Annotated in this window: 28 protein-coding genes, 4 pseudogenes and 1 riboswitch; of the genes and pseudogenes, 15 read left to right on the top strand and 17 right to left on the bottom strand. The window is 44.9% G+C overall.

What is annotated here, in order from left to right; all coding sequences use genetic code 11:
* The 4 genes and pseudogenes from Q4Q49_RS19705 to Q4Q49_RS19690 all read left to right on the top strand — a co-directional run.
* Window positions 1-2,610: FG-GAP-like repeat-containing protein (locus Q4Q49_RS19705; protein ID WP_312000227.1), on the top strand; the 2,610-nt coding region annotated here is incomplete at its 5' end.
* Between the two features lie 85 nt (window positions 2,611-2,695).
* Complete coding sequence (locus Q4Q49_RS19700; RefSeq protein WP_312000226.1) at window positions 2,696-5,851, top strand: CRTAC1 family protein; 3,156 nt, start codon at window positions 2,696-2,698, stop codon at window positions 5,849-5,851.
* Window positions 5,851-8,070, top strand: a complete 2,220-nt coding sequence (locus Q4Q49_RS19695; protein WP_311991686.1) for a DUF255 domain-containing protein — start codon at window positions 5,851-5,853, stop codon at window positions 8,068-8,070. The genes Q4Q49_RS19700 and Q4Q49_RS19695 overlap by 1 nt, the downstream gene beginning before the upstream one ends.
* A 61-nt stretch (window positions 8,071-8,131) precedes the next feature.
* Window positions 8,132-8,627 (top strand): annotated as a pseudogene (locus tag Q4Q49_RS19690) (dTDP-glucose 4,6-dehydratase); the annotation flags it as partial.
* Window positions 8,628-8,895: 268 nt separating this feature from the next.
* On the opposite strand, the gene Q4Q49_RS19685 reads toward Q4Q49_RS19690, so the two are convergent.
* Entirely contained in the window at window positions 8,896-9,534 is a 639-nt protein-coding gene (locus Q4Q49_RS19685) for a HutD family protein (protein ID WP_312000225.1), read from the bottom strand.
* 71 nt (window positions 9,535-9,605) lie between these two features.
* The gene (locus Q4Q49_RS19680) at window positions 9,606-10,055 is read right to left on the bottom strand and encodes a copper resistance protein NlpE (protein ID WP_312000224.1); all 450 of its coding nucleotides are present in this window, start codon (window positions 10,053-10,055) and stop codon (window positions 9,606-9,608) included.
* A 259-nt stretch (window positions 10,056-10,314) separates the two neighbouring features.
* On the opposite strand from Q4Q49_RS19680, the gene Q4Q49_RS19675 reads away from it, so the two are divergent.
* The 5 genes and pseudogenes from Q4Q49_RS19675 to Q4Q49_RS19655 form a co-directional block, all read left to right on the top strand.
* Window positions 10,315-11,856: a DUF3369 domain-containing protein gene (locus Q4Q49_RS19675; protein ID WP_006085562.1), complete on the top strand. Its 1,542-nt coding sequence runs from the start codon at window positions 10,315-10,317 to the stop codon at window positions 11,854-11,856.
* Window positions 11,853-13,229, top strand: a complete 1,377-nt coding sequence (locus Q4Q49_RS19670) for a GAF domain-containing sensor histidine kinase (protein WP_312000223.1) — start codon at window positions 11,853-11,855, stop codon at window positions 13,227-13,229. The genes Q4Q49_RS19675 and Q4Q49_RS19670 overlap by 4 nt, the downstream gene beginning before the upstream one ends.
* Window positions 13,230-13,362: 133 nt before the next feature.
* Window positions 13,363-13,560, top strand: a pseudogene (locus Q4Q49_RS19665) (sugar phosphate nucleotidyltransferase); the annotation flags it as partial.
* Between the two features lie 16 nt (window positions 13,561-13,576).
* A pseudogene (gene rfbC, locus Q4Q49_RS19660) lies at window positions 13,577-14,116 on the top strand (dTDP-4-dehydrorhamnose 3,5-epimerase).
* Window positions 14,117-14,148: 32 nt separating this feature from the next.
* Window positions 14,149-14,580, top strand: a pseudogene (locus Q4Q49_RS19655) (tRNA-dihydrouridine synthase); the annotation flags it as partial.
* 118 nt (window positions 14,581-14,698) lie between these two features.
* On the opposite strand, the gene Q4Q49_RS19650 reads toward Q4Q49_RS19655, so the two are convergent.
* From Q4Q49_RS19650 to panB, 6 genes are all read right to left on the bottom strand, one after another.
* On the bottom strand, window positions 14,699-17,044 hold the full coding sequence (locus Q4Q49_RS19650; protein WP_312000222.1) for a YjbH domain-containing protein: 2,346 nt from the start codon (window positions 17,042-17,044) through the stop codon (window positions 14,699-14,701).
* Window positions 17,044-17,829, bottom strand: a complete 786-nt coding sequence (locus Q4Q49_RS19645; RefSeq protein WP_311991119.1) for a capsule biosynthesis GfcC family protein — start codon at window positions 17,827-17,829, stop codon at window positions 17,044-17,046. Before Q4Q49_RS19645 ends, Q4Q49_RS19650 begins: the two co-directional genes overlap by 1 nt.
* 10 nt (window positions 17,830-17,839) lie before the next feature.
* Window positions 17,840-18,550: a YjbF family lipoprotein gene (locus Q4Q49_RS19640; RefSeq protein ID WP_311991118.1), complete on the bottom strand. Its 711-nt coding sequence runs from the start codon at window positions 18,548-18,550 to the stop codon at window positions 17,840-17,842.
* A 147-nt stretch (window positions 18,551-18,697) separates the two neighbouring features.
* Window positions 18,698-18,946 (bottom strand): hypothetical protein, encoded by a 249-nt coding sequence (locus Q4Q49_RS19635; protein ID WP_220590687.1) that lies wholly within the window; start codon window positions 18,944-18,946, stop codon window positions 18,698-18,700.
* A 240-nt stretch (window positions 18,947-19,186) separates the two neighbouring features.
* Complete coding sequence (locus tag Q4Q49_RS19630; protein WP_106651022.1) at window positions 19,187-20,338, bottom strand: patatin-like phospholipase family protein; 1,152 nt, start codon at window positions 20,336-20,338, stop codon at window positions 19,187-19,189.
* Between the two features lie 136 nt (window positions 20,339-20,474).
* Complete coding sequence (gene panB, locus Q4Q49_RS19625; RefSeq protein ID WP_311991116.1) at window positions 20,475-21,317, bottom strand: 3-methyl-2-oxobutanoate hydroxymethyltransferase; 843 nt, start codon at window positions 21,315-21,317, stop codon at window positions 20,475-20,477.
* Window positions 21,318-21,503: 186 nt separating this feature from the next.
* Between panB and Q4Q49_RS19620 the strand changes: the two genes are divergently transcribed.
* Window positions 21,504-22,427 (top strand): helix-turn-helix transcriptional regulator, encoded by a 924-nt coding sequence (locus Q4Q49_RS19620; protein WP_312000228.1) that lies wholly within the window; start codon window positions 21,504-21,506, stop codon window positions 22,425-22,427.
* Between the two features lie 117 nt (window positions 22,428-22,544).
* Here Q4Q49_RS19620 and Q4Q49_RS19615 read toward each other — a convergent pair whose 3' ends face one another.
* The 7 genes from Q4Q49_RS19615 to Q4Q49_RS19585 all read right to left on the bottom strand — a co-directional run bounded on the left by Q4Q49_RS19615 (window position 22,545) and on the right by Q4Q49_RS19585 (window position 31,466).
* Entirely contained in the window at window positions 22,545-24,260 is a 1,716-nt protein-coding gene (locus Q4Q49_RS19615; protein WP_312000221.1) for a proline--tRNA ligase, read from the bottom strand.
* Window positions 24,261-24,426: 166 nt separating this feature from the next.
* On the bottom strand, window positions 24,427-25,071 hold the full coding sequence (locus Q4Q49_RS19610; RefSeq protein WP_312000220.1) for an acyltransferase: 645 nt from the start codon (window positions 25,069-25,071) through the stop codon (window positions 24,427-24,429).
* Complete coding sequence (tsaA, locus tag Q4Q49_RS19605; protein WP_259571389.1) at window positions 25,072-25,806, bottom strand: tRNA (N6-threonylcarbamoyladenosine(37)-N6)-methyltransferase TrmO; 735 nt, start codon at window positions 25,804-25,806, stop codon at window positions 25,072-25,074.
* A gap of 157 nt (window positions 25,807-25,963) precedes the next feature.
* Complete coding sequence (gene rcsF / locus Q4Q49_RS19600) at window positions 25,964-26,344, bottom strand: Rcs stress response system protein RcsF (RefSeq protein ID WP_312000219.1); 381 nt, start codon at window positions 26,342-26,344, stop codon at window positions 25,964-25,966.
* Window positions 26,345-26,422: 78 nt separating this feature from the next.
* Window positions 26,423-27,769 (bottom strand): amidohydrolase family protein, encoded by a 1,347-nt coding sequence (locus Q4Q49_RS19595; protein WP_312000218.1) that lies wholly within the window; start codon window positions 27,767-27,769, stop codon window positions 26,423-26,425.
* Window positions 27,769-30,858 carry an amidohydrolase family protein gene (locus Q4Q49_RS19590; protein ID WP_312000217.1) on the bottom strand — a complete coding sequence of 1,030 codons (3,090 nt, stop codon included), beginning with the start codon at window positions 30,856-30,858 and terminating at the stop codon, window positions 27,769-27,771. The genes Q4Q49_RS19595 and Q4Q49_RS19590 overlap by 1 nt, the downstream gene beginning before the upstream one ends.
* Before the next feature lie 215 nt (window positions 30,859-31,073).
* Complete coding sequence (locus Q4Q49_RS19585; RefSeq protein WP_006082339.1) at window positions 31,074-31,466, bottom strand: H-NS family nucleoid-associated regulatory protein; 393 nt, start codon at window positions 31,464-31,466, stop codon at window positions 31,074-31,076.
* Between the two features lie 310 nt (window positions 31,467-31,776).
* Here Q4Q49_RS19585 and Q4Q49_RS19580 point away from each other — a divergent pair, with 310 nt between their 5' ends.
* The 3 genes from Q4Q49_RS19580 to Q4Q49_RS19570 all read left to right on the top strand — a co-directional run bounded on the left by Q4Q49_RS19580 (window position 31,777) and on the right by Q4Q49_RS19570 (window position 35,393).
* Complete coding sequence (locus Q4Q49_RS19580) at window positions 31,777-32,526, top strand: electron transfer flavoprotein subunit beta/FixA family protein (protein WP_006082338.1); 750 nt, start codon at window positions 31,777-31,779, stop codon at window positions 32,524-32,526.
* A complete protein-coding gene (locus tag Q4Q49_RS19575) occupies window positions 32,527-33,453 on the top strand; it encodes an FAD-binding protein (RefSeq protein ID WP_312000216.1) in 927 nt (308 codons plus the stop codon).
* 95 nt (window positions 33,454-33,548) lie between these two features.
* Window positions 33,549-33,745, top strand: a riboswitch (Lysine riboswitch).
* Window positions 33,746-33,824: 79 nt separating this feature from the next.
* On the top strand, window positions 33,825-35,393 hold the full coding sequence (locus Q4Q49_RS19570; RefSeq protein ID WP_063884897.1) for a Na+/H+ antiporter NhaC family protein: 1,569 nt from the start codon (window positions 33,825-33,827) through the stop codon (window positions 35,391-35,393).
* A gap of 173 nt (window positions 35,394-35,566) precedes the next feature.
* Here Q4Q49_RS19570 and Q4Q49_RS19565 read toward each other — a convergent pair whose 3' ends face one another.
* The gene (locus Q4Q49_RS19565) at window positions 35,567-37,717 is read right to left on the bottom strand and encodes a M3 family metallopeptidase (protein WP_312000215.1); all 2,151 of its coding nucleotides are present in this window, start codon (window positions 37,715-37,717) and stop codon (window positions 35,567-35,569) included.
* A 203-nt stretch (window positions 37,718-37,920) separates the two neighbouring features.
* A complete protein-coding gene (locus tag Q4Q49_RS19560; RefSeq protein ID WP_312000214.1) occupies window positions 37,921-40,026 on the bottom strand; it encodes a multiheme c-type cytochrome in 2,106 nt (701 codons plus the stop codon).
* A gap of 542 nt (window positions 40,027-40,568) precedes the next feature.
* On the opposite strand from Q4Q49_RS19560, the gene Q4Q49_RS19555 reads away from it, so the two are divergent.
* Window positions 40,569-41,147, top strand: coding sequence for a thymidine kinase (locus Q4Q49_RS19555; RefSeq protein WP_006082333.1), 579 nt, complete (start codon window positions 40,569-40,571; stop codon window positions 41,145-41,147).
* 135 nt (window positions 41,148-41,282) lie between these two features.
* A complete protein-coding gene (locus tag Q4Q49_RS19550; RefSeq protein WP_300477857.1) occupies window positions 41,283-44,360 on the top strand; it encodes a transglycosylase domain-containing protein in 3,078 nt (1,025 codons plus the stop codon).
* Window positions 44,361-45,278: the final 918 nt, after the last annotated feature.

Raw genomic sequence — 45,278 nt, 5'->3', positions numbered from 1 at the left:
CCCGCGACCGGGGTGCTCAGTGGCACGCCGAGCAATGCGGACGTGGGCAGTCATGCGGTGAGCCTAAAAGCGACCGATGCGGGCAGCTTAACGGCAGAGCAGAGCTTTACGCTGGTGGTGAGCAACGTCAATGATGCGCCAGTTATTTCTGGTACACCTAGCATTAAAGTTGAGGAGGATACTGCTTATAGTTTTGTGCCTGTAGCGAAAGATGAAGATGAAGATGATTCTTTAACTTTTAATATTGTTAATAAACCCTCATGGGCTGATTTCAATTCTGCTACCGGGGCATTAACTGGAACTCCTTCAAATGACGATGTTGGTATTACGACAGGTATTGTGATCTCAGTTTCTGATGGTGCGATTCAAGTTGATTTTCCTGTATTTGATATCGAAGTTGTCAATGTAAATGATGCGCCAGTGTTTGATTCTATGCCTGTTATTGAAGCAATTTCGATGGCTCCGTATCAGTATAAAGTTGTCACCTCGGATATAGATTTAGATAGTGAACTAACTGTTGCGCTTGAGTCTGCACCCAATTGGTTGGAGTTAACTGCAAGTAATAAGTTGGTAGGTACTCCTCCTTTAGATGCTGCTGACTCCTCTTTCAGTGTGGTGTTAAGTGTTACTGACGGGATTATAGACACTCCTGTGTTGCAAGAGTTTACTCTGGTTGTTAAGCAGGCTACTGAGACAAGTGTTGCGTTTAAGTTCTACTTTTCACCCGGTACAGCGACTGTTGATCAAAATGTCAATTTGATGATTGAGGTGACCAATATTGGCTATGCCCCATTGAAGGGATTAGATTATCAAATACACATAGATCCTGAGTTGAACAGTACAAAATTACCCTCTATTTGTAGTGAAATTACTGTTGGACTAGTAAGCTGTCATCTTGCTGATGATCTTGCTATTGGTATGACAGATACCCGTGCTATTGAACTTAACGTAGTTTCTGTTGAAACTGGTTTTACAAATGCGTCAATAGATCTGAGCGCCAATAATCTGGTTGATGCAGTTATACCTAAGAGCGCGAGTCTTTTATTAGCGAATACTTTGTCTGCCTTGTCTGGGCAAGTAATCACAAGCGTTCCTGCTGATACTGGTGTTATTGCGGATATAAATGGTGATGGACTGAATGACCTATTGGTGTATTTGCCATTAGAACAGTCAATACAATTAATGATCAATGACGGTGCAGGAATGCTAGTTTCGACTAACAAGCTAGTCATGAGCCAATTTGTTAGTTCTATGGCAGTTGCTGATCTTAATGGTGATGGAGTTCCTGATATTGTCACTATAGGAGGAAAAAACGGTGGGAATAGAGCTTATATTTTAGATGCTGACTTAAACGTACTGTTTGAAGATGCATTGGATGCAGTAATTGCCGACCTCATCTTAATTACTGATCTCGACTCTGATGGTGACCCTGAGGTTATTTTAGGAGGAGTCAATCAACCTACAATTGCCTTGTATTCTCACGTTGGGTCAGGCGAAATAGGATTACAGTTACTCAATGTCACAGTACCTTTTAATCTTGATACTAAAGTTACACAAGCACTTTCAAGCTCTATTCTAAATGTAACTGATACACCCACGTTACTATCCAGTAATAGTGGCGGTGTTAGCTCTATGGCTATAGTGAAAACAATGCTTGGCAATCAGCTTATTGTCTTCATTGAGGGTGAAGCTCCGATCCTTTACCAATATATTGATGATTATTGGGAAGGTGAAAAGGTCGCTTCGTTAAGTTCTGATGTGACACGTGTGGTGGCAACTGATATTAATGCTAATGGCCAAGCAGATCTATTCGTGTTCGATAAGGAAGGTTGGCACCTTATTTTAGATGCGCTTGGTGCCGAAGCCGTTCATAGTTCTGTTGCATTTCCATTTGTAGATAACCTAGTTGTTGTTGATCTTGAGGGAGATGGTATCGCTGAGATACTGTTACAGACATCGAGTGGTGTCAGTATTTGGCATTATCACAGTGTGAATGATATTCGGCCTGATGATGCGTTAATCGTGAGTAAGAATATTGCCCATATAGAACTCGTTGACCTCGATAACGACGGCGATTTAGATATTGTCGTATTTGATACTCAAGTGGGAGTGTCTATTTGGTATGTAAGCTCTACTGGTGCCATTGGACGTCAGGATGTTGATTTAGCTTTATTTGCAGATAGTACTTCGTTTCCAAAATTGAAAGAAGCGTCCATAGTCACTTGGACTGTTCAGAATAAGGGCATAGGGCAAGCAACAGAAGTTACGCTCGAGGTTACTTTAGACAGCCAATTACATTTGACTCAAATAGCACCCGGTTGTTCACTGTCAGATCTGGTTCTAAGGTGTTCAATCGGCACGTTAGCTGTTGGTGAGAGCCGTACTATCGAGATATGGGTGACTCCATTTATCAGTGGCAATTTGCGTATGAACGGTAGTGTTAATAGTCTTGAACATGATGTGAGCACCACTAATAATCAGCGTGAATTACAGTTAAATGTTATTTCACCTAAAGAGAATAACAGTGGTGGTAGTGTTCCATGGTGGGCGGTCGTTATCTTGATGCTGTTCATGCTGAGGAATAATATTTATTTTAAATCAAGACTTTAATAATAAAGTAACGATAAGTATACGGGGCTGTTAGGCTCTGTATATTTAGGTTTATGGAAGTAAAGTTATAGTTAAGGGATTTGTAATGGGAATAAAAAACTTTAGTTTTAGTGTAGTCACATTGAGCATTTCATTATTATCGTTCAATACCCTTAGTGAGTCACAGGTTTCATCTACATTACAAGATGACGGATTATTAAAGTTAATGGGAAAGTTGGAGTCAGTTAGAGATCCTAAATGTCACGCCACTGCTACACGATTAGAAGGGCTTATTTACGGGACACCGCTCAGTGAGGAAGCGCGATATATCAAAGCTGAATATCAAAAGCGACTTATTCGCAGTATTTGGCTTAAAACTGCAGACGCGAATCCAAAAGCCAACAGTCTAACACTAATGCAGATCAAAAATGTTGTTTCTGATTTATTTGAAACAAAGGAGCAGTCTTCAAAGTGGTTAATTAAGACGCCTAATAAAATAGTGGAAGTTGAAGCGAGAGATAAGAAACATTATGGTTCTATCGCTTACAGTTTCAGGGCTATGTTAGCAGTACAGCAAGATGCCTTGCTTGACTTAGATGTTAATTTACCACCTCTTGCAGATGATGCGATTCAATTTATTACCCAAGAGATCGATCTTGTAACCTTGTCTGTATTAAAACAAGCTGACCAATTAGCACGCAATCAGGATCAATATACTGTATCCGTACAAAATATTTCTGATAGCTGGTTAAGTTTATTCCCCGAAATAACGCTTAGAGCGGTGATTAATACCGCTTCGAAAGATATAAAAACGCAGAGTCAATCGTCCAAGTCAATTGTTAAAACAGGCATGTTAAATGAGCTATTTGACTTAAAAATCAACGCATTTCAGCAGTATAATCAAGTAAGCAGCACTCTTTTTGCTCGTAATTTACAAGTCTATTTTGCTAAGCTCGCATTACCTAAAGACTCACTACAAGCAACAGAGTTTAAAAAGTACTTCACTGAGGCTATGGTCGCTTTTTCGGCGAATTTTTATTTGTTGGCTCAGTCGCAAGTCACTGATGGAAAAGTAATTCGCGAAGTGGATGTGGCAAAAGCTGTAGATAAAATTTTACCCCATAGAGTTAACGAATATGAAGATGTCATTTTTTTTCCCAATTATCCATTAGCTCAACAAGTCGATATCGAAGCTTATGATATGGATTCTTTTCGCGACTCAGGGTTACATTGGCTATATCTTAAAGATGCACTCGCCGATCTTGGCGATAGAGTAACGCTTGAAGCCGATCCTTACGCAGCAGAGTTGTTGACAGAGGCAATAGCCCACTATGGTGTGTTACTGCTTCGAACAGCTGGCAATGAGGGTAAGCTACTAAATCAAACTGAGTTGCACTCAGATTTAGTGACCGCAGCTTATGAGAAGATTAATAAAGAAGTCGATTCTTACCATCAATACCAACCAAAACCTGCTATCGAACCTGTCATTAATTCAGCTGATAACACCGAAGAGGTTACGAATCATTATTTTAAAAATGTAACAGACAAGCAGAAAATTAATGCGGAGCATAGATCTTCTGACTGGTTGAGCCGTCAACTACGTAGTTATCTGAGCAAAGATGCCACAACTGGGATCAGTACAATCCCCCCTGCATTTGGTGGGGGCGGAGTCGCAGCAGAAGATCTGAATGCCGATGGACTGGCTGATATTTTAATACTAAGTGGATTGGGAAATAAACTGTATTTGAATCGTGGTAGCTATTTTGAAGATGTTACAGCGACTTCTGGTTTGAGTAATGTTAGTCAGCGTAAGCCCACACAGGGGAAAACAGGCCTAGCGGGGGAGCCACGTCAACCTTTGATTGCTGATTTCGATAACGATGGAGATCAAGATATTATGATCACCTATGTTGATGAGCCACATCGAATTTATAGCAATAATGGTGATGGTACATTTGTTGAAATGACCACAAAAGCACAATTAGGTGGGGCAGGACATGTGGGAGGACCTGCGACGACTCTTGATGTTAATAATGATGGGTTACTTGATATATACATTGAATATTTTGGTAATTATTTGAAGGGCGATTTACCCACGTTAAAACGTCGCAATAATAATGGTGATGCTAACGAGCTATTTATCAATAAAGGTAATTTCGTATTTGAAAAGGCCAAGGATGCTCTTGGAGCTAATAATACTGGCTGGGGGCAAGCTGTTACGCATACTGATTTGAACATGGATGGTTGGCAAGATCTTATTGTAGGCAATGATTTCGGTGTTAATGCCTACTACCTTAATCAACAAGGAAAAGCATTTGTGGATTATGCTCCCCAACTAGGAACCGATAAACCATCTTATACTATGAATCTCAGTCTGAGTGATCTTAATGGTGATGGTATTGCTGATATTTATGTTTCTAATATTGTTACTATGAATAAAGATCAAAAATATGTGTTACCAAGTGAAGATACAAAGGCTGAGTTTAATCCTGATAAATTAGCTAATATGCGAGTTGTGGAAGGAAATGATTTATTTATTTCTAAACTAACGAACAAGGGGGCTTTACATTATCAGCCTAGCAAAAAAGTGGGCCGTGGCTACTCATCTACAGGATGGGCATGGGATGCTGATTTTTTTGATGTGGATAACGACGGTGATGAAGACTTGTATGTGCTAAATGGTATGAATGATTATTATGTGTATTCATCTCAGAATCCTTATTATTCTGACCCAAATACGGGGGAGAATATGACTGGATATTTTCCTGATGCATCTAAGGCAAGTAATGTTTTTTTTCTAAATACCAATGGTGGTCTGGCAAATATGTCAGCTCAGAGTGGTTTAGATATAATCGCAAATTCACGTTCGGCAGCTTATCTTGATTTTGATAACGATGGCGATCTAGATGTCATAGTGAACAATTATCATGATAAAGCACAGCTATTTGAGAATCAGGCTAATACTCTTAATAATCATTGGTTGAAGATCCGTTTAATTGGTTCACCTGAAAATGGCGTTAATTTAGATGGGATTGGTGCTCAAATTATCGTGGGGTATGGTGATAAGGGGTATAGCTGGCGGCAAGTGTCGGGTAGTCAAGGGTATATGTCAGTGCACCCGAAAGAACAATCCATCGGTCTTGGCAAAGCAACTCTAGCTAAAGTGGTTATCATTTGGCCCAATGGTAAACGTCAAGGGTTAGATAATGTAAAAGCTAATCAATCCTACACTATTAAATATGAGGCGAAAGCTGTTCAGTGATGCGTTTATTTCTGCTATCGATAGTGCTGTTGAGTTACAGCGCTATCGCCGATAGTTATTCTTCACTTTTTGAAGCTAGGCGTGGTTGGTTCAATGAGCGGAATATTCTCGATAGCGCGATCAAAAAAAATGGGCAACCCAAATACGTTAATTCGTTAATTGCTGCTGAATCACCCTATTTACTGAGTCATTCGCTACAACCTGTCAATTGGTTGCAGTGGCAAGCCAGTTTTGAGCAAGCGTTTGCGAGTGAGAATAAACTGATATTTATTTCTATCGGCTACGCAACTTGTCATTGGTGTCATGTGATGGCACAGGAAAGCTTTAATTCTGAAGCTGTGGCGGCCATGCTAAATCGACATTTTGTGAGCATTAAAGTCGACCGTGAACAATGGCCATTGGTCGATAACCGTTACAAGCTTGCTTTAGAGCTTTTAAAGGGGGAGGCCGGGTGGCCAATCAATGTGATCTTAACGCCGCAAGGTAAGGTCATCTGGGCGGACTCTTACCTTCCCGAAAGCCAGTTTGTTAAAGTGATTAGCGCCCTAGGTCAGCGGTGGCAAACAAGCCCTGAATCTTTGCTCGCTGTCGCGGATAGAATATCGGCACAGTTAGCGACACCTTTTAATCCCGTGAGCCCTAATCATTTAGATCCAAATGTTGTCATTCGTGAGCTCAATGCTAAACGGTTAAAGACTTTGGCGGATGAAGCTCGTCGTAGTGGTCCAAGATTCCTTCGAGAATATTGGTTGTTGGGATTATTAGAACAATATCTTGCCTATGGTGATGAGCGCATTATTGATGTAGTAACACAGCATGTTGACACTATTTTATTGAGCCCAACTTATGATGCCATCGAGGGCGGTTTTCATCGTTATGCTGTAGATGGATTGTGGCAACAACCTCATTTTGAAAAGATGCTTTACACACAAGCATTTATGGTCAAAGTACTTGCGCGCCTCTACCTCATTACGGCTAAACCTCAGTATCTGTCAGCGATGGAGCAAACGATCAACTGGGTTGACAGTTTCTTATATCAACCCTATGGCCGCTCATCTGCAATGTCAGCTATTTCTGATGGCGGAGAGGGAAGTTATTACCGTTTTATTGAGACTGACCAAGCATTATTATCAGATGCAGGGTTTAATTTTTATGCCAATAGTCAGCCGAATTTAGTGGCATTAGCGAATTTAGATATGGATTGGCGCGATAATCAATGGCACCGGAAATTGGTCGCGTTACGCCATCAAAATGTTGCGCCCTTGGTCGATGAGAAAATTATCGTCAGTTGGAATGCGATGTATATTGATGCATTGGTTGATGCTTATCAGGTGACGAATAATGAGCAATTCTTAGCGACAGCCTCAGACATTGCCGATCAACTTTGGCTGATGGCGCGTCGTAATAATAAGCTGCACCGAATTGTTTTCCAAGGACGAGCCAGCATTGAGGCTACTTCTGAAGATTATGCTTGGTTTGCCAAAGCATTACTTAATTTGAGTCTCTATAAAACACAGTATCAATCTAATCTTGTCCAACACACTTCGGCTGAACATGCTAATAGGTTTTCTATTAGAGAACGAGCAGTTTGGTTGTTGGATGCATTGGTTAAAGATTATCGCTTTGAAACGTTACTAAAATTGAGTAACGATGGGGAGTTACCGTCGGTCTACTCGAGCGTTTATCAAGCGATGGCTTTAGGGCGCAGGAGCTTGGGCAGCAGGGAATATCGAACGATTGCGGATCAACTGATAAAGAATCATAGCTCGAAATCCGATGATATCGAAGGCAATTATAGTTTTTGGGCGGCGGCCGCACAGCAAACGGATAGCCCAGTTTTGCGAGCATCTTATTTTGCGAAAGGACATGGAAAGGTTTCACTGGTTCGTCGTGGGGACCATATGGAGGTTAAACTCGATTTAGAGTCTGGTTGGCATGTAAATGCAAATCCTAGTACCAATGAAAAACTGATAGCGACTGAAGTTGAAGTGGTAGGCGATGCTGCAGCTTTTAAGATAGGCTATCCCAGCCCACAGCTTAAGCAACTAGGTTTTAGTCAGTCACTCTTGAAGTTATACGACGATCAAACAAGCATTCTTTTACGCCCGACGTCTTCTTCATCAGTGAACATATCTGGCCCTACCAAGGTGAAAGTACGACTACAAGCCTGTTCAGACAAGCTCTGCTTATTACCTGAAACTATTATCTTATTGCTTTAATTGAGATGTTGTATACATGGGTGATGTGGCCTAACAATATTGGTCAGGCATTAATACATTCTCGTGTTCGCCACCAATGGAGTTTATTCAAACCAATATTGTGGGAACATACACGCTGCTCTAGGCATGCCGTGGCTACTATCAAGCTTTAGAACAAAAAACAACAGCACTGTTTTCGATTACATCATATTTCTACCGATGAGGTTTATGGCTCCCTTGGTGAGACGAGGTTATTTAGTGAAATCAGCGCCTATGATCTCAGTTTTCCCTATTCTGCTTGCAAGGCTTCGGCGGATCATCTGGTTCGTGCTTGGCATCGCACCTATGGATTACGGATAATTATTACTAACTGTTCTAATAATTATGGCCCTGTTCAATATCCTGAAAAGCTAATCCCTTTAATGGTGAATAATGCGTTATTGGGAAAACCACTACCCATTTACGGCAATGGCCCGCAGGTGCGGGATTGGTTATATGTCGATGATCATGTTAAGGCGTTATTTTTAGTCGCGACAGAGGGGCTGCTTGGGGAGACCTATAATATTGGTGGCTCAAATTAATGCACTAATCTTGTTGTGGTGCAGTTAATTTGCGATTTCTTAGAAGAACTTGCATGGATTTAGAATCTAGGGTGTTGCAGCACAACTGCTAGATCCTTGCTGCTACGGAACGTCACTGCGTGACTTACGGTTTACAGTACGGGCTTCGCTCTGACGGTGAGTGAGCTTGTGAGTCCCGCAATCTGTCCACCGTAAGCTCAGCATCTCGTTAGCCGTGAACAAAGTGTCGTAATCTAAGATCACTGCTTTACGTCATATTTCAAACCTAAACGGGACTAAGGGTAATGCTGAGCCATTTGGTTGGATTATCACTTTTCAGATTTAGTGGTTTGCCATAGGGGCAGATCAATAAATCATAGCGTTCAAGCTCTGTTAAATGGCCATTCTGGTCCAATATAACGGGTTCTAAACACAAAAGTAATTGCAGTGGCATGCCAACATTTTGCTCCTGTTCTGTGTTGAGTGTGTTTCTGCTTGAACCATAGGTAAAAGTGTCGTTAATGGAAATTTTTTCGATATTAGAGCGGTATTTTCCCCGTTTGGTCATTACATTGAAATCGAGAACTTTGTCACCCAGTAATTGGCTCTCAATTTGAGTTTCACCCTTAAAATTAAAAGGGGCATCATTGGGGATTAATATGGTGCCGCTATTGAGATTATCCCCTTGAATATGCAGTTTAAGTCCCTCACCTTCGAGTAAGCATAGTTGCCTGTCTATGCCAATAAATGAGGAAAAGGGTCCGTTGCTACTAATGCTGGCTATGCTTATTCGATAATCAAAGTTGGATAAATCCGCATTACTTGGGGAAATAAGTAACTGTTTGGTACTGCCGCCGCCATTTTTCCATGGTGTTGATGGGCAATCTTGGTAGCGGAGCAGTTGCGTGTGTTTATTTGAAGCCATTCCTTCGTCTCTGTATTTACCTTGAGGTTGATTAATGATGCTCGCTCATCCTTGAGCGTATACTTGTTCTGCTATTGTTTCTTTTTCAATACATAATTAGCGGCCAGATCACCGGTAATTCTTTTGCCTTCAGTATCTAATATGATCAGTTGATTCTCGCCGACCAGATATTGTGTGCCATCTTCCAAGGTGATTTTTTGGCCTTTCTCATCCCACGCTGCTTTGCCCATCAGTTTTAAAATCTTCTCATCTTTGCCCAAATAAACCGTTTCTTGAACAAAGCTATTATCAGATTGTAATGTGATCAGGGTTTGAATACCTTCGCAACTGGCGCAAGGCAACACACCTTCATAGCTGCCTGCCCAATCGAGTGAATTTTGACTGGTATCGCCGACAGGGACGGTTTTAGCGGCTTCTGTTTGAACTTGGGTCGTATCGACTGCTGTGTCTTCTTTTGGGGCTTCAGAGCAAGCCGTGGTAAATAAGGCCAGAAGTGCGATGTAACATAGTGATTTGTTCATAGTGGCTCCAATAGCATTTCAGGGTGTTATGGATTAAGTGTATTCATCATACCCGTCAAGGTTGGCAGAGCCTAACTTTGACTATTCCTAATTTATAACAATAGGTTAAGTTTTGTGTATTTGTATTCCACGTGGCGAGAGTGTTAGTGATTAGCCTAAAGTCTGTAACTAATAAGATGATAATTTATCCTTTGAAACTAGTCACTTTCGAGATTGAATCTATACTAAAGCTTAACTATTCATCGTAGACGGTGGTTCTGTGGCGTTATTTAAGAAAAGTGCTGATGTTATCGAGGATAAATCCCATAAGCCTAAACAAGGCATTTGGAAAGTTGCCATTATTGATGATGAGCCTGGGATCCATGAGGTGACTCGATTTGCCCTAAAAAATCTGACCTTAGATAATCGGGTATTACAGTTCTATTCCTGTTACAGCGCTGCGGAAGGCTTAGCGTTACTTCAAACCGAAACAGATATCGCATTGGCTTTTATTGATGTGGTCATGGAAACCGATCATGCCGGATTAGAGCTAGTTCAAAAAATCCGTACTGAGTTAAATAATCACAGCACCCGCATCATTTTACGTACAGGGCAGCCGGGACAGGCGCCTGAAGATCAAGTTATTCGGGACTTTGATATCAATGATTACAAGGCCAAGACAGAGCTTACCGCGGCTCGGCTTAAGTCTTGTGTCTACACTTCACTGCGTTCCTATCGCGATATTAAAATCATCGAGCAAAGCCAGAAGGGGATGGAGAAAGTCATTGCCGCCTCCACCTCTGTACTTAAAAGCCACACATTACATAATTTTGGCAGTGCGGTGCTCGAACAGACTTTACAGTTACTCAATCTTGAAAGCTCAGCCCTGTATCTCACCAGCTATCATCAAGACCTTTACCTCGATACCCAAATGAATCTTCTGGCCGCTACGGGTGAGATGATCAGTTACTGCGAAGGTGGCAGCGTTGAGACGCTACCAGGGGATGTACGTGAGTATATTATCGAGGCTATCGCGCTAAAAACCTCGCTCGTTCGTGACAATATTTACGTTGGGTTTTATGAGCTAAGTGGCCATGTCACCAGTATTTTATACTTGCAGCACAACACTAAATTAACGGATTTTCAAGTCAGTATTCTTGAGCTATTTGCGGCGAATGTGAGCTTAACTTTCGAGAATTTGTCGGGCCGTGAAAATGTGCAGCAGACGCAAAGGGAGCTGATTTTAATCATAGGCGATGCCATTGAGCAGCGTAGTAAAGAGACCGGAGCCCATGTACGTCGGGTTGCGCGCATGACTGAAATGCTCGCGATTGCCATCGGCATGCACGCGGACTTTATCGAAACGATTCGTTACGCCGCGCCTTTGCACGATGTGGGTAAAATAGGTATCCCTGAGAGCATCTTACATAAGCCAGGCAAACTTGATGCCGAGGAATGGGCGATCATGCAAACTCATGCCGAGAAAGGCTATAACTTGCTCGCCGGCTCAAATCGTATTATTGCCAAAATGGGTGCCCGAATTGCTTATACCCACCATGAGCGTTGGGATGGGCAAGGTTATCCCCGTGGAATTGCTAAGGAAGAAATCCCCATTGAAGGCCGACTCATGGCGATTGTCGATGTGATTGATGCGTTGCTTTCCAAGCGCAGTTATAAAGAGGCGTGGTCAGTCGATGCGGTACGAGAGTATATTTTGGCGCAATCGGGTAAGCAGTTTGACCCCGTATTGTGTGAAGCTAGCCTAAAACTGTTAGATGCGTTTGCCTCCCTACATATCCATATTCCGGACGAACCGCTATGACCCGAATGCTTGATCGAATTCTATTTGATGTCAGTAAGTCTCAGGTTATTGATGAGGGCGATCTCATTCAAGCCTCGCAACTTATTGTGAGTTCAATCTGTAAGGGATTACATATCTCGCGGGCGGGCATTTGGTTGTTTGGTCAGGATAATCAGACTATCGCTTGTTATTATTTACTCGACCACCAACAGCCACAAGAAGCGTTAGTGCTCACTCGCACGCAGTTTCCCCATTATTTCAGCTTACTCGACAATGAGCGCACCATTGTCGCTAATAAGGCGCAAACGGATCCTGCCACCAAAGAGTTTGTCGATACTTACCTGAAACCGAATCAGATCACCTCTATGCTGGATAGCCCCATTCGTCACCACGGCAAAATGGTGGGGATTATTTGTTCTGAGCATCAAGGTGAGGCGAGGGAATGGACGCGGGATGAAAAGGCATTTGCTTCGGCACTGGCCGATCTCTTTGGCCGAGCCATGAGTGCTAAAGAGATCCTCGAATACCAACAACAGCTCAAACTCATCAATACCGATTTGGAGCATCAAGTTGAACTGCGAACAACCGAACTCGAGACGGCCCTATCGACCTTAAAATCGACCCAAAAGCACTTAATTGAAAATGAAAAAATGGCCGCCTTAGGTAGCTTAGTCGCCGGTGTGGCCCACGAGGTGAATACGCCGCTGGGTATCGCGGTAACATCCGTGACCCATTGTTTGGATGAGTTATCGCTACTAAAAGGGTCATTCGAGAAAAACGACCTCGATGAAGATAAGTTTGTCAGTTTTATCAATACAATGCAGGACGGTTTATGTTTAATTGAGCGTAATCTTTCCCGCGCCGCAGAACTTGTTCATAACTTTAAACGCACTGCCGCAGATCAATCGATATTGGAACGTGAGCGCTTTAATTTAAAGAATTATATCTTCCAAATATTTAGTTCGTTAAAGCCCTTAATGCGTAAGAAAAACATCACTTTAAAAGTCGAACTTGATGACAATATTTTCATTGATTCCTACCCCGGCGCCATCGCTCAGATTTTTACCAATTTAGTCGCTAACAGTTTTCGCCACGCTTTCCCTGATGATTTTGTCGGAGATAAACAGATTGTCATTGTGGTTGAAAAGGAGGGATCGCAGATCAAGATGACTTATCAAGACAATGGCATCGGCATGTCCGATGAGGTGAAAGCCAAAGCATTCGAGCCATTTTTTACCACGGCGCGCCAAAGTGGTGGCACAGGTTTGGGGATGTCGATTATTTATAATCTGGTTACCCAAAAGCTCAATGGTCATGTTTCACTCTTCTCGGCACCAAATCAAGGGTTACGTATTGAGATGCTGATCCCCGAAAGTAGTAAGGGCGTAGATTAGTCAACACTCAGTTCAGCAAAGGCGTTTGTCTTGATTGAATGGCTCATGTCCTGTCATCCGTTCTTCCGGCTCGTCGTCTTTTATATGCTACAATCTTGGCACTTCACATGGCTTATCAATCTTAAATATTTCAATGAGAAAAGGCATTTTACTGGCGGGCGGTACTGGCTCGCGTCTTTATCCTATGACGCCGGTTGTCTGTAAGCAATTACTGCCCATTTACGATAAACCTATGATTTATTATCCACTTGTCACCCTGATGCAGGCTGGTATTCGAGACATCTTGAACATTTGTACTCCCCACGATTTGCCGCTATTCAAGGCATTACTCGATAAGCAGGTATTTGATGAAATGTAGCGCAACTGAGTTAGCCGAAGTACTGGTGTTTGAACCGCAAGTCTTTGGGGATTAACACGGTTTCTTTATGGAGACGTTTAGGCAATCCTATTTTGATGCCTGCTTTGCACAGCGGGGATTAGAGTCATGTGTGTTCGTGCAGGAGAATCATAGTCGCTCACAACGTAATGTCCTGCGAGGCCTGCATTTTCAACGGCGTAAACCGCAGGGTAAGTTAGTGCGGGTCTGTGCAGGGAGCATTTTTGATGTGGCCGTCGATATAAGGGCCGACTCTGCTACCTATGGGAAATGGGTTGGGCGAGTGCTATCGGCAGAGAATCATCTGCAAATGTGGATCCCACCGGGCTTTGCCCACGGTTTTTATGTTCTCAGCGATTATGCTGAAGTTATTTATCAATGTACCCAATATTATGATCCTGAAGATGAAAGTGTTATCGCGTGGAACAGTGCTGAATTTGCCATTGATTGGCCGTTAATTACCACACCGATTTTATCCGCGCGAGATAGTCTCGCCAGTGCAGCATCATAAAGCCAGCCTCGTCTTGTATTAAAAGGAAGGACAAGGCTGTGATATCGCTTAAAATGGCACTTGGTGTGCGGATTTCGGCAACCGATTGGTGGTTGGGATTTATCCCAAAGCCTAGTGTTGGCAAAAGCATTAGAGATCAGAGGTTGTGATTTTATTCATGTGAGTACTGGTGGACTAAGTCCGCTGCAACAAATTCCTGTCGCTGAGCACTTTCAAGTGCCTTTTGCCGAAGCCATTAAAGCTGAGGTCAACACGCCTCTGATTGCCGTGGGGTTAATCACAGACGCTAATAAAGCGGAAACGATTTTGGCACAAGGGCAGGCCGATGCTATTGCGCTCGCTCGTACTGTGCTCTATGACCCCCCATTGGCCATGGCGTGCTGCAGTAACCTTGGTGCAACGGTAAAGCACCGCCACAGTATTTACGCTCGTCGCCACATGGGGTGAAGTCGCCGATAGAGTAGGCCGCTTAATTTGCTATTCATCAGTGACATTAAGCCCTAAATTTTAACCAGTTTTTATGGGCAGAAAACAAAACGGGCAAGAATTATCTTGCCCGTTTTTAGTTTTAACTCGTACACATTATTTCGTGGGTTCAACACTCGGTTTGGTATACCAAGGTGCTCGCGCATCAGTAACATCAAACAAGTTGTACTTACGTCCAAGCATTTGGCCACCGTCACGGGTCAGGGGTGACCAAGCTAACATGGCACGACTGTGGGTTGACTTAATGGTCATCAAATCGAATGGAATAGAGATATAGAAGCCTTTCGTAAAGCTACCTTCGCCGTATTCTTCTGCTGATAAATCCGTTTTAGTCGCAAAGGCACCGACAATAACACCACTATCAAACTGCTTTGAAAAACTGACTGTCACACCTTTATCTTCGGTGAGATATTGTCCTGCACTGACAGTTAGTAAGGTATTGGGGAACCACTCTGGCTGATAATAAGCCGTTGCATGTCCAGTCACTACCCCTGTTTGTACTCTGTATGTTTGATTAGTTTGCGGATCATATTGGTGTTCGTCACTAAAGAATCCTAACACACTGTCTGGATCGCGCTGTTTTGCATAGTTTATATCAAAACCGAATGCCCATTGGCTATTGAGTGGACGATAGAGAAACTCTGTCCCTACACCGCCATACATCATCTCCAAATAACCACCATAGGCTTGATAGGAAATATTATCGCTTAGGTTATCCATCCAAGTGAGTTGGAGATTGTTGATACGCACTGGATTATCGTGAACGTATTGGCGAATTAGTGTACGAACCCGTTTTAATTGAGTTCCATCGGAAGGAATTTCATATACAAATTTATCATAGTTATCATAAAGATTTAGATAAATGGTACTGCCAAATTCAAAATTATCAGTAAACCTGTAGTTTGCACTACCAGTCAATCCAATATTGAACATATAGAAACCTTCATTACCGCCGAAGGATTGCACCATGCTGGGAACGACATTAAAACTTAATTTATTTAACCAATCGTCATCAACTTGCGTGACTAATTCGCCTTGAGGCAGTCTTGGTACAATAACTTGACTCGCATCACTAACCTTAGCATTGAGGTAACCAAAGCTGGCAACTTTGGCAAACTTTTCTGCATCGATAAGTGTTTCTGTAATAGGTTGATTATAGTGGGTCTCTATTAAGCGGTACTCTTTGATTTGAGTTCGAGTACTATTATTGGCGAGTATAGTTGCAGCTCTTTGATGGGCTTCATTTCTATCTCGAAATTTAGTTTGTTCACCAACGACTGTAATACTGTCGGAATCGAGATAAATCTTGGCATTGTTGTAGCCTGCAATAGTTTGCAGCTCTTCAGCAACCTTATTCCAATCAACAGCTGAGCTTGTTATTGGTTGCACCATTAAATTGCTATGAGCCACTTCCACTTTGGTATCTAAGGTGGTTTTAGTCGGTTTTGTTGAAGGTTCAACACCGCCTAGCGGTAAATTGACTGCTTGCACCTGCGTTAATGGCGCGGCAGGGAGCGGCTTATATTTCGCGGCTGCTGGATCACGCTTTATCTGAGTTAAGGTATTAAAGTTTGTTTGCAGACTAAAACCGAGCGTCCAAGTATTACCACGTTCATAACTTAAATGCAGATCGCCCCAGTCACCAAATCGGTATAGTAAACCATAGTTGAATTTGCTGTCCTGTGGCATAGCATTTCGCTCGCTGCCACGCACGACAGGGAAGTCGGATAGGTAATCGTTGCCGTCATATTCAAGCTTTAGCCGCAACGGTTCCCATGGCGTTTGATACTCAACGCCACCGAATAGTGCAGCACAGCCCTTAAACCAGCGTTGGTAATCGACTGTGCCGCCTTTGCCGCCAAAAGAAGTATCGCGATCGCAGTTATTGTTAAGATCCTTTTTATCTGAAGTTAGGTTGCCGCTATTACCGATATAACCCCAGCCAATCCCTAAGGTGAAGTCTAGTGGACCGACTCGTTTCGTCGCTGCAATAAACTCGCCATCGAATAACCCTGTGCCACCAAAGTCGCGCACACCGATAGAGGTTTCTGGGAGCCAGTTTGTTTCTTCAAGCAAACGAACTTTAAAGTCAATACCCTTATCAGTGTACTTAGTGTTACCACTGAAATTGGGATCGCTGCTATAGAGTAAATCCTGCACTTGGGTATAACGTACTGTGGTCTCAAACCAAGGAAACAGTTGTACTGAGGCAGTGAAGTGTTGGTAGTCTTCGTTATAGCTAGTGGCAAAATTAAACTCGCCTTCAGGGGCCATACGGCCAGTCGGCATTTGCATTAAACCTACACCGCCAAAATCCGATTGCGAGGCTAAAAGTGTAGGATAGGAAAATTCATCTGCAGTTACCTGGAGCAATGGTAATAATGCCAACGATAGTGCAGATAATCGACCTAAGGTATGGATTGAGTGGCTAGACTTTTTCATTACAGAGCTCGATTCCTGAGTAATTCAACAATGTTTTTATTCAGCTGAGTGTAGTCATCAAATAGACTTGAAAACTCAACGTAGAGACTCGCTCCAGGAGCAATATCTTGCTCTTGATGATTCCAATAAGCGATGGGTTGTTTTATCGCTTTGCCATCGGGTTGAATAATCCACACTGTGCTTGTTTCTGCATTATTGAGTAACCCAGCTTGCTTGAGATACTCTTTACTATCAATATTGGATTGCCATTGATAACTTCCCATCTGTTCGACGGCACCTAATAAAGTGACTGTTGTAGGGCGAGGCGGTAAAACCAGTAGAAAGCGACCATCAAGTCCAGCGTTAAATGATTGATTGATTCGAATTAGATCAATATCCAAAGGCTGTATTACACGCTGTCCAAGTTTGATCTTTCGTATAAACTGCGCAAGTTTTGCGAGCTGGGCGATATAATGACTATCATCCGTTGCCTCCCCCATCTGGATGAGTTGGCTGAGTACTTGTTGGCGTTTTGCTTCTAAACTCGCCGTATTTTTGATATCAAGCAGCGCAGCGCCTAACCAATAGATAGGTACAAGATTATTACTGCTGGATTTATTATGCATCGGAAGTTGGGTTAATCCATCACGTATCGCTTGTTCAATGCGTATTGTTTTTGGGTATGTTATTTCAATAACCGTATTTTGGTTAGCAGATGATGTGATTAAAAGTTGTGTTTCTGACTGAACGTGGTTAGACAAGAAAACACTAATCAGAAGCGTCAGAGATGTTAAATAAGGTCTCATAATGTCTCCACTAAGACGCAAACGGCTTGAGTAATGTGATATCGATAAAAGGAAGATTTGGGGCTATTTTTTGATGGCTTTTAATGACTTTGCCATTATCAGGTTTTAACCAAAATTCATTTTGGTATTGAATGTCAAGAGCTTCAACGGTCACTAATTCGCTATAATGTAGTGTTGGTGTTGAAGTACCGTTGATGACAATATTTTCTGCAGCGATAAATTCAAATTGAGAATTTGCTTTGTAGCCGTAATGATAACCTGGTTGCCAATCAATGGTCCTAGTCCACGTTTTTGGAGTACTGCTCAGATGTAAGCCTAGGAGTAAGGGATCGGGTTCTGTACTTTCTAGCCCAGCTAAATTCCCAGTTAGAAAATTATGGGTTTTGACTAAGCGACCGTTAACTGTAACTAACATACCATTATCAACAGAGAGCCATTTCAGCTCAGTTACTTTCTCTTCAGGCATAATAGGTGTTAAAGATATTTTAGGGTCGGCAAAAGCTAAAACCACAAAAGATTGTGAACCATCTTCAACTTTGACATAAATACTGGCATAGGGGATAGCATTCACTTGTTCATTGGTGAGTTGAATATCTCCATCTTTGATGAAAGCAAATTTGACAGTATCGTTGAATGCACTAATTTTTTGACTGCAACCTGTCATGCCAACTAATACTGTAGAAAGGGTGAATAACGATGTTAGAGTTTTAGATATACGCATCCTAGCTTCTTATTTTCATTAGTAAAAATGGCTAAACATATCGATATTAGACTGAGTTCAAGTCTATACACCAGATTGACGTTTCTTTTTCCTTCAAAAAATAACCGCCATCAGGCGGTTATTTTATAAACTAAGTTAATTTACTAACTAGTTTGTATAGGTAACAGTATTAACGGTACCTGTGATTGGGTTACCATCTGCATCATTTCCAATGACTACAACAGTGGCAATCACTACACCAACACCAATAGATGTTGCAACTAAAGTGCCGACACTAAGAGTAGATACATCAAAGCCCGCAGCAGTACCATCAACAACTGCAGTAGCATCAGCATTTGCCGCTACTGAAGTAAACATTGAAAGTGCAGCAATAAGTGCTAGTGAAGTTTTTTTCATCTTGATTCCCTTTTAGAAAAAATTTAAGTGATTTTTAGCTAATCTAGTAAAACATGATAGGGGATACTAGCTAAATGATCAATCTTAAATCCTAAAGAGGATTCAGGCTTTCGATTGAAATTTTACTTAACTTTAGCTAAGCCCATTTATTTTAATGAGTTATTTATATTTGCTATGAACACGTCATAGATACTTGCCATTATAAATCTGCTTTAGTCAATGAGTGCTGCATCATAGCTGTTAGCGATGAGATTCTGCGCTATTTTCTGACTTTAAACCAAAAAACGCTTTTAGTTCGTCAATTTGCTCCATGGCATCTTTATAGCCTAAGTCGATTAATGCGCTGGTGTAGGTTTTTTCGAATAGCAGGTAGGACACGATACTCGAGTCGGATTGCCTATCAATGCCGATAAAACCGAGTAAGGTTTTTACTGCCCATGGCATGTCATCGTAGAAGCGGGCGGCAATTTTACTGAGGTCTTCGCTGGGCTTGATGACTAAGGTTTTAATTGGATGCAAGGCCAGCTTGTTGCGGCTTGACTCGGGAATGAGACTTAAGGTGTTGTTGATCCTTTCGAGCCGCTCAAGGTCACTGTTTAAGGTATCTGAAAAGATAGTATCGAGCAGGTGGCCTGCTATGGTTGCTGTTTTCGGGTGATACTCCAGTTCCATTGGGAAGTGTTTGTGTGGGCTCTCTAGGTTAATGACTAAGAGTTTTTCTGCGCCTAAATGGATAGGGCTTGAGAGCGGTGCTAGCTGGTGGACCGAACCATCACCATAATAGGCTTGGTTGAGTTTAATCGAGGGGAACACCATAGGAATGGCCGAACTGGCGAGTAGGTGTTCAGTGTTGAGCATCATACGTTCGCCACTGCGTCTAGCGCGGGTCCAGTTTTCGATATCCCGTGATGCTTGGAAAAAACTTACTGAGCGTGAGTTGTTGTAGCAAGAGGCATCGACGCTGAGTGCGGTGAGGGCGCCGCTGCGAATATTACGATCGATGCGTTTAAAATCGATTAATTCATTGAGCAGTTTTCGAAGAGGATCGTTATCGAGCAGACTGCCAGCGTCGGTATTAACCTTATCATCCTGCATGCCTTTGAGTGCCATTTTACCAAGGTGACCAAGCACGCCAGTGATGGATGCGCGATAGACTTTGCGAGTTTCAAAATGGCGCCACACCCATTCAAGCTTTTTGACGCCAAGATGAAAACAAGAAGCATGGGTAGCAATGGAAGTGCCATTAATGGCACCTGCCGAGGTGCCACAAATGATTTTAAAGGGAATGCCATGATTACGCGGATAAAGCTGAACCAGTGCTTTTAGCACGCCGACTTGATAGGCGGCTCTTGCGCCGCCGCCACCTAAGACTAATGCAGTTGATGTAGGCAATCTTCAGACTCAATTTATTGTTTTAATAGTTTTATTAAAGCAACGCCCTCCTATAAAAAGCAAGTCGGTAGACTCAATTAGTTGCAAATTTCGATTTATAGTTTATTCGATTGCTGCAATATTTCGCTTTAGACAATTAATCCGCTGTAATCTTGATTGTTTGGCTGAGGCCAAAACAATGCTCTGCTGTTGGAAACTCAGCGGTTCTTACTTCTCTGGCGTATTCGGCGCAGGTGTGAGTGATTAAGGAGCTTAGGTCGATATAGCGTTTGGCAAATTTAGGCGTGTAGTCAGAAAATAAGCCTAAAATATCCTCAGTCACGAGCACTTGACCATCGCAGGCGGGTGAGGCGCCAATGCCGATTACGGGGATTGAGACTTCTGCCGTTACTGTACGCGCCGCGAGCTCGGATGTGCCTTCAATCAGTATGCTAAAAGCGCCAGCCTGCTCAAAGTCTTTCGCTAAACGAACGAGGGCTTCGATGGCGGCAGCATCCCTTGCTTGGGTTTTAAATCCACCTAATTGATTGACGTGTTGTGGCATCAATCCTATGTGTGGCATCACAGGGATGCCTCGCTGGGTTAAAAAGCGAGTGGTGTCGAGCATCTCTGCGCCCCCTTCGAGTTTTACCGCCTGCGCGCCAGTACGTATTAATACTTGGCTGGCATGTCTAAAGGCTTGCTGAGGCGATTCTTGATAACTCCCAAAGGGCATATCGATAATCACGCAGGCATGTGCTGCGCCGCGAGTGACAGCAAGACCATGATTAATCATCATTTCTAAGGTAACCCCTAGTGTAGAGTCTTGCCCATAAACCACCATACCGACGGAGTCGCCGACGATAATCATATCCACATGGGGATCGATAAGTTCCGCCATCGGTTTTTCATAGGCGGTGAGGGCGACTATTGGCGTTTTGCCTTTCATTTTCTGTAAGGTAACGGGCGTTACGCGGTTTTTATTCATGTGGATGCTCATGTCATCTCCAATTTATTAAATCTGAGAGGCATGTTAGCGCTTGCTGCTTTGGCGTTAGCTCGATAGATTGACTTAATATCTAGATAAAAAGACACTTCTATACATAAAAGTGCTTTTATAGAAAGAGGCGCTTTTATGCGGAAGAGGCTCGAGAATACGAAAAGAAGCTTCGATATAAAAATCACCTTGGGCGATAACACCTTGAGTCAAGTAACTGACACTCCATTATCTCAGCAGCACATCACTCAGCACACTCAGGTCGCACCTTCACGTTTAGCCGCCGCAGGGCTAAGCGCGTCCATCATGTTGCTTAAGCGAACACTCATGCCGTATGAACATGTGCAGCGCCATCGTCATTCTTGGGGACAGGTCATTTATGCCAGCCAAGGTGTGTTGAGTGTGATTACGCCAGCGGGGCGTTACATAGTGCCGCCTGAACAAGCAGTGTGGGTGCCTCCCTTTGTCGATCATGAGGTTATCGCGCTAGGTCAGGTGCAATTGAGCAGTTTGTATTTGGATGACACCCAGATAGGCGGTTTTCCACCCGACTGTACTTGTTTGAGTGTGAAGCCTGTTTTGCAGTTGTTACTGCAAGAGGCTAATGCCTTGATGAAGAGTGAGGCTGGGCTGATTGATCCCGATTTTAAGGATAGCGTCATGCGACTCTTGATGGTGATCCGTGATTTTATTGTGCTCGCCCCTAAGGTCGCCTTGGATTTACCTTATCCTAGGGATAAAAAATTACTGCGCATTACAGAGGCTTTGCTTGCGGATCCAAGTGAGCAACGTACTTTGGTGGATTGGCAGCGGGAGGTCGGCGCCTCGGCCCGCACGTTAGCGAGATTATTTAAACAGCAAACTGGGCTAAGTTATAGCCAATGGTTGCAAAGGCTTAGGTTGCAGGTGGCGATTCAAATGCTCAGTCGAGGTGAATCAGTGCTCACTACAGCGTTATCTTTAGGTTATGCCTCGGGTTCAGCCTTTGGTTATATGTTTAGGCAGTTGATGGGCGTCGCTCCGAGTCAGTACCTGTTAGCGCAAAATACCTTGCCAAAAATACAGTGCCAAAAATACAAAGATAAACAGCTACAGATAAAAGTCATGTCGTGAGTGATCGACGAAGGTCAATAAAAGTCCAATAAAAAGCCAATAAAAAAACGCACTTAAGCTGGGCTTAAGTGCGTTTCGTTTTTGATCGTTAAGCTTTTCTATATTTCGCGTTGAGGCTTAGCCTTTCACTGCGTTTTTCAGGAAGTCGAGCAGTTGATCAAATGGAATATCTTGCTTTTCACCGGTACGGCGGTTTTTGTATTCAAATACGCCAGCATCGATATTGCGATCGCCAATCACCACTGTGTGTGGGATACCAATCAGTTCCATATCGGCGAACATTACGCCTGGACGCTCTTTACGATCGTCCAGTAATACGTCAATACCCGCTTCGTTTAAGTCTTTGTATAACTGCTCGGCGATATCGGTTACGCGGTGCGACTTGTGCATGTTCATTGGCAGAATGCCCACGCTAAATGGCGCAATCGCCTCTGGCCAAATGATGCCACGGTCATCGAAGTTTTGTTCGATGGCTGCTGCCACAATACGGCTCACGCCGACACCGTAACAACCCATCAGTAGCACCTGTGACTTGCCATTTTCGTCAAGTACAGTCGCGTTCATCGATTTAGAATAGTTAGTGCCCAGTTGGAAAATATGGCCCACTTCGATACCGCGTGCCATAGCATAAGTGCCTGAACCATCAGGTGTTGGCTCGCCTTCGACTACGTTACGGATGTCGGCAACTTGCGCTGTCGGCAGATCGCGTTCCCAGTTGATACCAAAATAATGTTTATCATCAACGTTAGCACCGGCGGCAAAATTGCTCATGACGCTAACGCTGTGATCGATAACGATAGGGATTTTAAGACCGATAGGGCCAAGTGAACCTGGACCTGCGCCGATGGCGTCACGGATCAGCGCTTCTGGCGCCATTTCTACTGGTGATGCCACTAAGTCTAACTTGTCGGCTTTGACTTCGTTGAGTTCATGGTCACCGCGAACAATCAACGCCACTAGCGGAGCAGCTTCGGTCGCACCTTTAACGATCAAGGTTTTGACAGTTTTGGTGATATCCAGATCAAACTGCTCAACCAATTCAGCAATGGTTTTTGCATTTGGGGTATCGACTAAACGCAATGCTTCAGTGGCTGCGCCGCGTGGTTCAGTTGGCATAGGTGATTCAGCTTTCTCAATGTTAGCCGCGTAATCGCTGCCCGTTGAGTAAGCAATTAAATCTTCACCGCTTTGTGCCAGAACGTGGAACTCGTGTGACATGCTGCCACCGATAGAACCTGTGTCAGCTAATACTGGACGGAAGGCTAAGCCCATGCGCGTTAGAATGTTGCTGTAGGCGTTGTACATGGCCTCATAGGTTTCATTCATGGTATCGACGTCAAGGTGGAAAGAGTAGGCGTCTTTCATCAAGAATTCGCGTGAGCGCATCATGCCAAAACGTGGACGAACTTCGTCACGGAATTTGGTTTGGATTTGGTAAAGGTTCAGCGGTAATTGCTTGTATGAGCTGACTTCTTTACGGATCAGGTCAGTGATCACTTCTTCGTGGGTTGGGCCCAGTACGAAGTCGCGATTGTGGCGATCTTTAAAGCGCAGCAGCTCGGGACCAAACTTTTCCCAACGACCTGTTTCTACCCACAAGTCTGCCGGTTGCACCATAGGCATTAGAATTTCAATTGCACCGGCTTTGTTCATTTCTTCACGAACAATGGCTTCGACTTTACGCAGTACGCGTAAGCCCGTGGGGAGATAGCTATAAAGGCCCGACGCATTACGACGGATCATGCCCGCACGTAACATTAATTGATGACTAATGACTTCTGCGTTGGCAGGAGTTTCTTTCTGTGTTGATAGCAGGTACTTGCTGACGCGCATTACCGATGTCCAAATTTGAGTTGAATGGTCGCCATTTTATCACCTGCTTTGATGATGTCACCTACGTATTTAGGTTAAATTCAACTAGCTGGGAGACAAATAGCATTTTTGAGAAGATTACTGAGGCAAAGGAAAGCGATTTTATCGGCGATTTGTACCAGCCGATTTAGCTTTTATCGCGCCTATCGCCAATCACTTTGGCGGGGTTGCCTGCCACTATCGCCCAGTCGGGCACATCTTTAGTTACTATGCTGCCCATACCCACCACAGCGTGATCGCCAATGGTCACACCATCGACTATGCCGGCCTGAGCGCCAATCCACACATCTTTACCTATAAGAATGCCTTTGGAGTTGGCAGCTTGTTGATAGATGGGCGTATCTGGCGCCATGCCATGGTTGAAGGCATAAATAGTGACATTATTAGCGATGCGGGTCTGGCTGCCAATCTGAATACCGACTCTACCGCCATCGAAGGAGCAACCATGATTAATCGCCACTTCATCCCCTAGCGTGATGGGCCCGTGTAAAAAACAGTCGGCGGCGATCATGCAGCGATTACCCATGCGGATATCACGATTGGGTTCGGCGAATAACTGCGCTTCGGGGGCGATAAAACAGTGCTCGCCGATGTTGACCGTTTCGAGGGCACAAAGCTTTGCTTGGATCTCATCCTGCCAAGGTTTTGCCCAGACTAAATGTTTCTCTTTTAAAGAAAAATACAGCCACGGCATCCATGAGATACGCTTTTTATGCTGGCTTTGATAATCAGGCAAAGATGCCGGCTCTGATCTAGGCGTTGGCGCAGACATTTAGCCACATTTCCCCGGTTTGAGTTCTAATACTAAGATGTATTCTTGGTCATTATCATCGGCCGCCATTTGCCAGAACACATCTAAATCATAGAGGGCGACTTGATATAACTTAGGATCGTCTTTGGCTTTTTTATAGGCGGGGCGCGGATCTTGCCCCAAGACTCCGCGGATAAGTACGGCTAAATCTGTGTAGGTTTCCTGCTGGGCGTAACGCTCAATTTGTGCCTCGGCATTATCGGAATACACCACTGAAATCAGTTTAGGGGCGTCTTGAGCAATGCCGCCGACAGCATCGGTAATCGAATCCGAGAAAGGAATGTAAGGCTTAATATCGATAATTGGCGTGCCATCGACCAGATCCATACCGGAAATCTCGAGGCACACTTTGCCCTTGCGTTGCACTACGCCGTGCAGTTTCACCACAGACTGGCCTATGCCATTAGGGCGAAAAGTGGAGCGAGTGGCGAATACGCCGAGTTTTTCATTGCCGCCTAATCGCGGCGGCCTGACTGTGGTTTTCCAACCTTGGGCAAGATTTTCATGGAAGCAAAACAGCAACCAGAGATGGGAATATTGCTCTATGCCACGCACCGCATCGATATGATTGACATGGGGTTCAAGTTCGACATAGCCGCGTGCCTCAACGAGTCCGGGTTGTCTTGGAATGCCAAACTTTTGTTTATACGGCGTGCGGCATGTCGCTACTGCGACAATTTGGTTGGTAAATGTCATGCAAAAAATTACCTAAAAAGATAAATATAACAACCGCCTAAGCTCATCATTAAGGCCCATCTTTGAGCGCTAATTATGCAGCGTTAGCCATGAAGCGGTTGATACGGGCAATCTCAGATCATCGAATCGCGAGCAGTTTGTTTACTCAGCGTGGGACTTACTCTGCGGTAGCCGTTTTAACTGCTTGGCCGACGCACAGGGCGCGGCTGATACAACCTTGGGCGGCTTCATCTAACATCACACATTGTTTGATGATAATGCCGTTAGCGCCTTTATCTGCGGCGTTACGGCGGGCTTCGGTTCTGGCATCGGCTAATGACGCAGGTACGCTGTTGACATCGGCCTGACAGGATTCCCCTTGGACCAAACCTTTTAATTCGTAATGACCTTTTGGCAAGTTATCGCCTTCATAGAGGGTGACATCGGATGCCTTGAAATAGTCATTGATCGCCTCACCGTCCAAATTACTGTTAAAACTGTAGTCGCTTGCACAGGCACTGAGCAGTAGCACTAATGCACTTGAGAGGATAATTTTCATGGTTTGACCTGAGATTGAGGGGAAAACTGCGCAGCCTTGGTAGGCTGCGCCGATGCGATATTATTATCTGAGTAAATTCTACCGCTTAAGGTACTTTTGATAAAGCTGCTGATGGCGATTATTCAGATCTATCTGCCGTCCTTCAATCCAGATAGCCTCTATCTTATTGGTCATAGGGTCGAGAATGTCCCCCTCGGACAATACAACACTGCCTTGGTATCCCACTGCAATCGCCCCTAAATCCTCGACACCTAACAGTTCTGCGGCATCTAAGGTGATGGACTTAAGCGCTTGCTCAGGCGTTAAACCATAGGCGGCGCTATAACCTGCTGCATAGGGTAAGTTACGGCTATTCCAGTCCGATGAGAACCCAAGGGCGAAGGGGATTCCTGCATTGGCGAGCAAGGAGGGGATTTTAAAGGGCAAATCTACTGGTTCATCTTTACGCTTAGGCAAACTCAAGGTATGAGGATAAATGACCCCAGCCTTAACTTCCCTCAGGCTTGAGGCCAATCGCCATGCATCGTATCCGCCGACAATCACCAATTTGAATTGGTATTTTTTCGTCAAGGCAATCACTTGCTCAATTTGGCCAACAGTGTCGGCATGGGCAAACAGTGTCGCTTTACCTTGGTATAGCGGCAACATGGCCTGCCAGCGCAGGTTGTTGGTTGCAGACTGTGGGTCTTCATCCTTGGTTTTATCTTTGCCCTTGGCTTTATCACTTAAGAAATAGCGATAGCCATCTTCAAAGGCGATATTGAGCTGGTCGATCGCCTGCTGATTTTTCTCGATGGCTTTGGCTTTCTTTTTTTCATCTTCTGGCATGCGTTTGATTTGCGGCCAATAGACATGGAACTGCCCAGCACTGAGGGTCAGCGCATCCTCAATCGTCCACGCATCAAGATTCACCAGTACCGATTGCCCAGCAATACCATCGCCGCTCGGGACGATTTGCGCGTGGGTAATACCGTTGAAACGTATGGTCGGGATGAGCTCAGAATCTGGATTGTAAGCCGTGGCTGTGCTGATCTGCGGGTTGATATAACCCACCTCGGCGTTATCAACCGTGGGGCGGCTCATTTCAATTTCGACCAAACCTAAGCTGGTGTCTAGGGCGATTAAGCCCGGATACAAATGTTTACCGCTGGCATCGACGACTTGAGTGTCATTGGTTTTTGCGGTTGCACTGTTGATTTGGCTGGTCAGTTGAGGCCCAACGGCCGTGATCTTGCCATTTTCAATCAAGACATCAGTGTTGCTGAGCACGCCTTGACTGACTGTGTGCACTGTGGCGTTTTTTATCAGTACGCTGCGGCTTTGTTTAGGTGTTGGCACGATATCGCTTGCTATCGCTGGGGTCAGCGTGGTGCAAATCGCGCCCAGTAGCGCCGCAAACAAAACGGGTTTAGATGAATGTTGCATTATTTGGCTCCCCCATGAGTGTGGCCCCATGCCTGATAGTGGGTGTCGCAGTGCCACTGTGGCTCGTTAAGTGGCGTGACTTTTTCACCCGCTTTGGCTTGATCATCACTGCTGAGAATTTTTTGGATAAGTGCGGCGCGCTCGTTGACTACTGCTTGCTGGGCGACTTGGTCTTGATCGCGGTCAAAATAGCGTTTTCCTTCAACCCATGCCTGCGTCACTTTGGCGTAAATCGACAATGGCTCTGCGTTCCACAGCACGATATCGGCCATTTTTCCTGGGGTGAGTGAACCCACAAATTCATCGACTCTTAATTGCTTGGCTGGATTGATGGTGACCATGTTCCAAGCATCTTCCTTCGACATATTGCAATACATCATAGACTTAGCCGCTTCTTGGTTGAGTCTGCGCTGCATTTCATAGTCGTCTGAGTTTATGCTGGTGGTCACGCCTTTGTTTTGCATCAGGCAAGCGTTTTGCGGAATCGCGTCGTACACCTCAAACTTATAGGCCCACCAATCGGCAAAGGTCGAGGCGCCAGCGCCATGGGCGGCCAGTTCACTCGCTACTTTGTAACCTTCGAGCACATGGGTAAAGGTTTGCACTTTAAAGCGATAGGCCTCGGCTAGGCGGATAAACATCAGGATTTCTGACTGCACGTAAGAATGAATGTGCACATCACGTTGCTGATTTAATACTTCGGCCACCGCCTGCAGGCGATAACTTGGGCGCGGTGCGACGGTTTTTTTCTTATCGCTGGAGCGCAGGTCATCATAGGCTTTTAACGCATTCTCATAGGCGATGGCGGCATCGAAGGTCTCTTCAAATAAGGCTTTGACTCCCATACGCGTTTGCGGGAAGCGTTGTACAAATTTCTCTCCCCAGTTGCTCTGCTTAACGTTTTCACCAAGCGCGAACTTGATACTGGCGGGCGCGTTAGCAAATTTAAGTTGCTCGGCCGTTTCGCCCCATTTCATTTTGATCAGTTGCGATTGGCCGCCAATAGGATTGGCGCTGCCGTGGAGTATTTGTGCGCTGGTGACGCCGCCCGCTAAGGCGCGATAGAGTGAAATATCGTCGGGATTAATCACATCACCAATCCGTACCTCAGAGGTTACGGCATCCGTGCCTTCGTTGGTGCCACCATTAATGGCGATATGCGAGTGTTCATCAATAATGCCCGCAGTAAGATGTTTACCTGTTGCATCTAGGACTTGATAACCAGAAGGCGTACTGAGTTGCTGGCCAATTTTTTCGATGCGGCCATTGGCCATCAAGAGATCAGCATGTTCGAGAATGCCTTGCTTATCCGAGGTCCACAGGGTGGCATTTTTGATGTGCAGCTTCTCGACCTTAGGTGCTTCGCTCAGTCCATAAGCAACGTTAGGGAAGGTGAGGTGACTCACTAGACTTGTGTTAGCTTTATCCTTGGGCGCTTGATGGTCATCTTGAGTAGCATTATCAACCGCTGCAGTTTGCGCTATCGCAATACCGGCAACATTTGTGGTGCGACTCTTGGCATCGACCATGCGGCCCTGAATACCGTCATCGGCCATCCACAGCGTAAAGCGGCTAAGGCCATTGATGCCAGCGGCGCTCAAATCGGCAGTAAAGCTTAATCGACCGTCGTCATCTAACTTAAGTTGGGTGAGCGCGATACTTTGCTCGCCACTGCTTAAGCTACCTTGGATTTTGGGTTTATCCCCTTTACTCACATCTTGCAGTGATAAATCCAGTGTGAGGTTATTGAGGCTTAATTGATAATCGCCCAGTAATCGTGCTTGGGGCAGTGAGCGAAGACTTTGCTCCTGACCTTGCAACCAAACACTGTAGATCTGGCCCTCTTTAAAAATATTGCCCTTAGTGACTACAAAGTCTGCCATGTAACCGGGTGCTAGTTTGCCGGTAAAATCGGCGGTGCCCGTCATCTCGGCGGCTTGGGTGGTCAGTGCGGCTAAGGCTTGCTCTTCAGTTAAACCTTGAGTAATGGCTTGGCGCAGGCGCGGCCAAAAAGCATCGGTCTTAATACCAAACTGCGTTAGCGCGAAGGGAATACCCGCTTTGGCAACTTCTGCTGGATTGGTTGGCGCACGTTCCCACTGTCTTAAATCCGCCAGTGACACTTCGCGATCGGCATCATCTGTCCCGACATCAGGCGCCTGCGGATAGTTTAAAGGCAAGATTAACGGGTAGTTCAGCGCCTTTAACTCATTGATGCGCGAGTATTCTTGACCATTACCGAGTAGATTGGCTGACAGTTTATGTTCTTTGAGTAAATGGGCGGCGCGCAATTGATCGTTGAGATTTCTGGTTTCAATGATAATTTGCTTATCGGCTAAATTATCTAAGCGCTCAAAGGCGATATTAAATTCGACTTGATTGTTTATTGCACCATTGGCCGATTTGTTTTTATTTTGGTTATACCAATTGGCGTCGGCAAAGGTTTGTCTAATAAGTGCAATACTGCCCATTAATGATGAGGGATAATCTTGTTCAGATGAGCCTTTATCAAATGCCATAAAAGGTTGACTGCGGGCACGATAAATCACTTCGTTGGCGGTTTTGTCTGCTAATGACAGGCTAACACCCGTCCCTCGGAAGATTCCGTCGAGTTTGCTACTTTGCACACTCGTAAAGCCATTATTGATCCACTCTTTAGCGCGTTCTTTATTGGGATAAACGTAATTAAACCATTCTTTTTCAGAATGAATTGCACCATTGTCTGCATTGCCACCGATACGTTTAATATCATAGACAGGACGAGTGAGCCCAAGTTTTGGATATTCGAACTCAATCCCATAATCGGTGAAAGGATCGATAAATCCAGGGTAAATAGTATAACCACTCAAATCGATTTTAAATGCGCCAGCGGGAATGTCACCGTGCTCAATAATGGCTTTAATTCGATTATTTTCAACCAATAAAGTGGCATCACTTAAACGCTTACCCGGCGCAATGATTAATTCAGCATGGGTAAAAGCCGTGAGTTTATTGGAGGTTGTCCCTGTATTGATTTGGGCATATGTGGTCTGTGAGACTAAGCTAGCGATTATGCTGCAGCTTATAATTATCTTATTGTTTATCTGCATTATTTTATTCAATCGAGTGAGGGTGAATAAAGAGTAACTGAAAGCAGATGTAAATACTAAGGTTGAATTGTAACGCAATTTGAGCAGGGATGAGGTGTGGGATTTACGCTTGTCGTTTTAGATTGCAGCCAATAATGGATATAAAAAAGCCCGCAATGAATGCGAGCTTTTATGCAAATGGGTGTTGGTTACTCGAACCGCCACACCGAATTGGATTAGATTAAGAAATCTTCCATAGAACGACCTTTGTTGATCTCGTTCTTAAATACGGTTGGCATACGGCCTTGGCCAGTCCACTGAACCATTTCACCGTCAACTTCGATTTGGTATTTAGCTGGACGAGGAGCGCGTTTTTTCGCGGTTGCTTTAACAGCTACGCCACCTAAGTCATCAATTGATAAACCAACGGCTTCCATTTGTTGACGGATTTCTTCAATCTTAGCATTACGAGCTGCCATGGCTTGTTCTTCTTCCTCAGCCATAGACTCGCGTTCTACTAAAATTTTATCTAATTTGTCGGCTAAATCACGTAACTCTTCAACGCTAAGTTCTTTAACTGCTGCTTTAAAACGACGGCCGTGAGTTAATATCTCTAAAAATTCGCTCATATCTATTTTCGTCCCACTCTAATTTTTAATACAGGATAATGGTGAACAACACCTAAATGATAGAAACTAATATAGCTCGAATCAAATAAAATTATGCGTTTTAAGTAAATTAAATATTATTTATATTTTGAACTTTTCTTATTTACTCAAATAAGTGTCCAAAAAAGTAGCCGTTGCGCGGATTAAAAAATGCAAACAGGCGTTTGACTTTGGTTGACGTTAACGTTAACAGGACGTAAAGTTGCTCTATCCTGCATTGGTATTAACCAATGTTTTGTCCATGTACATGAAAGTGTAGGAAGGAAACCCTATGAAAGTATTGGTGCCCGTTAAGCGCGTTGTTGATGCCAATGTGAAGGTCAGGGTCAAAGCTGACAATACAAGTGTTGACACTGCAAACCTAAAAATGGCGTTGAACCCTTTTTGTGAAATCGCAGTAGAAGAAGCGGTTCGTTTAAAAGAAGCGGGTAGCGCTACTGAAGTGGTTGTTGTCAGTATTGGTAATAAAGCCGTGCAAGAACAATTACGTACCGCGCTCGCATTAGGCGCAGACCGTGCGATTCATATCGATACTGAAGAAGAACTGGTGCCAGTATCTATCGCCAAATTGCTCAAAGCGGTACAAGACAAAGAACAAGCTGAACTGGTGATTTTTGGTAAGCAATCTATCGATGGCGATAACAATCAAACTGGTCAAATGTTCGCGGCGCTGATGGATATGCCACAGGCGACCTTTGCTTCTGAAATCAAATTGGAAGGCCAATCTGTGCAAGTCGCTCGCGAAGTTGACGGTGGTATGCAAACTTTACTTATGCCGCTGCCTGCAGTTGTGACTGCCGATCTACGTTTGAACGAACCTCGTTATGCTTCACTGCCTAACATTATGAAAGCCAAGCGTAAGCCATTAGAAGTCTTTACTGTGGCCGACTTAGGCGTGACATTAAAGAGTCACCAAACGGTTGTGAAGGTCACTCCGCCAGCAGAACGTAAAGCAGGCATCATGGTAGCGTCGGTAGCTGAGCTAGTTGAAAAGTTAAAAAATGAAGCGAAGGTGATCTAAATGGCCATTTTAGTATTAGCTGAACATGATAATGCCGCACTGAAACTCGATACGGCAAAAATCGTCACTGCCGCCCGCGCTATTGGCGATGAAGTGCATGTACTGGTTGTGGGTCACCAATGTGGCGCGGTTGTCCAAGCTGCACAAGCACTACAAGGCGTTAGCCAAGTGCTCGTTGCCGATGCTAGCGTGTATGAAGCGCATTTAGCGGAAAATTTTGCCAAATTGCTGGTGGACTTAGCGCCAAACTATGGCCACATTCTGGCTTCTGCTTCGAGCTTAGGTAAGGACACGCTTCCGCGTGTGGCAGCATTATTAGATGTTGCGCAAATATCTGAAGTCATTACCGTCGTCAATGCTGACACTTTTGTGCGCCCTGTGTATGCGGGTAACGCCTTAGCGACAGTGCAAAGCCATGATGCCATCAAAGTGATGACAGTACGCGCCAGTGCCTTTGATGCTGCACCAGAAGGTAACAGCGCGGCTGTGACGACACTCGATAAAGTGTTTGAAGCGAGAACTCAGTTTGTTTCTCAATCTTTGACGGTATCAGCCCGTCCAGAGTTAGGTAATGCTGGCATTATTGTTTCTGGCGGCCGTGGTATGGGCAGTGGTGAAAACTTCGGCATGTTAGAGCAGCTTGCTGACAAGCTCGGTGCTGCGGTTGGCGCATCACGCGCGGCAGTTGACGCTGGCTTTGTGCCTAACGATTTACAAGTCGGTCAAACCGGTAAAATCGTTGCGCCTAACTTGTATATTGCCGTGGGGATTTCTGGCGCGATTCAACATTTAGCGGGCATGAAAGACGCAAAAGTTATCGTTGCTATTAACAAAGACGCGGAAGCGCCTATTTTCCAAGTTGCCGATTATGGCTTAGTTGCGGACTTATTTGAGGCGGTTCCTGAGCTGATCACAAGTCTCGGTTGATTTAATCTGTGATCTAGGTCACATTAAGTGGCTTTGCGCTAGCATCTGCTAAGCCGCTTATGTTTTTATGTGCCTCACGCTCGGGTACGGGCGTTCTTAGAAGTAGAGGCGCGCCAAATATTAGTAGTGATCAGTAGGGTGATTCCGTTGATCGATTGCGAAAGGATTTGGTGCCGAAGTGGTTCGATTTATCACGATCAACTGCTGGGGTTGTACCTAATAGGTGCAACACTGCCATAGTATTTTCCGATACGGATATTGGAAATAGTTACTATGGAGCGCTACTGATAGGACAGGTGACCTTGGGTATCTATTGCCTTTCCCCACCAGTTCAGTCGCCCTCCATTCGTATTTAACGAAGATAATAATCAATGACTGTTATGAATTATGCCGATTCGGCACTTTCCTTGCTGCCGCCTGCGGTGGCTATTGTGTTGGCGATCTTAACTCGCCGTGTACTGCTTTCTTTGGGGTTAGGGATTTTAATTGGTGCTTTATTGCTCAATCAATTTTCACCTGTAGCGACGGGTGAATTTGTATTTAATGGCGTTAAAGGACTTTTTTGGACGGGCGAAGGCCTTAATTCGTGGAACTTATATATTCTCGGTTTCTTAATTGTACTGGGAATGATCACAGCGTTAATTACTGTCAGTGGCAGCGCGCGGGCTTTTGCCGATTGGGCGCGTTTACATATACGTAATAAACGTGACGCTAAACTATTAACCATGTTTTTAGGGTGTGTGGTTTTTATTGACGACTATTTCAATAGCTTAGTCGTAGGTTCGGTCGCTAGACCTGTTACCGACCGTTATTATATTTCCCGCGCTAAGTTAGCTTATTTATTAGATTCGACTGCCGCTCCTGTGTGCGTTATTTCTCCTGTATCAAGTTGGGGCGCCTATATTATTGCGCTTATTGGTGGAATATTAACGGCCCACGGTTTTGCTGATACGGGTCATTTGAGTATTTTTATTCAAATGATCCCAATGAATTTCTACGCAATCTTCTCTTTGTTATTATTACTTTTCGTAGTTTTTATGGGATTAGATGTTGGGCCAATGCGCGAGCATGAACTCAATGCCCAACGTGGTAATTTATACGATGAGTCAAAGGGATTACCGCCAGGGGCGAATGCGGATTTACCCGAAGCCGAAACCGGTAAGATCTTAGGCTTATTCCTGCCAATTACTGTGCTGGTATTTGCGACCCTGTATTTTATGATCAACAGTGGCGCTCAAGTACTTGCCGCTGAAGGGATTGAATTTAATATTATTTCAGCGTTTGAGAAAACCGATGTCAGTTCATCCCTTTTCTTTGGTGCATTAATCGGTTTAGCGATTTCGCTGATATTGAATTTAGTCCAAGGCGTTGAGAAATCAATGATAGTCAAAGGCATAGTGCAGGGCGCTCGCTCTATGCTGCCAGCGATTTATATCCTGTTATTTGCTTGGACTATCGCAGGCGTGATTGGCCAGCTCGAAACTGGTAAGTTTATGGCGAGTCTCGCGACGGGCAATATTCCGTTCGCGTTTTTGCCAGCGCTTATGTTTGTGTTAGCGGGTATTACTGCGTTCTCAACCGGTACTAGCTGGGGCACGTTCGGTATCATGTTGCCGATTGCTGCGGATATGGCGATGGGAAGTCACACTGGCATGATGTTACCTATGCTTGCCTCTGTGCTGGCGGGCGCGGTATTTGGCGATCACTGTTCACCGATTTCCGATACCACGATTTTGTCGTCTACGGGCGCGAGTTGTCACCATATCGACCATGTCGTCACTCAGCTACCGTATGCATTGATTGCGGCGTTTATTAGCTTAACGGGTTATGTCGTACTTGGATTTACTGAGTCAGTCGTCGCAGGTTTAGTGGCCTGTAGTGTGGTGTTTGTGGTTAGCATCATAGTGCTAAAAATCAAATCTAAAGGCGCAATTAGCTAAACGCTAATTGAAACTTTGCACGGCAAAGGTTTACTGCGAATAAGTCAAAATAAATCAGCCAGCATTATGCTGGCTGATTTTTTTGGTTAACGCTCTATCTCTATCTTTAACCTAATCACATTAAGGCTATCAGTACTTAACTTAGGCTACTTGCCGCTTAGGTTTTTTGCAGCTTAAAGTGTTTGGTCTAGCCCGCGGCGTTTAAGTAATCCTTGTGTCGTAGGCTCTTGTCCACGGAAGTTTTTGTAGGCTTCCATTGGCGCAATACTGTTGCCCACTTCACGAATGGTTCTGCGGTATTTCATGCCGATTTCACGATTGAGCCCGCCTTGGGTTTGCACATAGGCAAAGGCATCCGCCGCTAAAATCTCACTCCACATATACGCGTAATAACTTGCCGAGTAACCACCGGGGAAGGCGTGGGCAAAGTAGGTCGATTTATAGCGTGGCGGCACGGCGCTGATGTTTAAGCCGTGCTTTTTCAGTGCATTGGCTTCAAAGGTGGCGACATCTTGCAACTGTGCATCTGGGCTTAATGAATGCCATTCCATGTCTACGAGCGCCGCAGCCATATATTCTAACGTATCGAAACCTTGGTTAAAGCTGCCTGATTTCAACAGTTTTTGCAGCAGTTCATCGGGAATGGGTTTGCCCGTTTCATAGTGTTTAGCGTAGTTGGCCAACACTTTGGGATGGGCCGCCCAGTCTTCTTCGAAGGTTGATGGGAATTCTACAAAGTCACGGGAAACCGAAGTGCCTGCCAGACTTGGGTAAGTCACTTTGGAGAACATGCCGTGGGTGCCGTGGCCCATTTCGTGGAACATAGTGGTGACTTCGTTGTAGCTGACGAAGGTCGGTTGACCCTCTGGTGCCTTCTTAATGTTCATCACGTTAACCACGACAGGCTTAGTGCCTTCGAGGAAGGATTGGCCTACAAACGAACTCATCCAAGCGCCGCCACGTTTACCTTCACGGGCAAAATAGTCGGCGTAGAAAATGGCCATGCTTGAGCCATCGGCATCAAACATTTCGTAGGCTTTCACATCGGGATGATAAACCGGTAAATCTGGGCGAGGTTTTAGGGTGACGCCATAGAGTTCTTTGAGGGTGTAGAACACGCCATCTTCGAGGACGCGGTTAAACTCAAAATATGGTCTAATGCTATTGGCATCGAGGGCGTATTTTTCTTGGCGGACTTTCTCGGCGTAGAATTCCCAGTCCCATGGCGCCAGTTCAAATTTGCCGCCAGTCTTGTCGATCATAGCTTGAATATCGGCCGCTTCTTTCTCTGTATTAGCGACTACGGCTGGCACCATAGAGCCAAACATGCTGTAAACCGCTTCTGGCGTTTTGGCCATTTGCGGCGCTAGGCGATAACTCGCCCAGTTTTCATAACCTAATAGCGCGGCGCGCTCAGCGCGCAGTTGCGCTAAACGAGACACTAAAGATGCGGTTTCGTTTTCACCACTTAAGCCACGGTTAGCAGAGGCTTCCCAAATGCGTTGGCGCAGTTCACGGTTTTCCAGTGACGCCAATACGGGCTGGCGAGTGGTGTTGGTGATGTTGATCAGATACTTGCCATCGTGACCCGCCGCTTTAGCATCGTTTGCGGCCGAAGTGATTTCGCTGTCAGTTAATCCTGCAAGCTCATCCTTAGACTCCACGACCACGGCGATTTCTTTGGTTAAGCGCAGTAAACGTTGGGAGAACTCGTTGGTCAGTGTTGACTGTTCTTCGTTAAGAGCACGGATCTTCACTTTCTGTTCGTCGGTGAGTTTTGCGCCCGCCATGATAAAGCGTTGATGATAGACCTCAACCAAACGCACGGCTTCTGGGGTTAACCCTAGGTTAGCGCGATCGTTATAAATGGCTTCGATGCGGGCAAATAGCGCTGGATTTAAGTTGATATTGTCCGAGTGGGCCGCCATTTTGGGCGCCATTTCACCTTGAATTTTTCGCAGCTCTGGATTGCTGTTCGAACCCGCTAGATTATAAAACACACTCGATGCACGGCTGAGCAGAGCGCCACTTTTCTCCATAGCCACAATCGTGTTATCGAAGGTCGCCGCTGCGGGATTATTCGCAATCGCGAGGATTTCTTGATAGTGCTCGGCCATGCCTTGCTCTAGGGCAGGCGTAAAATGCTCATTCTTGATGAGGCTAAAGTCGGGCGCTTGATATTGCAGATTACTGACTTGAAACAAGGGGTTTTGGACTTGTACCGACATGGCGTTAGGGGCTTTGCTTTCTGTGTTGCTACAACCTGCCATAAATCCGGCGGTGAGTGTGGCGCCGATGGCGATGGCAATAAAACGTTTACGCATAATTGAGTGACTTCCTTTGAATTGTTGTTTTTTTAGGACTGTAACGTTAGTAACTTAAATGGGACTGAAAATGGCTTGTTATGGGGCTGTATCTAAATAAAAAGGAGTCCCGTGTTGCTGAGACTCCTTTGGCGATTTCCTTGCAGGGAAAATCGGTACCGCTTTTTACTGACTATTTAATCATGCGATGATGAAATGATTAATTAGCGAGTAAACTTGTGGTATTTATCAATACCAGAGCTTCTACCTGTGTTATGACATACTGCACAGGATTCAGTCGTTGGTTGTTTAAACCAATCTGCCACGCTAGGAACGCTGATCTCACCACCGTTGCTCACCATATGCGCTTTCGCAGAATCAATCGTATGGCAGGCATAGCAGTTTGCAGATACAGGGCTGGTCATCTTGCTGCCGGGTTCCAAAATGTATTGATTAGGAATGTTATCTAAATCAATCGCTTTTTCGTGACAGGCAACGCAGCTAGTAGAGGCTTCAATCGCACCTGCACCGTTAGCCGCATTCGCTTGAGTTCCATCCGCTTTCATTTCACCGACTTTAGCGCCATTACCCCAGTGCCAGCTGTGAACCATAGGACCAAAACCTGCGCCTAAGGCGGCTGATGTCCGTGCCATGCCGTTGTCATGGCAAGCAATACAACCATTACCGCCGTCATCGAAGGCCCCATTTTTGTGGAATGCAGTGGCATCGTTATGACAAGTGGTACAGCTGTTAGCGCTCACTATCTCACGACGTTCGAAGCCAGAGACTTTTTGAGCCGTGACTGGGTTAACGACGTCTGAGTAGGCGGTAAAGGATACGCCCATAGAACCGTCATAACCTGTCGCTCTTAGGCTGCCATTACTTTGATAACGTTGATTGCCATCATATTCCATCCAACCTGCGGTACTGAATGTCACGCGGGCAGAGTAGACATAGTTAGCATTCACTGCGCTGATATCCGTCAGTAAGTGACAGATATTCTTAGTGCCGTCGGTGTTGTAACCATAGTAATAGTTAGTACGGTTACCTGGGCGGCCCACTAAGCTGCCATTGTCATAGGCGTGCAGATAGGCACTGGCATAGACCAGCGGTTTCTTGGCATCAAACACCAGCGGATCTGAGTAGTTGAAGTTATCTTTGATACTAAAGATATTGCCATCAACATCCTTTACAGTAAGTGTTGTACACCAGCCTGGGGCGGCGACTGCGGCGGCAGCACCTGTTGGCGCATAGTGATCTGTTTTCGTTGATATATCATCGACTTTAACTGGGGCCGCTAATGTCACTTTGTACTTAGCGCGAATAGCTTGGCGTTCAGTAATACCTGACTTACCTTCATGCATAGTACGGACATCGGCACCATTACTTGGGATGATGACACCTGGCACACCACCGCTATCATGGCAATCGATACAACCGGGTCCTGCTACGTTGATGTTAGTTGGAGCTTCAACGTGACAAGATGTACAGTTTTGTACTGAAAAGTCTTTAGTAAAATCTTGGTGATTAACATGGCCAATCTTAGACAGGGTGTTAGTCGCATAGCCACCTACAGAGAAACCTTCCGCATTGACAGCGCCGCGACTCACTGAGCCGTGACATGCTAAACAGCCTTCTACGAAAGTGACTTCACCGTCCATACCGGTTGCAACATAGCTTGCATGGCGGCGAGGACTGGTTGCGTAATCGACGTGACACGAATAGCAACTATCGGTTGTGGTGGAATGAGTGCCTTCGGGTTTATTGACAACTAAGGGGGCTGAACGTGCGATACCTGTTGCGCTATTGCCGCCAACGCGTAACCACACAATACCTTCAGTGCTCGGGTTTACCCCTAACATTGGGGCCACAAAAGTGTAGTGACCGTCGCCTAAAGAGGTCAGTGTGGCGCCTTCTGTCGCTTGAGTTGCCGCGCCACCAATATGCACATTGTCTGCAACGCCATTAAGATCACTTTCGGTACGGTTATTGATGAAACCTTTATCGGTTAACGCCGCGACTTTAGCCTCTGCGTTTTGCAGCCCGTTGATTAAATTATTATTCTCATCGGTAATTTCAAATTCGTAACTGATACTGCCTTCGCCAAAGCTGTAGTTGATCACTTTGACGTTCGTCAGCGTTGAGCTAGTGACTGGGGGCGGTGTTCCAGGTTCTCCGGGTGTGCCAGGCGTACCTGGTGTTCCCGGAATACCGGGCGTTCCTGGTGCGCCATCGACACCATCTTTGCCATCATCGCCACAACCAACAAGGGCACCAGTTAGTGCTAAAGCCACTAAGTATGCCAGTTTTCTAGAGGTGAAAATTCTCATCATTATCTCCATTTGATCCAATATGCGCATAAAGGACGGAGTGGAGCACTAAAGTTTGCAGGGTAGATTAGTGCTTTGACCGTTAGATTTAATTTGCAAGCTATCGAATACTTTCTTTTTTTAAATTGAGCACGTTTTGTCTCGAATGAAATACTACTGTTAACGTTATGTTTGTTTTTTGAGCGCAACCCCATTAACACCTAATACTTTGGAGGTAGATCTCACTTTTGAAATTTAGCTTTATTCACTATTTCCTTATAAAACAATATTTAAGGTTCAGTTAAGCTTGTGTTAACAAAATTTAATCATTTGGCTGCTGGTGATGGTTTTTATCGTGGAGAGCATTAAATAAAGTGGGCTGGAGATGTTTAACTCGACGATGGGGGAGTAAAACGCTGGATAAGTCGGCGCCGATGCAGAATTTCATGATAAAAGCTTAGTGGCTGCTAGTGTTCTGATGTGAAGCGCAATGTTAGACTAGCGCCCAATTTGGCTCTGGTGGCAGACGCGTAAGCGTTAACGTTTTTTAAAGGGTATAAGTCTTGGCTCAATTGTATTTTTATTATTCGTCGATGAACGCGGGTAAATCCACTTCCCTATTACAGTCATCCTATAACTACCGCGAACGCGGTATGAATACCTTGGTGATGACAGCCTCCATAGATGACAGATATGGCAAAGGTAAAGTGGCTTCGCGTATCGGCATTGAAACCGAAGCACAGGTTTTTAGTAGCCAAGATGATCTGACTCAGATGATTAGCGATGTGCATCAAGCCACGCCATTAAGTTGTGTGTTGGTGGATGAGTGCCAGTTTTTGAGTAAAGAACAGGTAAAGCAGCTGACGCATGTGGTCGATAATATTGATATTCCCGTACTCTGCTATGGCCTAAGAACAGATTTCCAAGGTGAACTCTTTAGCGGCAGTCATTATTTATTAGCGTGGGCCGATAAGTTGGTTGAGCTGAAAACCATTTGCCATTGTGGCCGCAAAGCCAACATGGTGGTGCGCCTCGACGGTGACGGCAAAGTGATGCGCGAGGGCGAGCAAGTGGCGATTGGCGGTAATGAAAGCTACGAGTCCGTTTGCCGTAAACATTTTCGTGAGTTCATCTGGGATTAGTCTTTGCTAGCTGGGTGTCGTTGGCGGTGAGTTTTTTTGTGTGGCTTAATGGATTAATGTCTTGTTTTACTGAGTGGCAACGGATTTGCTGAGTTGCATGAAAGATATTTATTTTAGTGTTTTTTTGGAGCTGTTTTGCCTAATTCCCCGTCAGAGATGAAGTTCGAAAATTATCGTCCTCGTCCACCACAACCTGAACCTAAGGTGAAGGTTAAGACTCCGCGTAAAGCCAGATCAAAGGGCAGAGTCTGGTTCTTATTTTTTATCTTGATTTGCTGTATCGCATTACTGATTGGCCTTGAGGTGAAAACCTCGTTTTATCAAGCTAAATACATCAATCAATATGCTAAGACGCTCACCTATGAATTAGAAAACTCACCGAGCACAGCGGTGATTTATCCAAGTTATGGCCCCTTTGATGAGCGCCATGGTTATAGTAAGTTACCCCAGTATATCGACCGATTAATGCAACGGAATTTTCAGGTGACGCAGCAAGTGGCGTTTTCGCCTGCCTTGCAGGAATACGCGCAGCTGGGATTTTTCCCGCCTTACCACGAAAAGGCACAATCTGGCTTAACGCTGCTCGATTGTCGCAATACCGATTTGTACGAGTTCGCCTATCCTAAACGGGTTTATCAGGACGACGATAAGATCCCCAATGAAATCGTTAATACCTTATTGTTTATTGAAAACCGCGAGTTATGGACCACGGAAGACAAACTCAATCCCGTGATCGACTGGCCACGCTTTGTGGTGGCGGGGATGAGCCAAATTGCAGAGATGGTCGGCATGAATGTGTCCACCGCCGGTGGCAGTACGCTGGCGACTCAGATTGAAAAATTCCGCCATTCTTCCCAAGGCTTAACCTTGAGCATCAAGGATAAGTTATTACAAATTGGCTCGGCCAGTGTGCGCGTGTACCAGCAAGGTGAGAATACCGAACCCGCTCGTAAGCGCATCGTCCAAGATTATTTAAACACAGTGCCATTATCCTCGGCGCCAAATCATGGTGAAGTGCATGGTATTGGTGATGGGCTGTGGGCTTGGTTTGGCACCGATTTCGATACCGCAAACAAGCTGTTAGCATCGCCACAAATCAAGGGTAATGCCGCCAAGCGTGGACAAGTATTCCGCCAAGTGGTCGCGCTGATGATCGCTCAACGTCGCCCTTCATACTATTTATTGCAAGGTCATGAAGATCTTGAAAATTTAGTCGATAGCCATATCCGCTTACTCGGCCAATATTACCTTATTGACCGTGGTCTGCGTGATGCCGCACTCGCGCAGAAATTGCAGTTTAGGGTCACAAAGCCGCAACGAAATACTCAATCGGGCGCCGATAAGGGCGTGAATACAGTGCGTATTCGTACCGCGGGCATGTTAAATGTGGGGCTGTACGATTTAGACCGACTCGACTTGACGGTCAACAGTAGCTTACACAGTGATTTACAGCAGCAAGTGAGTCACTACTTACGCAGCCTGGCGCAAGTGTCGACCGCTGAGCAAGTGGGTTTATTGGGCGAGCGTTTACTCGAGCCAAGCCAACTGCAAAACGTGCTGTATAGCTTTACGCTTTACGAGCGTACCGACACCGCCAACCGAGTTCGTGTGCAGACCGACAGTACCGACCAACCCTTTGATATTAACGAAGGCAGTAAGTTGGAACTGGGTTCAACCGCTAAATTGCGGGTGATGGCGACCTACTTAGAAATCATCGCCGAGATCCACGAAAAATATTCGAAAAAACATGGTATTGAACTGGAATCTATCATTATCGAACCTAGGGATCACTTAACCCGTTGGGCGATTGATTACTTGATTGTGAATCCTGATAGACGTTTAGATCGCATGTTAGATGCGGCGCTACAGCGGGAATATTCTGCCTCAACCAGTGAGCAGTTCTTTACCGGTGGCGGTTTGCATGTGTTTAATAACTTTAAAAAATCGGAAGATGTTAAGACACCGACACTCTACCAAGCTTTGCAGGATTCGATTAACTTGCCGTTTGTGCGCCTCATGCGTGACATAGTCAATTACAGCAGCAGTATGCAAAATGAGGGCAATATGGCCCAGTTGCTACGTAATGATAAAGATCCGCGCCGCGACGAATACCTGCGGGTATTTGCCGATAGAGAGGGTAATACCTTCGTCACTAAGTTTTATCGCAAGTATAAAAAAGTGGCCGCGAATGAGCGTTTTGGAATGTTCTTCGACGGTTTATCCCAGTCGGAGCAACAATTAACGTCGGCGTATCGCTACCTCTTGCCCGATGAACCTATGTCGGCATTTAAGGCTTTTCTGCAGCAAAGATTGCCGCAGGTGAGTTATACCGATGGTCGTATTAAGAGCTTATATAACAAGTACGGTCCTGATAAATATAACCTGCCGGATCAAGGTTATATCGCACGGGTGCATCCGTTGGAATTGTGGGTGCTGGATTATCTTAATCACAATCCCGATGCCAATTTGAACGATGTGAAACAGGCGAGTGAAGCACAACGCCAAGAGGTTTATCGTTGGTTATTTAGGACGCGACATAAAAACGCCCGTGACGTTCGAGTGCAAGTGATGCTTGAAGTGGAAGCCTTCCTCGACATACATCAGCGTTGGGCGCGTTTAGGTTACCCCTTTGATGCTATGGTGCCATCCTTAGGTTCGGCGCTCGGCAGCTCGGGAGATAGACCAGCTGCTTTAGCCGAGCTGATGGGCATTATTCAGAATGATGGCTATCGTTTGCCTACCGTGCGTATCAATCAGCTGCATTTTGCCGCGGATACACCATACGAAGTGACGCTGGAGAATCAGAACACCCAAGGTGAGCGAGTCATGCGCCATGAAGTGGCACAAGCCTTAAAAGCTGCGCTGGCGAACGTAGTGCAAAACGGTACCGCCCGTCGTTTGAAGGGCATTTTTACCGATGAAAAAGGTGGCATGTTAGCCATAGGCGGGAAAACCGGCACCGGTGATAACCGTATTGTGACTCAGATGCAGCAAGGTAAAAAAGTGGCGACTACGGCGATGAACCGCACCGCGACCTTCGTGTTTTATCTAGGTGACAAATACTTTGGTACTTTGACCGCCTTCGTGCCCGGCAGTAAATCCGATGATTTTAGTTTTACCTCGGCGCTGCCATTACAAGTGATGAAGGGCATGATGCCTATTCTGTCTCCCTATGTGAAAACCGAGCAGGGTATGTGCGTGGTAAACGAATAAAGACAGCAGGTTAGAGCCGTGCTAGCAATTGCAATCTAGCAACTGCCCACTAACGACAAAGAGTGTTCCTGATGAACACTCTTTGTCGTTTTAAGGCTTAAATTCTCTATCGATTCGTGTAGGAGGGTTATAACGTCTCATACCAAGCGATAAAGATTTATCATGAATAATTAAACTGTCCGCCTAAATAGCAGGAGTTTTGGCCGATTAACGGCATTCTCTGACTTGAAAATGCCCAAAGCAAGACAACTGAGTTACGCAGCATTAATTGTCATTGTTTTCCCAGTGACACGCCATAAACTCGTCCCTGAGGGCTCTACCAAAACATCCATGTTTTAGAAGGTCACTGGTGCAACAATGCCAATCTTAACTAAGTCCCTAATTCACAAGTCCATCCTAAAAAGCTTTTGCCCCAAAGCTGGCTAGCATTCATTTAGTGAATTGAAAACTGACGAATGAATTGCCCTACAAAATCTCATCTATTTACCCAATGTTTGGCCCTACCGTAAAGCGACTAACAATATATGGGTATACAGTCGTATTTAAATTTAGATGCTTTTGAGTGTTTTTAAACTCATTAGTTTACGCGTTTATCCAGCCTAAAATTAACAAAACCCTTTAAAATCATTTGTATATACTTTTCCAAAATTAGTTAATAGGTTTGGAAAACGCGCATGCGCGTTTTTCCGGATGGTGTATTTGATAAAAAGCTGATAAGTTCTTTGCAATACAAGCAGTTAATGATGCGCGTTTTTACTGGTCTAATAAGGTAAACGCGCATGCGCACTAATAAAATGTTGAACTAAGCCGCTGCGCGGAGCCCAAAGCGAACCACTGTTCCACACTTACTCCTAGGGATAATCCCTTACCTAGGAGGTCTACCATGTCATCACTTCTGCAACAATTCCATGATGAGAT

Origin of the sequence: Shewanella sp. SP1S1-7, assembly GCF_031932105.1 — a bacterium.
Taxonomy (GTDB): domain Bacteria; phylum Pseudomonadota; class Gammaproteobacteria; order Enterobacterales; family Shewanellaceae; genus Shewanella; species Shewanella baltica.
This window is presented reverse-complemented; position numbering and strand designations above follow the sequence as displayed.

What these genes read in the sequence shown, in the direction of transcription:
- Q4Q49_RS19700 (WP_312000226.1), top strand. Translation starts at nt 2,696, where the DNA reads ATGGGAATAAAAAACTTTAGTTTTAGTGTAGTCACATTGAGCATTTCA.
- Q4Q49_RS19695 (WP_311991686.1), top strand. Translation starts at nt 5,851, where the DNA reads ATGCGTTTATTTCTGCTATCGATAGTGCTGTTGAGTTACAGCGCTATC.
- Q4Q49_RS19685 (WP_312000225.1), bottom strand. Translation starts at nt 9,534, where the DNA reads ATGGCTTCAAATAAACACACGCAACTGCTCCGCTACCAAGATTGCCCA.
- Q4Q49_RS19680 (WP_312000224.1), bottom strand. Translation starts at nt 10,055, where the DNA reads ATGAACAAATCACTATGTTACATCGCACTTCTGGCCTTATTTACCACG.
- Q4Q49_RS19670 (WP_312000223.1), top strand. Translation starts at nt 11,853, where the DNA reads ATGACCCGAATGCTTGATCGAATTCTATTTGATGTCAGTAAGTCTCAG.
- Q4Q49_RS19650 (WP_312000222.1), bottom strand. Translation starts at nt 17,044, where the DNA reads ATGAAAAAGTCTAGCCACTCAATCCATACCTTAGGTCGATTATCTGCA.
- Q4Q49_RS19645 (WP_311991119.1), bottom strand. Translation starts at nt 17,829, where the DNA reads ATGAGACCTTATTTAACATCTCTGACGCTTCTGATTAGTGTTTTCTTG.
- Q4Q49_RS19640 (WP_311991118.1), bottom strand. Translation starts at nt 18,550, where the DNA reads ATGCGTATATCTAAAACTCTAACATCGTTATTCACCCTTTCTACAGTA.
- Q4Q49_RS19635 (WP_220590687.1), bottom strand. Translation starts at nt 18,946, where the DNA reads ATGAAAAAAACTTCACTAGCACTTATTGCTGCACTTTCAATGTTTACT.
- panB (WP_311991116.1), bottom strand. Translation starts at nt 21,317, where the DNA reads ATGAGCATCCACATGAATAAAAACCGCGTAACGCCCGTTACCTTACAG.
- Q4Q49_RS19615 (WP_312000221.1), bottom strand. Translation starts at nt 24,260, where the DNA reads ATGCGCGTCAGCAAGTACCTGCTATCAACACAGAAAGAAACTCCTGCC.
- Q4Q49_RS19610 (WP_312000220.1), bottom strand. Translation starts at nt 25,071, where the DNA reads ATGTCTGCGCCAACGCCTAGATCAGAGCCGGCATCTTTGCCTGATTAT.
- tsaA (WP_259571389.1), bottom strand. Translation starts at nt 25,806, where the DNA reads ATGACATTTACCAACCAAATTGTCGCAGTAGCGACATGCCGCACGCCG.
- rcsF (WP_312000219.1), bottom strand. Translation starts at nt 26,344, where the DNA reads ATGAAAATTATCCTCTCAAGTGCATTAGTGCTACTGCTCAGTGCCTGT.
- Q4Q49_RS19595 (WP_312000218.1), bottom strand. Translation starts at nt 27,769, where the DNA reads ATGCAACATTCATCTAAACCCGTTTTGTTTGCGGCGCTACTGGGCGCG.
- Q4Q49_RS19590 (WP_312000217.1), bottom strand. Translation starts at nt 30,858, where the DNA reads ATGCAGATAAACAATAAGATAATTATAAGCTGCAGCATAATCGCTAGC.
- Q4Q49_RS19585 (WP_006082339.1), bottom strand. Translation starts at nt 31,466, where the DNA reads ATGAGCGAATTTTTAGAGATATTAACTCACGGCCGTCGTTTTAAAGCA.
- Q4Q49_RS19580 (WP_006082338.1), top strand. Translation starts at nt 31,777, where the DNA reads ATGAAAGTATTGGTGCCCGTTAAGCGCGTTGTTGATGCCAATGTGAAG.
- Q4Q49_RS19575 (WP_312000216.1), top strand. Translation starts at nt 32,527, where the DNA reads ATGGCCATTTTAGTATTAGCTGAACATGATAATGCCGCACTGAAACTC.
- Q4Q49_RS19570 (WP_063884897.1), top strand. Translation starts at nt 33,825, where the DNA reads ATGACTGTTATGAATTATGCCGATTCGGCACTTTCCTTGCTGCCGCCT.
- Q4Q49_RS19565 (WP_312000215.1), bottom strand. Translation starts at nt 37,717, where the DNA reads ATGCGTAAACGTTTTATTGCCATCGCCATCGGCGCCACACTCACCGCC.
- Q4Q49_RS19560 (WP_312000214.1), bottom strand. Translation starts at nt 40,026, where the DNA reads ATGAGAATTTTCACCTCTAGAAAACTGGCATACTTAGTGGCTTTAGCA.